This window comes from Xenorhabdus miraniensis (assembly GCF_002632615.1).
This window is the reverse complement of sequence record NZ_NITZ01000005.1, coordinates 115,344-173,014: the sequence shown is the minus strand read 5'-3', so window position 1 is coordinate 173,014 and position 57,671 is coordinate 115,344. Positions and strand designations below refer to the sequence as shown.

Sequence of the window (57,671 nt, the reverse complement as noted above, 5' to 3'; positions counted from 1 at the left end):
TAAAATTAAAAAACATCTAATGTGACGTGAATAAACTCGTTTTATAACTCTCTCTCAGTAAGATGCTCCCTGAGTAGTTGAAAAGCATCAGTATTGTTATTCTGTTGGTTGAAAAGGTATTTATGTCCTTCAGTTAACTGACTGTAGAACTGCCCACTATCTGTTACTTTTAATATTTGCCAAAGATCAGACCAGCCTGTTTCATTACTGTGCTCTAAAGGAGAGAGAGAAATAGATAACCCTCTTGTAGTGCCTGAAAAAAAGATTACCTTATTATTTTCCGTTCTGAGCGCCAAGTGATTGATGAAATAACACTCACGGTTATCTTTTCCTGCTAATAGATTAATAATTCCTTGAACGCCTAATGAAGATAAAATGTATTTAGTATACAGCGAGGGGAAACCATTAAGAGCATCTATGTGGAAGGTGCTGTCCTCAATAAAAACATAGGAAGAAGGAGCGTGTGGAACCTGATTTAATTTAAATAGTAGGTTTTCTTGAGGATCATCAGCTTGTAACTCTTTAAAGTCGAAGCTTTTATGAACCAAGTTTATGTCAGCATGACTGGAAAAAATAGATTCGGCATAAGTGTATTTCTTTGAGTTAGATGTGTAAAAACAAAGGTTCATAGTCAAGTCACAATTTCATCTATTTTATGTTTGGTATGAAAACCATTTATTCCAACAGAGAGCTACAATAAGCGCTCACTTGCAGGCAGTTAAGTTTTGAGTAAATCTCAGTTTATTCCCTTTCACCGTATTATAGTGCACTTAAAAGGTCAAGCCAGTACGCGAATTGTGGCCAATTACTGTTCGAGAGCGCACCTTTGTCTACAGGCGAATGTTTACTGGCATTGTCGAGGAAATACCAGAATACGAATGTGAACAGGGAGTTGCCACTACATGAATTTTATATTGCTTGAATCAAATAGTGAGTCTACTAGATACGTTGTTAGGTTTAAAAAATCCGGCATACATTAATGTATGCCGGACTGGATGATTATCACTGCCATACTAAATGACTAAGTATAATCATTGCTTGCTAATGCCGTATTGAGCACTTGAGCTAAAACAATTCTATTTTCTTTATTTTCAAACAAACTGGAATGATTACCAGGAACAGCAATCAGCCGCAGTAAAGAAGCTGGCATTACCTCACTCCACCCTAATGAACGGTCTATAGTTAAATATTCCTGTTCGGAATCGGTAACAATAGGCATAAGTGAAGAGGGTTCTGTCGCATAGAATTGATGCAATGTGACCGTCAGTGTTTCCGGCACATAATCCTTAACTGTTCGCGCATAGTTTTCTCTCTGTTCCATATGCTTTGCGACCAAGTCAGAACACAGATTTGGGGGATATAACCCTAATTGCTGCGCAAACTCAATCAATTGCACCCAATTCAGCTCATCAGTTTGCGGATATAATGCTGAAATTGCAGTAGAGTGTTCGTTCCCTGATTGTCGTGCTAATTCAGTTAAAAACTCCTGTTTGAGTTGAGTCGTTAACTTCCTAAAACAATGAGGGGAAAATGTATCAATCAGTCCAAGGAAATCAACCTCATCGCCGCTATTCAGTAATTGCTGGGCAATGGCATAGGCCAGTACCCCACCAGAAGAGTAACCACATATCCGGTATGGGCCTTCTGGTTGAACTGTTTTCATAAAGGCAATGAGTCTGGTTGCCAGCATTTCCATAGTCGGTATCCATTCTTCATTGACGGATGGCCAGGGCAGCGCATAAATCGGATAACCTGACTGCATAAGCTCAGTCAACCCAAAAGCATAGGAATAATCGCCTATCCCACTGGGAACAAAAAACAAAGGCAACTGTGTTCCGTCAGAGCGCACAGAAGTCGCACTGTGTTGTGGTTGAGATAGCCAGTCTGACATAATTTTTGCCGCCAATTCGGATAGCACGGGAAATTGGAACAGCGCATTCAGGGTACAAAACAAGCCACGTTTTGCTGTCAGATTCATCATCCGCATGGCAAGTAGTGAATGTCCCCCCAATGCGAAGAAATTGTCGTGCCGTCCCACTTTCTCAATCCCCAGCAATTCACACCAGATCGCCGCTAATGCAATTTCTATCTCCCCTTGCGGTGTTTCATAAGCCTGACGGACAAAGGCCTCTTCACCCGGTACTGCCAATGCCCGACGATCCAGTTTACCCGTCGGCGTCAATGGCAGGGCTTCCAAACGGACAAACGCTGCCGGCACCATATAATCCGGCAAAATGGCACTCACGTAAGTACGCAGACGATGAATCAACCCATCATCTGGCTCTGTCACCACATAAGCCACCAGACGCTGCTCCTGCCCTTCTCCCAATGCCAACACAACGGCTTCACTCACTGCTGGATACTCTGTCAACCGGGCTTCAATTTCTCCCGGCTCTATCCGGAAACCCCGGATTTTCACCTGATGGTCATTACGACCCAGAAATTCCAGATTGCCATCCGGCCGATAACGAGCCAAATCCCCGGTGCGGTACATTCGTGCATCCGGTTTATGGCTAAATGGGTCAGAGAGAAAACGTTCAGCGGTCAATTTTGGCTGGTTCAGATAACCCCGGGCTACCCCCACCCCACCAATATACATTTCTCCAGTACAACCTAATGGCACGGGTTGCCTAAATTTGTCCAACAAATAGATACAAGTATTGCTTATCGGTCGGCCAATTAAACAATCATTCTCAGGAGATATTATTTCGTGATAAGTTGCAATCACGGTATTTTCAGTCGGGCCATACGTGTTCAATAACTGGGGCCGATGTGTTTTATGCACAAACCAATCCTGAATAGCCCGCTTTTTCACCGCCTCACCACCAATGATGATGAGTCTGAGACAATCCGGCAACGGTAATGTCTTGTCTCTGGTTGTCAGTTCAGACCAAAACAAGGTTGGCAAAGACATCACTGTAATATGGTATTGTCGGGCCAGAGAAATAAACGCCTGAATAGAAGCCAACCAGCTATCATTACGCATCACCAGTATTGCGCCATTGCATAATGATAAGAAAAACTCTTCGATTGACGCATCAAACGCAAATGATGAAAATTGCAGCACCCGGTCTTGTGCCGTAACCGCATAAGTCTCATTGAAGCCCAGAATACGTTGATAAACAGCTTGATGTTCCACCATCACTCCTTTCGGTATGCCGGTAGAACCCGAAGTATAAATCACATAAGCCAGATGATGTGGGGTCAATGCCGAAATCAAGGGATTGGTGTCTGGCTGGACTGGCAGGGTATTCGGGTCAAAGGTAATTAATCCAGTAAGCGCGTTATCACCCAACACGGCCCGTCCAACCTTATCAACCAGTACTACTGATGGGGCGGCATCCTTCAGCATATGAGCCAAACGTTCCCCCGGATAAGTTGGGTCCAGCGGCACATAAGCTCCCCCCGCTTTCAGCACCGCCAATATCCCTACCACCATCGCCGGTGAACGGGTGACACAAATTGCTACCCGTTGATCCGGTTCTACACCCAGTGCAATCAGTTGATGAGCCAGACGATTAGCGCGGGCATTTAATTCGGCATAGCTTAGGGTCTGAGCTTGATACACTAATGCGGTTGCATCCGGGGTTTTCTCCACTTGCTGTTCGAATAACTGATGGATACACAACGCATCCGGATATTCTGTTGCTGTCGGATTCCACGTTTCCAGTAGTTGTTTTCGCTCTATTTCCGGCAGGATTTCCAGTGTTTGTATGGAGGTTTCTGGATGCTGCTCAAGTGCCTCTACCAGACTTTCCAGAGCCTGCTGCATATAACTGACTATTTGTTCTGGCGAATAGGGCTGCACCACCTCAACCGTCAAACCTAAAGCATGACCAAAATCCTCTACCGACAACACTAATGGATAATTAGTACCTTCCTGAGCACCGAGAAACTCAATATCGTTCACAATGCCATCTGACATGGTTGGTAATACATTATGTCGGTAGTTTAGTAATGCACTAAAGAGTGGGATTTCACCTTGTACACCACTGCAACGCTGAGCCAATGCCAATGACGCATGTTCATGCTCTAGCAATCCAGCCAGTCGCTTATGCGCTACCTGTACACTTTCCTGTACCGAGGTTGCATCCATATCCAACCGCAATGGCAGGGTATTAATAAACATCCCCATACCACTGTCAGTGCCTTCACCTACCGCCATACGTCCGAACAACACCGTGCCGAACACCACGTTCTGCTGTCCGCTGGTACGCGATAATACCTGCGCCCAAGCTACATGACATAACGCCGCCAAACTGACATTTAAATCTTTGGCCTGATTGCGCAGGCGTTCATTCAGCGTAGATATCAGCATTTGATGGCATTCTTTAACCTGAAAATCATTGCGATAGACTTCCATCAGCCCAAACGGTAATGTCGGCTCTTTTACTTCAGCCAGCATATCGGTAAAGAAACGCGTATGTTCTTCCTGATTCACTCCCATCCGTGCCTGAGCAATTAAGCGCCGAAAAGGAACGGGAGCAGGCAAGCCATCCTTCTGACCAGCCAGATAGGCCTGAACTTCCCGGTTCATCACGTCCAGCGTTGTATGATCGCCAATCAGATGATGCTGAAGCCCTAATAAGATCCAACGATCATCCGTTTCTTCCCGCGCTATTATATTTTCCCGTACTACTTTTTCCCGTACTACTATAAATCTCAACAACGGTGCCTGCCTCAAATCAAGGCGATAGTGACGTGGGTTAAAACGTTGAGCCAGTTGTTCACTGGCCGGGCCATCGGCCGGATCCAGACTCAGTTCGGTGACAGACAAAGAAGCCTGACGCCAAACCACCTGAACCGGCACGGATAAGCCTTGCCAGAGAAAAGCCGTACGCAGGATATCATGCCGATTAACCACCCATTGAACTGCTGCCAGATAGCGGTCTAACAAAGCCCGGTTAGCAAAAGCCTGTTGGGTCATCAAAAGATAAGCATCCCCCTCATCTGCCAACAAATGATGGAATAAAATCCCGTCCTGCAACGGCGATAGTGCATAGATATCCTGAATATTGGTCAGCCCGCCCGGCACTTGCCGGATGATATGATCAATCTCTGGCTGGGTCAGGTCAATTAAGGGCAACATTGCGGGTGTCAACGCCGTAGTGGCTGGTGTGATGACATTGGGGGGAACTTCCACGGATTGGTACAGCTTCAGAGTTTGTGCCAGCTCGGACAATACCGGCGACTGGAACAGATCGCGCACGGCCAACGTGAGGCCAAGGTTGTGCAGCCGTTCAATCATTCGGATAGCCAGTAACGAATGGCCCCCCAGGGCAAAGAAATTATCGTGCCTACTGACCTGTTCAATCCCCAGCAATTCTCTCCAGATAACGGCTAAAGCGGTTTCCCGTTCTCCTTTCGGCGCTTCGTAAACCTGATTAACAAGGGCTTTATTGTCCGGTACAGGTAATGCCTGGCGATCCCGCTTACCGTTTGGCGTTAACGGAAAGGCGTCTAAACGGACAAACGCGGTCGGCACCATATAATCTGGCAAAATGGCGCTTAAGTCGGTATACAGGCGATGAGATAATGCTTCATCCGCTTGTGCCACGACATAAGCCACCAGACGTTTGTCCTGACCGCCATCGAAAGCCACGACCAGCGCTTCGCTGACAAGCGGGTGCTCTTCTAACCGGGTCTCGATTTCCCCCGGTTCAACCCGGAACCCGCGGATTTTCACCTGCTGGTCATTACGGCCGACAAACACCAGATTACCGTCCGGCAGGTAACGGGCCAAATCGCCGGATCGGTACAGGCGTGCATCCGGTTCATTGCTGAACGGATCCGTCAGAAAACGTTCAGCCGTCAGCTCAGGGCGATTCAGGTAACCCCGCGCCACGCCTGTACCACCAATGTATAGCTCACCTACAGCGCCCAACGGCACGGGCTGACCATAAGCATCCAGCAGGTAAACACGCATATTCGGCAGCGGGCGGCCAATGGTATTGGACTGTCCGCCCGTATCATTCATACAAAATATCGTCGTAATAATGGTGGTTTCAGTGGGTCCATAACAATTTGCCAGTACAGGATGCTGACGGCGGACAGATAACCAGCGTTCCAGTTCATGATGAGGCATCATTTCCCCACCGATACAAATGACCCTTAACTCTTGATAGATGTGGCTTTCACCGATATCTGCAATGACCCGCCAGAATTGAACCGGTATAGCCATATAGGTAATTTTATAAGACTCACACAGACGCCAAAATTCCTGCGCACTGAATGTCCATTGATCTGTCCGCAGAATCAAGGCTGAACCATTGGCGAGGGCGCTGAAGATTTCTGATACACTGACATCAAAACACGGGTTGCAGAACTGCAATACCCGATCCGAAGCAGTAAACACCCATTTCATATTCAATGCAGTGATTTGGTGCACCAGTTGCCGGTGTTCAACCATTACCCCTTTCGGTGTGCCTGTTGAACCGGAGGTGTAAATCACATACGCCAGATGCCGGGAAGTCAACGCCGGTACCTGTGGGTTGGTATCCGGCCGGTCTGGCAATACATTGGGATCGAGTACCATCCCGGCCGCAATGACCTTCTCGCCCAATGCGGCACGTCCAATCGGGTCCGCCAGCAAGATCACCGGGGCGGCATCGGTCAGGATATGAGCCAGACGCTCCCCCGGGTAGTCCGGATCCAGCGGCACATAGGCCCCGCCGGCTTTCAGTATCGCCAGCAGCCCGATGATCATGGCCGGGGAGCGCGTCACACAAATGGCGACCCGCTGATCTGGCGTAACCCCCAACGCCATCAACTGATGGGCCAAGCGGTTGGCACGGGCATTCAACGCTGCATAGCTGAAAGTCTGCTCTTCATACACCAGGGCGGTTGCCTCCGGCGTTTTTCCTGCCTGTAGTTCAAATACCTGATGAATACACAATGGGTCAGGATACGATGTTGCTGTCCCATTCCACGTTTCCAGCAATAACCGGCGCTCTGCCGGGGCCAGCATAGCCATTTTCCCCACCGGCTGTTGCAAATCAGCGACCATCGCCTGCAAGACTGCGTGCAGGTACCCCACCTGCCGTTCAATGGCCGGTTTATCAAACAGCGCCGTGGCATAATGCAGCGCCCCCACAATTTGGCCCCCTTCCTCAAACAGGTTCAGTTCGAGATCAAACTTGGCGGTGTGCAACAGGATATCCGCCGGTGAGACGGCCAGCCCCGGTAATGCCCATCCAGTATGTTCATTGTTCTGCCAGGCAAACATCACCTGAAACAGCGGGGTATGGGCCAATTGGCGTGATGGCTGCACGATTTCCACCACCTGTTCAAACGGCAGGTCCTGATGCTCCTGTGCCGCCAGCGCGGTTTGCTTCACCCGGGCGAGCAGCTCAGCCGCATGGGGGTCGCCGGATAAATCGACCCGCAAAGCCAGTGTGTTGACAAAAAAGCCAATCAAAGACTCCACCGCCTGCTGATTCCGGCCCGCACTTGGGGTACCTATTACCACCTCTTCCTGACCGGACAAACGCGCTAAGACGATAGCCCAGGCCGATAACAGCGTCATAAACAGGGTGGTTCCCTGTTGCTCGCTCAGTCGCTTGAGGGCGGTGGTTAGTGCCGCTTCCAGCACGACAGGCACCCGATCCCCGGCAAAGGACTGTTCAGATGGCCGTGGCCGGTCAGTGGGCAAATCCAGTAAAACCGGTACACCGGCTAACGCCGTACGCCAATAGTCAGATTGGGATTGTAAGCGTTCAACGGAAAACCACTGGCGTTGCCAGGCGGCATAATCGGGGTATTGTATTGTCAGCGGCGGCAATGGGTTTGGTTGTCCTGCCAGAAAAGCAGCATACAGAGTACTCAGTTCACGCATTAACACACTGACAGACCAGCCATCTGACACAATATGATGTTGAGTAAGCAGAAACTGATATTCATTATCAGCAAGCCGGATAAGGCAAGCGCGGATAAGCGGTCCTCTGCTAAGATCAAATGGTGTGTAGATCTCCTCTGTACTCAAACGTTCAAGCATCGTACCAGCATCAGGTATCTCTCGCAGATCATGCTGAACCAAAGGCATTCCACTGTCAGATGCCAATAGTTTCACCTGTGGTTGGCCCTCAACAGAGACGAAAACAGAACGTAACGCTTCATGGCGAGCAAACAGGCTATTAAGTGCTTGTTGCCAGACTGCGATATTAATCTGCCCCCGCAAATGCAGAGCCATCGGAATATGATAGGTATCACCGATATTCTCAATCTGAGCCAGAAACCACAAACGTTGTTGAGCAAATGACAGTGGCAACTCATGCTCACGGGATATCGGTACGATAACAGGCTGTATACTTTCTTTTTTATTAAGCCGGGTACTTATCGCTTCAGCAAAAGCAATCAAGGAAGGTGATTCAAATAACATACTCAGGGGCAGTTCAACACTTAAAGCTGTTATACGATTCATCATCCGTACCGCTAACAACGAATGACCACCAAGCGCAAAGAAATTGTCATGTCGGCTAACCTGTTCAATTCCCAATAACTCGCGCCAAACAGCCGCCAGAGCAATTTCCATCTCTCCCTGCGGTGCTTCATACACCTGATGGGCAAACGCTTTTTCGTCCGGAGCCGACAGTGCCTGACGATCCAGTTTACCGTTCGGCGTTAACGGAAAGGCATCCAAACGGACAAATGCCGCCGGTACCATATAATCCGGCAAAATGGCACTCAGATGAGCTCGCAGGTTATTCACTAATCCATCATCCGGCTCTGCCACCACATAGGCAACCAGCCGTTTGTCATAACCGTCTCCTAGCGCCAATACCACGGCGTCACGTACCGCTGGGTACTCAATCAACCGGACTGCTATTTCTCCCGGCTCAATCCGGAAACTGCGTATTTTCACCTGCTGGTCATTACGGCCGACAAACACCAGATTACCGTCTGGCAGATAACGGGCCAAATCCCCAGTCCGGTACATGCGCGCATCCGGCTCATTGCTGAACGGGTTAACCAGAAAACGTTCAACGGTCAGTTCGGGGCGATTCAGGTAACCCCGTGCCACACCCGTTCCACCAATGTATAACTCTCCCACGGCTCCCAACGGGACAGGCTGACCGTGAACATCCAATAAATAAATCTGAGTGTTGGCTATTGGGCGCCCGATAGGCACTTCTGTTCCCGTATAGTCTGACGGACAATGCCAAGTTGTGGCACACACCGTGATTTCTGTCGGGCCATAAACATTAAATAGCGTTACCCGATCACACAAAGCCTGAAGCAATAACGCACTCGGTGCTTCACCGCCCAGTATCACTGTCGGTTTTATCGTTAATTCCGGTAAATCGGCCCCATCCTGAAGTAATGCCGGAGGCAGGTAGGTATGAGTTATTGCCTGTTGTTCCAGATAATGCCAGAGACGACGCGGATCTTGACGGATGGTATCAATCGCGATAACCAGACTGGCTCCACTTACCAATGCCATCATCATTTCCCAGATACTTGCATCAAAACCCAAGGCGGCAAACTGTAACACCCGACTTTCAATGCTGATACCGAACTGGATGATCTTCTCCTGAATCAGGTTAACCAGCCCGCGGTGTTCAACCATCACCCCTTTCGGTGTGCCGGTCGAGCCGGAGGTGTAAATCACATACGCCAGATGTCGGGATGTTAGTGTTGGCACTGTCGGGTTGCTGTCCGGCTGATCCACTAACGTATTTGGATCGAGGATAACCATTCCGCCTAATGCGGTTTCACCCAAGGCGATATGTCCGGTCTTATCAGCCAGAACTACTGACGGTGCCACCTCATGCAGAATATGTCTCAATCGTGCTTCGGGATAGGCCAGATCCAGTGGTACATAAGCCCCACCCGCTTTCAATACGGCCAATACACTCATTATCATTGCCGGAGAGCGGGTCATACAAATGACGACCTGCTGGTCTGGCCCGACACCTAATGCAATGAGTTCATGAGCCAGTCGATTAGCATTCGCATTTAATTCCGCATAGCTGAAAGTTTGCCCTTCGTATATTAAAGCTGGAGCATCCGGGGTTTTCTCTACTTGCTGTTCAAACAACTGATGGATACATAACTGCTCAGGATAAGCGGTCTCTGTCGCATTCCACGTTTTTAACAGCAGTGTCCGCTCAGTTTCCGGCAGAATTTCTAATGCCCTTATTGGCCGGTCCGGTGCCTGTTCCAGCGCCTCAACCAGACTTTCCAATGCTTGCTGCATGTAACCGCATATCCATCCGGGGTTAAACGGTTGTATTGCCTGCGCTGTCAGCCCCAGAGCATCACCAAAATCTTCTATCGACAGAACAAACGGATAGTTAGTGCGCTCCTGTCCATCAAGGAACTCAACACCTTTCAATATGTTATCGGTAGACGCTACTGGCGTATTATGTCGGTAGTTCAGCAACATATTGAACAACGGCGTACCACTGGCAACCTCACTGCAACGTTGAGCTAGTGCCAGGGAAGCATGCTCATGCTCCAACAATTCGGCCAACCGGCTATGCGCCGCCTGTACACTGCTACGTACTGAGGTTTCGTCTATATCCAATTTCAGCGGTAATGTATTGATAAATAATCCCATTCCACTATCAACACCTTCCCCTGCCTGCATACGCCCAAACAGCACCGTGCCGAACACCACGTTCTGCTGTCCACTGATACGAGATAATATTTGCCCCAAAGCGACATGGCATAGCGTAGCCAGACTGGCTCCCAGAAGTCTGGCCTGATTGCGCAAGCGATCATTAAGCGTGGAAGGCAACATCCGGTGTGATTGTGTTATCTGGGAAGCATCCTGATGTGTTTTTTTCACGTCAATCTTTTTTATCCCAAACAAAAGCGTGGGTTCACTCACCCCAATCAACATATCGGTAAAAAAGCGAGTATGTTCCATCTGGCTGATACCCAGCCGGGCTTGTGCTACCAGATTACGGAAAGGTACCGGGGCAGGCAGACTGTCCCCTTGTCCAGCCAGATAGGCCTGAACTTCCCGGTTCATTACCTCTAGCGTTGTATGGTCGCCAATCAGGTGATGCAATAATTCTAATACACGCCAGCGACCGTCCGTTTCTTGGGTCACCACAAAACGTAATAATGGTGCTTGATTCAGATCAAGACGGTAATGATATGAGTCAAAACGATGGGCCAGTTGCTCACTGATCGGGCCATCGGCCGGATCCAGCGTCAGTTCTGTGACAGACAAAGAAGCCTGACGCCAAACTACCTGAACCGGCACGGATAAACTTTGCCAGAGAAAAGCCGTACGCAGGATATCATGCCGATTAACTACCCATTGAACAGCCTCCAGATAACGGTTCAACAAGATTTGGTCAGAAAAGATCATCTGATTGACCAACAAGTAGGGATCACCTTCGTCTTCCAATAAATGATGGAATAAAATCCCGTCCTGCAACGGCGATAGTGCGTAGATGTCCTGAATATTGGCCAGCCCGCCCGGCACTTGCCGGATGATATGGTCAATCTCTGGCTGGGTAAGGTCAATTAAGGGCAACATTGCGGATGTCAACGCCGTAGTGGCTGGTGTGATGACATTGGGAGGAACCACCATGGTTTGATGCAGTTTCAGAGTTTGTGCAAGCCCGGACAATACCGGCGTCTGGAACAGATCGCGCACGGCCAACGTGCGGCCAAGGTTATGCAGCCGTTCAATCATTCGGATGGCCAGTAACGAATGGCCCCCCAGGGCAAAGAAATTATCGTGCCGGCTGACCTGTTCAATTCCCAGCAAATTACGCCAGATAGAGGCCAGTGCTATTTCCATTTCCCCTTGTGGTGCTTCATAAATCTGGCGGACGAGTGCCTTTTCACCAGGCACGGGTAATGCCTGACGATCTAACTTACCATTTGGTGTCAGCGGGAATGCGGGCAGACACACAAACGCGGTCGGCACCATATAATCCGGCAAAATGGCACTTAAGTAGGTATACAGGCGATGAGATAATGCTTCATCCGCTTGTGCCACGACATAAGCCACCAGACGTTTGTCCTGACCGCCATCGAAAGCCACGACCAGCGCTTCGCTGACAAGCGGGTGCTCTTCTAACCGGGCCTCGATTTCCCCCGGTTCAACCCGGAACCCGCGGATTTTCACCTGCTGGTCATTACGGCCGACAAACACCAGATTACCGTCCGGCCGGTAACGGGCCAAATCGCCAGACCGGTACATCCGTGCACCCGGTTCATCGCTGAACGGATCCGTCAGGAAACGTTCAGCCGTCAATTCAGGGCGATTCAGGTAACCCCGTGCTACGCCTGCACCGCCAATATACAATTCGCCTACCGCCCCCAACGGCACAGGCTGACCATAAGCATCCAGCAGGTAAACACGCATATTCGGCAGCGGTCGGCCAATGGTATTGGCCTGTCCGCCCGTCTCATTCATACAAAATATCGTCGTAATAATGGTGGTTTCAGTGGGTCCATAACAATTTGCCAGTACAGGATGCTGACGGCGGACAGATAACCAGCGTTCCAGTTCATGATGGGGTATCGTTTCCCCACCGATACAAATAACCTTTAACTCGTTATAAACGTTGCTTTCACCGATATCTGCAATGATCCGCCAGAATTGAACCGGCGTGGTCATATAGGTAATCTTATAAGACTCGCACAGGCGCCAGAATTCCGGCGCACTGAATGTCCATTGATCTGTCCGCAGGACCAAAGCTGAACCATTGGCGAGGGCGCTGAAGATTTCTGATACACTGACATCAAAACACGGGTTGCAGAACTGCAATACCCGGTCCGAAGTGGTAAATGTCCATTTCGCACTCAGTGCAGTGATTTGGTGCACCAGTTGCCGGTGTTCAACCATCACCCCTTTCGGGGTGCCGGTCGAACCGGAGGTGTAAATCACATACGCCAGATGCCGGGCAGTCAACGCCGGGACCTGCGGGTTGGTATCCGGCCAGTCTGGCAATACATTAGGGTCGAGTACCATCCTAGCTGCAATGGTATCTTCGCCCAATGCGGCACGCCCAACCGGGTCCGCCAGCAAGATCACCGGGGCGGCATCGGTCAGGATATGAGCCAGCCGCTCCTCCGGGTAGTCCGGATCCAGCGGCACATAAGCCCCGCCGGCTTTCAGTACCGCCAGCAGCCCGATGATCATGGCCGGGGAGCGCGTCACACAAATGGCGACCCGTTGATCCGGCGTAACCCCCAGCGCCATCAACTGATGGGCCAACCGGTTGGCGCGGGCATTCAACGCTGCATAGCTGAAAGTCTGTTCTTCATACACCAGGGCGGTTGCCTCCGGCGTTTTTCCTGCCTGTTGTTCAAACACCTGATGAATACACAATGGGTCAGGATACGATGTTGCTGTCCCATTCCACGTTTCCAGCAATAACCGGCGCTCTGCCGGGGCCAGCATAGCCATTTTCCCCACCGGCTGTTGCAAATCAGCGACCATCGCCTGCAAGACTGCGTGGAGATATCCCACCTGCCGTTCAATGGTCGGTTTATCAAACAGCGCCGTGGCATAATGCAGCGCCCCCACAATTCGGCCCCCTTCCTCAAACAGGTTTAGTTCGAGATCAAACTTGGCGGTGTTCAACAGGACATCCGCCGGTGAGACGGCCAGCCCCGGTAATTCCCACCCGGTGCGCTCATTGTTTTGCCAGGCAAACATCACCTGAAACAGCGGGGTATGGGATAATTGGCGTGATGGCTGCACGATTTCCACCACTTGTTCAAACGGCAGATCCTGATGCTCCTGTGCCGCCAGCGCGGTTTGCTTCACCCGGGCGAGCAGCTCAGCCGCATGGGGTGCACCGGATAAATCGACCCGCAAAGCCAGGGTGTTGACAAAAAAACCAATCAAAGACTCCACCGCCTGCTGATTCCGGCCCGCACTCGGGGTGCCTATCACCACCTCTTCCTGACCGGACAAACGCGCTAAGACGATTGCCCAGGCCGATAACAGCGTCATAAACAGGGTGGTTCCCTGTTGCTCGCTCAGCCGTTTGAGGGCGGTGGTTAGTATCGGTTCCAGCACGACAGGTACCCGATCCCCGGCAAAGGACTGTTCAGATGGCCGTGGCCGGTCAGTGGGCAAATCCAGTAAAACCGGTACACCGGCTAACGCCGTACGCCAATAGTCAGATTGGGATTGTAAGCGTTCAACCGAAAACCACTGGCGTTGCCAGGCGGCGTAATCAGGGTATTGCACTGTCAGCGGCGGCAATGGGTTCGGTTGCCCCGCCAGAAAGGCCACATAGCATGTATTTAGCTCTCGCATCAACACATCAACAGACCAGCCGTCTGACACAATATGATGCTGAGTTAGCAAAAAGATGTAATCATCGTCAGCCAGTTGTATCAGACTGGCCCGGATTAACGGACCACAAACGAGATTAAACGGCGCTTCCGTTTCCTGCGCACATAAACGCCCAAGCTGTTCATCCACATCAGGTACTTTCCGTAAATCGTATTTTCTTATCGGCAGGCTCGAGTCAGTGGGTAACAGTTCAACCTGAGGCTGACCGTCGATGGAAACGAAAACAGAACGCAGTGCTTCATGGCGGGTAAATAGCGCATCAAGCGCTTGCTGCCAGATATCAAGATTAAGCTGACCTCGCAAGCGCAGAGCCATCGGAATATGGTAAGTCTGACTGATCTCTTCAAACTGTGCCAGAAACCACAGACGCTGTTGCGAAAATGACAACGGTAACTGACCATCACGGGGTATTGGCAGGATGGCAGGACGCCTATTGTCCCGTTCGTTAAACCGGGTTTCGATGACCTCAGCAAAACCTGCCAAAGTTGGGGATTTAAATAATGTAGACAACGGCAGTTCAATACCTAGAGCTGCAATACGGTTCATCATCCTTACTGCCAACAGAGAATGCCCCCCCAAGGCAAAGAAGCTGTCATACCGACCTATCTGTTCAATTCCCAACAACTCTCGCCAGATGACTGCCAGCGTTATTTCCATCTCTCCTTGCGGTGCTTCATACGCCTGACGGGCAAACGCTTTTTCGTCCGGAGCCGGTAATGCCTGACGATCCAGTTTACCATTCGGTGTCAACGGCAGGGCATCCAAACGGACAAACGCTGCCGGCACCATATAGTCCGGTAACATCTTACTCAGGTGAACACGCAGATGATTAATCAGTCTGTCATCTACGGGGGCCGCCACATAGGCAACCAGCCGTCTGTCTTGCCCTTCCCCCTGCGTCATGACAACGGCTTCACTTACCGTCGGATATTCTGTCAGCCGGGCCTCAATTTCTCCCGGCTCTATCCGGAAACCGCGGATTTTCACCTGTTGGTCGTTACGCCCCAAGAATTCCAGATTGCCGTCCGGCCGATAACGGGCTAAATCCCCGGTGCGGTACATGCGCGCATCCGGTTTACCGCTAAATGGGTCAGAGAGAAAACGTTCAGCCGTTAATTCTGGCTGGTTCAGATAACCCCGTGCTACGCCCGCACCACTAATATATAACTCTCCCACTGCCCCCAATGGCACCGGATATCCGGCGTTATCCAGTAAGTAAAGGCGTGTATTGTCCAGCGGGCGACCCATTGTCGGATAGAGTTGATCCGGCTCTATACGTGCCAGCGTTGCATCAACAGTACATTCGGTTGGGCCGTAAACATTATAGGCCGTCAGTTGCGGTATACTGGCTACAGCCTGCCATGTTTGGGGAGATATCGCTTCACCTCCAACCAGCAGTATTAAGGCTTTTTTATGCTGATATAACCCTGCCGCTAGCAACATCTCCAATTGCATTGGCGTACAATCCAACACATCAAGATCAGCGGTGGTTAAAAATTGCAAGAAGGCCACACTATCGGCTCGCACTGCTTGTGGAACAATGACCAGCGTATAGCCATTCAAAAGACCAAGTAAATTTTGCAATGCTGCATCAAATGAAATACTGGCATTCAGGCTAACCCGGTAAGGCACAGGTGAATTTGTGAAAACACGCTGTGTCAAAGCGCCATGCAAATTTAATAAAGAGCCATGCTCAACCATCACCCCTTTCGGCCTGCCAGTCGAACCGGAGGTGTAAATCACATAGGCCAGATGCCGTGAGGTTAATGCAGGTATTTGTGGATTATTGTCCGGCAAGGCTGGCTGTGAATTCGGGTCAAGCACAATCAGGTCAGCAAGGGCTTCATCCCCCAATGCGATACATCCGGCATTATCTGCCAACAAAATAGCCGGTGCGGCATCTGCCAAAATATGTGTCAGGCGTTCTCCCGGATAAGTTGGGTCCAGCGGCACATAAGCTCCCCCTGCTTTCAGCACTGCCAATAACCCTATTACCATCGCCGGTGAACGGGTGACACAAATTGCCACCCGTTGATCCGGTTCTACACCCAACGTAATCAGTTGATGAGCCAGCCGATTAGCACGGGCATTTAATTCGGTATAGCTTAGGGTTTGAGCTTGATACACTAATGCGGTTGCATCCGGGGTTTTTTCCACTTGTTGTTCAAATAACTGATGAACGCATAACTGTTCAGGATAGGCGGTTTCCGTCGCGTTCCACGTTGTTAGCAACAAAGTACGTTCTGTTTCCGGTAAAATTTCCAATGCCCGTATCGGCATATCCGGAGACTGTTCAAGTGCTTCCACCAGACTTTCCAGAGCCTGCTGCATATAACCGCATATCCGTACCGGATCAAATGGATGTACTACCTGCGCCGTCAGACCTAATGCGTCGCCAAAATCATCCACCGACAGTGCGAACGGATAATTAGTACGCTCCTGTTCACCAAAAAATTCGATGCCATTTAATACGTCACCTGAAACCTCCGGTAGTAAGCTATATCGATAGTTCAACAGTGTATTGAACAGTGGCATACCACTGGCAACCCCGCTGCAACGCTGAGCTAACGCCAGTGACGCGTGCTCATGCGCCAGCAATTCAGCTAATCGCTTATGCGTCTCTTGTACACTATCACGCACCGAGGCTTCACCAATATCTAACCGTAATGGCAAGGTATTGATGAATAATCCCATCCCACTGCCAGAACCTTCCTCCACCTGCATACGCCCAAACAGCAAAGTACCGAACACGACTTGCTCTTGACCACTGGTACGAGACACCACTTGCGCCCAAGCTAAATGACACAACGCTGCTAAACTGACCCCCAGATGTTTTGCCTGACAGCGTAGGCGTTCATTCAGCTCAGGAGCCAGCCGTCGGTGCGATTCTGTGGTCTGCGAGCCATCGTGATGTACTTCCGCCACACCGAATGACAGTGTTGGCTCGACCACTTCCGCCAACATGCCGGTAAAGAAATGGGTATGCTCCGTTTGACTAACGCCCAGCCGGGCTTGAGCTACCAGATTACGGAAAGGTGCTGAAGCAGGCAATTTGTCTCCTTGTCCAGCGAGATAGGCCCGAACTTCACTGTTCATCATCTCCATCGTTACATGATCGCCAATCAGGTGATGCTGCAATTGTAGTGCTATCCAGCGACCATCCGTTTCCTGCGCTATCGCCAAGTGCAATAGTGGTGCCTGCCCCAAATCCAAGCGATAGTGACTTTGATTGAAATGTTGGTCCAGCTGGTCATAGACCGGACCATCGGCCGGATCCAAAGTCAACTCAATCACCGACAATGTCACCTGACGTAAAACCACCTGAGCTGGAACTGATAATCCCTGCCAGATAAAGACTGTTCGCAGAATATCGTGCCGATCAACCACTTGTTGAAGTGCCGCCAAATAACGATCCAGCAAAAAACGATTAGCAAAGACTATCTGACGGGTCAACAAATACGGGTCACCTTCTTCCGCCAACAAATGATGGAATAAGATGCCGTCCTGCAACGGCGATAATGCGTAGATGTCCTGAATATTGGTGACTCCATCCGGTATCTGGCTGATCAGTCGGTCAATGTCTGCCTGCCCGATATCAATCAACGGCAACATTTCAGGGGTGATACGCTCACACTCCATTCCTATCAGATTGGGGGGAATAGCAAAGGTATCATCAATTTTTATCAATAAAACTGCCTGCTCTGCCAATATCGGCTTCGAAAACAGAGCGCCAGACTGCACGGTATAGTTTTTTTCCCGCAACAATCCCATCAACTGCACGATCAATAGCGAGTGCCCACCGAGCGTAAAGAAGTTATCAAACCGACTGATATTGTTGATACCCAGTAGCTGACTCCACATCTCTGCCAACAGGTTTTCTGTCTCACCTTGCGGTGACTGATAATACTGGCGTTGATAAGCGGTGCTATCCGGTTCCGGCAGTGCCTTGCGGTCAAGTTTGCCATTAGGCGTCAGTGGGAAATGAGCCATCACGACAAAAGCTGCTGGCACCATATAGTCCGGTAGAGCCGACAGCAGATGTTGCCGCAGCATCCCTGCGGTCTGATCAGATTCATTGCCCTGAACCAAAACCACATAAGCAACTAACCGTTTATCTCCACCGATTCCTTCATAAGCAATAACCGCCGCTTGCTGTACCACCGGATGAGTTTCAAGGGCGGTTTCAATTTCACCTAACTCGATGCGGAAACCGCGAATTTTGACCTGATGATCATTACGCCCGAGATATTCAATGTTGCCGTCATGATCATAACGAGCCAAATCGCCAGACCGGTACATGCGGGCATCAGGTTCTGAATGAAAAGGATCGGCTAGAAAACGTTCTGCTGTCAGTTCCGGTTGATTCAGATAACCGCGGGCAACACCCACGCCCCCAATGTATAATTCACCGACAGCGCCTAAAGGGACGGGACGTTGTTGAGCATCTAATAAATAAATACGGGAATTCGTAATGGGTTTGCCGATCGGCACCACCTGACCATCAAAATTATCGGGACAGTGCCAGTACGTCACATCGATCGCCGCTTCTGTCGGGCCATATAAATTATATATACTGACCCAAGGCATCAACGCCTGACAATGTTTCACCGTTATCGGATGCAGTGCTTCACCACTACAAAACAGGTGTTTTAACGTTACACAATGTGCTACATCGGATTCTTTTAAGAATGCGGTCAACACTGAAGACACAAAATGCAGTGTGGTTACCTTCTCTTGGTTGATTAACTCAACCAGCAGTGAAAGATTTTTTTGTTGGGCTGTGGTGGCCAATACCATTTTGGCTCCACTGATAAAGCTACAAAATAGTTCCCAGACAGAAACATCAAAACTAAATGTGGTTTTTTGTAACACCACATCATCAGGTGTAAGATGATAAGTTTGCTGTATCCAATACAAGCGATTCATCACACTGCGATGTTCATTTTGCACGCCTTTCGGATTGCCGGTTGAACCTGATGTGTAGATAATATAAGCTAAATTACGTGAGCTTAACCCTATTACACAGGGATTCTCTGCTGATAACTCAACGTCTTCTGCCAGAACAGCATTTATGTCCAGCCGTTTTTTTGCCACAGAGATGCCATGTAATTTATTTGCCCCAACTTCATCCTGTAATAGCAAGACGGGATCAGCATCATCAAGAATATAGTGAAGGCGCGCCGCTGGATAATTAGGATCAAGTGGAACGTAAGCCCCGCCCGCTTTTAAAATTGCCAGCAAACCAATTACCATCAACGGAGTTCGATCAACACAAATAGCCACGCGGCTATCCGGGATTACCCCTTCAGCAATCAATCGGTGTGCTAATTGGTTAGCCTGCTGGTTCAATTCCGCATAACTCAGGATATGATCATTAAACACCAATGCAGGGGCTTGCGGTGTTTTTATCGCCTGCCATTCAAGCAGTTCATGGATGCAATGTTCTGACGGATAATCACCCGCTGTGTCATTCCATTGATTTAGCAATAGCGCTCGTTCATCCGCTGACAAAATATCAATGTCTTTAACACGCTGAACCATATTCTTTGCTATAGTGCGCAAAGCGATAACAAAATAATTTAACTGGCGTTCGATGACTTGTTTATCAAACAGCGCTGTCGCATAGTTTATTCCCCCGATAATTTCACCGTCTCGGTGGTACATAAACAATTCAAGATCAATTTTTGCTATATTTGAGTAATAATCAATCGGCGATGTTTTGATCCCCTCAAATTCACATTCGCTTTCAAAACAGTTCAGCCAGTTTATAACAGCCTGAAAAACAGAGGGATAAGCAACCCTGCTTTCAGTATTGATAGTTTCAACAAGGTGCTCAAAAGGCATATCCTGATTATCTTGCGCATTAATCATTGTATGGCTGACCTGCGCAAGCAATTCTTCAATTGTGGTGTCATCATCAATATCAATCCGTATTGGCAAGATATTGGCAAGAGGCTCTGTAATATTTTTGTTAGCAAGAGGAGTGCCAATAACGACACTGTCCTGCCCTGAAAGTCGATTAAGCACAATAGCCCAAGCCGTCATAACGGTCACTAACAGGGTTATCCCATATTTTTGGCTAATCTGCTTAAGCTGACTTGTTAAATCTTTATCGAGAGTAAATGCACAGATATCCCCTTTTGGAGACAAATTGTTAAGCCTTGGATAGGTTGCCGGAGTAGCATGGCGAGTGGCAGGCGGCAAAGAAACAGCCCGATGGTTCAATAGATCATTATAAATAACACATAATTCATGAATGAGAACGCTAACGGAACAATAGTCAGAAATAACAGGATGCTGGTTTAATAAAAATATATATTCATCATTATTCAATAATACTAAGGCAGCTCTTAACAATGAACCTCGGGTAAAATCAAAGGGAATATTGATTATTTCATCAATAATCTGATCGACCCTCTTTTCCTGCTCATCAACTGTACGAAGATCAGAAATTACGAGGGGGAATGAAATATCCTCATTCACAAAATCAACCACTGGAAGAGAATTATTTTCAATCCAAGTTGAACATAATATATCATGACGGACAGATAGTGCATTTAAGGCTTGCTGAAACAAATCAATATTTAAATTTCCCACTAATCTATAAGATACCGATATATGGTGATTTTCCGAATGACCTTTAATATGATGAAATGACTCTTTTTGTTCTTGTGATGTCGATAAACTTGCTTTCTCACATTTGGTTGGCAGAGTCATCACCTTATCATTTTTCATTGCTAATTCCTTACGTTAATTAATCAAAGACACGGTGACAGAAAAATCACCAAGTACCATTTACACCCCTCGAATTCTCACGGAATCAGGCCGTTACGCGCTAACATTGTTTAGCCTAAAGCAAATAACTTTAAATTAGCAACAAATAAACTTTAATCAATATCAAAAGAATAAAATTATATACAAACAATAAATATATAATTCCTTTCAAGTTTTAATAAACAAATATTTCCCAAGCTAAAATGGCACAGTAAAAATCATCTCACAACATGAATATATGTTATTGGTATAGTTACTGCTTTCGATGTTCACACTCCATCCAATCAATATCACGAATTTCATTATACTTGTCGATATTTTTGTCTGATTTCCATAATAAAAATAATATATTATTTAGCATGATAATTTGATGTATATATGACCATTTCACTCATTTGTTGGAATCGTCGATGACATGTTTTTTCAGGAAAATAACAGGGAAAATATAAATATTCATGAAACTGCTTAGTCCATTATTGATGTACAGAGGATTACCTAAAGACATATATTTTATTGCATTGGCAAAATTTGTTCTTGGTCTAGGTAATTTTATCATGCCATTCATGATCCTTTTGCTCACACAAAAACTTGGATACTCAACGACAGTGGCTGGTGGGCTGGCTATGGGGATCACCACAATTTTTCTTGTGGGTAATCTTATCGGAGGTAAAATATCTGATATTTTCGGGCATAAGAAAGTGATGGTTCTGGGAGAGGCCGCAGGCTCATTAGTTCTGATATTCAGTGGTTTTTTTTCAGACTGGCATATAATGTTACCGGCTTTACTTTTCTTAGGTTATTTTTTTTATGGAGTGGCTCTTCCTGCCAGTAATGCCCTTACTGCGGACATATCATCCATAAATAATCGCAGTGCGGTAATGTCATTAAGCTACCTTGCATACAGTTTAGGTTCAGGTATTGGTCCCGTATTAGCTGGCTATCTTTTTTGGAATTTCACAGCGTGGGCTTTTTGGGGAAATGGGATTGCAAGTTTAATCGGCGTTTTCATTGTGTTGTTCGGTGTAAGTCATAATACTCATCACCATAAAACTAATGAAACAGATTATCCTGAGCTTGAAAGAGCTACTGGAGATTCGGTATGGCAGGTTTTTAAAGAGAGGCCAAGATTACTTATATTTGGAGTTTTATGTACCTTTCTTTGGTTTTCGTTGAATCAGATGGTAATCACTACCCCGCTCTACTTAAGTCATTTATTTGAAAAGCAAGGTCCCATTCTGTATGGGCAATTAATGACATTTTCAAGTATATTAATTGTTATCATTACACCAATAATAATAAAGCTAACGGAAAACTTATGTGATATTAAAAGCCTGACCATCTCTGGTTTTGTTTTTGCACTAGGATATAGCCTGATATTATTTTATAGCTCAGTCAGCATGCAGTTTATAGCATGGTTTTTCCTTTCTGTGGGAGAGGTCCTGCTTTTAACCAAAGAAGGCGTATACTTAGCTAATCACTCTCCAAGTAGCCATCGGGGGCGCATAAGTGGGATATTAACAACAATCAGAAATATTGGCCTTATGCCTACCTATATTTTTATTGGGGCCTATATTCAATCATCAGGATATGTAAGCACCTGGAGTTTGATCATTATCACTTCATTGACAACTGGGTTAATGTGTTGGTTTTTTTCAATTCAACAGAATAAAGTTATTGAAAATTGATTTGAATTAGCTGGCTATTTCCAGATGATCTGAAACCTCATTCCTGAGACTACAATAAAAAAGAGCTTCTGTTATAACATGAAGCTCCTGAGTATTCATTCCGGGATATTAATATTGTTTTATGCGACTATAAAGCCCGAAGAATGGCTTCGACACTCGCTTTAGCATCACCAAATAACATTTGGGCATTCTCTTTAAAGAAAAGTGGGTTTTGCACTCCGGCATATCCCGTATTCATTGAGCGTTTAAATACAATGACGTTTTGTGCTTTCCAGACTTCCAGTATCGGCATTCCGGCAATAGGGCTTGAAGGATCTTCCTGTGCGGCCGGGTTTACTGTGTCATTGGCTCCGATAACTAAAACAGTATCTGTTTCAGTAAAGTCATCGTTGATTTCATCCATTTCCAAAACGATATCATAAGGAACTTTTGCTTCGGCAAGCAGTACGTTCATATGGCCCGGCAAACGCCCTGCAACCGGATGAATGCCAAAACGAACATTTATGCCCTTTTCACGCAACTTCGCGGTAATGTCATGAACCGGATACTGTGCCTGAGCCACTGCCATGCCGTAACCCGGAGTGATAATGACCGAAGTGGAATTTTTTAACAGTTCAGCGACCTCTTCCGCCGTTGTTTCACGATATTCCCCCATCTCTTGCTCATCACCTGAAGAAATGCTATCTGTACCGAAACCGCCGGCGATAACACTGATAAAGGAACGGTTCATCGCTTTGCACATAATATATGAAAGGATAGCCCCCGAAGAACCTACCAAAGCACCTGTGACTATCAACAAGTCATTGCTTAGCATGAAACCCGCTGCTGCTGCTGCCCAACCTGAATATGAGTTCAGCATGGAAATAACAACGGGCATATCTGCGCCACCGATAGAGGCAACTAAATGCCATCCAAAAGTAAGTGCAATGATTGTCATCAGCAACAAAGTGAAAACTTGTAATCCACCACTTTCCGTTCTCACAAAAGTGATCATCAGTATTAAAGAGACAACCAATGCTGCCAGATTAAGTTTATGGCGGTGTGGTAACATCAATGGCTTGGAAGAAATCTTTCCTCTCAATTTACCAAATGCCACAACTGAACCGGTAAATGTCACGGCACCAATAAAGACGCCCAGGAAGACTTCTGTCAGATGGATATTTTCCATTACGGAATCTGCAAAAATATCATGGGAGATAAAGCTGTTGAATCCCACAAAAACTGCCGCTAAACCGACAAAACTATGCAGGATAGCGACTAATTCAGGCATCTCCGTCATTTCCACTTTTTTGGCGAGACGAATGCCAATAACAGCACCAATGATCATTGCTAAAATAATCCAGCTAACTTTACCGGAGTCAGGTCCTAAGATAGTGACAACCAAAGCAATTGCCATACCAAAGATGCCAAAAATGTTACCCCGTTTGGCGCTTTCATGACGGGAAAGCCCGGCAAGGCTGAAAATGAATAAAATGGCAGCAACAATATATGCCGCTGTAACTATTCCATTCGAAAATATTCCATTCGACATAAGTTACCCCTTATCCTTTACGAAACATTTTCAGCATACGTTGGGTGACAGTAAAGCCACCGAAGATATTGATGCTGGCGATTAATATTGCAATGAATGAGAAGAAACTCACCCATCCCCCTGCACCAATTTGCAACACGGCTCCGACGACAATGATCCCTGAAATCGCGTTGGTGACAGACATTAGTGGTGTATGTAACGAATGACTGACATTCCAGACAACGTAGTACCCCACGATGCAAGACAGTGCAAACACGGTGAAATGAGATAAAAATTCTTTCGGGGCAACATGTGCCAACCAGCCATACAGAATTATCGCCAAGACAATCCCTCCATACTTCAGCCACGAAGATTTAGGTTTTTCTTCTGGTCTGGCCTCGTTTTTCACTGCTGATGAGGGTCTTGCGGTGGCAGGTTGGGCTGAAACTTGAATAGGTGGAGCTGGCCAGGTAATTTCCCCCTCTTTAATGACGGTAACACCGCGTACAACGACGTCATCAAAATCGATGGTGATTTCCCCATTTTTCTCTTTGCAGAGTAATTTCAACAAATTGACCAGATTGGTTCCGTAGAGTTGCGATGATTGAGTTGGCAATCGGCTAGGTAAATCAGTATAACCGATTACTTTCACACCATTTGGTGTCACAACAAGTTTATCCGCTTCGGTATATTCACAATTTCCTCCATTCTGGGCAGCCAGATCAACAATCACACTGCCCGGTCTCATGGAATCGACCATTCCTTTAGTAATAAGGCGAGGTGCTGGTTTGCCCGGAATCAATGCCGTAGTGACGATAATATCGACTTCTTTTGCCTGCGTAGAAAATAATTCCATTTCTGCTTTGATAAAAGCTTCTGACATGACTTTTGCATAGCCATCCCCTGAACCGGCCTCTTCTTTGAAATTTAATTCCAAAAATTCAGCGCCCATACTTTGTACTTGTTCTTTAACTTCTGGACGCGTGTCAAAAGCCCGGACAATCGCACCGAGGCTACCCGCTGCGCCAACTGCTGCCAAACCTGCAACACCTGCGCCAATAATCATGACTTTAGCTGGTGGCACTTTACCTGCGGCTGTAATTTGCCCTGTAAAAAAACGGCCGAATTCATGGGCAGCTTCAACAATGGCACGGTAGCCAGCAATATTCGCCATTGAACTAAGTGCATCTAAAGATTGTGCGCGGGAAATTCGCGGAACGGCATCCAAAGCCAGAACGGTCATCTTACGTTCTGACAACTTTGCCATTAATTCAGGATGTTGTGCCGGCCAGATGAAACTCATCAACGTAGCGCCTTCTTTTATCAAGGCAATTTCGTCATCGGTAGGGGCATTAACTTTTAAAATAACATCTGATTGCCAAACCCGATGATATTCTGCAATATCAGCTCCCGCATTTTGATAAGCAATATCATCAAAACTAGCAAGCCGCCCTGCTCCTGTCTCAACTGTGACGCTGAACCCCAACTTGCGCAATTGCTCTACCGTTGATGGTGTGGCAGCAACGCGAGCTTCATTGGAAAGTCGCTCTTTTGGTACACCAATATGCATAATGTTTCCTTCTTTAAGAATGAAATATTGCCGATTATTACCTTGTTGAAGCCTATTTAACGACTAGATTGATTTTATTTCTGCCATCAGCAAAACCTATCAATAGAATATAAAATAATAACGTAATGAAAATAATGTCAATGATTTATCATCATAATGTCAGAAAAAACAAAATAACCTTCCAATCTAAACGATAACGTATCTCATATAACTCACTATATTTATTAAAATTCCTAGTGCCATATACTAAAAACTGACAATCGTTTATTTAGAAGGTATAAATTCTTGCGACAATTGGCATTATTACATGTAATAATTGCGATCTATGTGATACATAACAATGTTCAGCACGTTATAAATATTTTAATGCGCAAGGCGAAAGGATTTTTTATGAAGCTGAAGACAACGATCATCGCTACTGCGGTGTTCTCATTAACCACGATTACTGCTGCACATGCGGCTAAAGAGTTGACCCCGGAACAAGCCGCAGAGCTCAAACCTTTTGAGCGAATCGCAGTCACTGGTCGTTTTAATGCAATTTATGAAGCTGCCGATGCAGTTTCTCGTCAGGCAGATAAAAAAGGCGCTGAAAGTTTTTACATCCAAAGTCTCGACGATCTCAATGGACGTGGCAATTTACGTGTTGTGGCCGATTTGTATCATAAGGATGCAGAGAAAGCAGATAAAACACCTAATTATCGCGTCTATCGAGGTATTAAAGAATTACCTAAAACAGAAGCAATTACTTTGGAACCTTTTGATACAGTAACGGTGAATGGCTATTTCCCTACTGACCCTGACATGAAAGAAGCCATCGCCAAGGCGGCCAAAAAGAAAAATGCAGCCTCCTTCTTTATTGTTCGTGACATTGCACCAAATAATGGCGGGAACCAAATAGTTACAGCATATGTTTATAAAGAAGATGCTCCAAAACGCAAAGTTCAATCTAATCAAGCTGTCATTCCGGCCGATTCTGATGCAGGCCGTCAGGCACTGGCAAAAGGCGGTGAAGAAGCTGAGAAAGTAGAAATTCCTGGTGTGGCTTCTTCAACCTCAACAAGCAATGTTGTTGGGCGCTTTTTTGAAACCCAGACAGCAAAAGGCGGGCGTTACACTGTAACCTTACCGAATGGCACAAAAATTCAAGAACTGAACAAAGCATCCGCTGCTCAGATGGTGCCATTTGATTCCATCACTTTTTCTGGTTATTACACTACTGCCCCGGAAGTTTCTTATCAGGTTGCTAAACGCGCGGCCGAAAAAGGTGCAAAATACTACCATGTCACTAGAGAATGGCAGTCCAATGGTGGTAACGTGACAATCAGTGCTGATTTATTCAAATAATCGAAACGTTATTCATCACACCATGAAAAAGGCACAATGTTTGATTTGTGCCTTTTTTCTTGTTTACAAAATTTGCATAATTGTTCATTATTTGTTTTTTGTCTGTAAAATACACAATTTGTATTATCAAAAGTGTTTATCATGTACTCATTTCTATGTTTTCCAAGGCAATGTTTCTCAAGGTAATAGCACATATTAGAAAAAATATCGTTAATTCGTTTTCTTACTCCTCTACATAATTTTATGCATAAAATTTATATTTTTTTGCATAGTCAACCATTGCATACAATCCTTTCACTCCGTAGAATCGCCCTGTTTTTTAGATTTATCTACTGAATCTTCTCTGCAATCCATAGCATGGATGCAACAAATGTCCAATATGTGTTCGATATTCAGGACAAGTGTCCTGGCTAATCGTGTCGATTATATTATTTTTAGGAACGTATCTTTGGAAAAGAAATTAGGCCTCACATCTCTGACAGCACTGGTACTCAGCTCCATGGTTGGGGCTGGCGTATTCAGTCTGCCACAAAACATGGCGCAGGTAGGCAGCCCTGTTGCATTAATGATTGGTTGGGGAATAACAGGCATAGGTATTCTCTTTTTGGCCACGTCCTTACTTTTGCTTTCACGTCTGCGTCCTGACTTGGATAGTGGTATTTTTACCTATGCAAGGGAAGGATTTGGGGAATTAGTCGGGTTCTGCTCTGCATGGGGTTATTGGTTCTGCGCCATTATTGCCAATGTTTCTTATTTGGTTATCGTTTTTGCAGCCCTGAGTTTTTTTACCGATACCGAACATTCAGTCATTTTCGGTGATGGAAATACGTGGCAATCGCTGATAGGCGAATCTGTTTTATTGTGGTTTGTTCATGGATTAGTACTTCGAGGAGTACAAACTGCTGCGGGAGTCAACCAATTAGCTACGATGGCGAAGCTCTTGCCATTGGGCATGTTTATTGTTCTGGCCGTCATTGCTTTCAAAATGGATGTGTTCTCCTTTGATTTCACCGGTATTGAAATGGGTGTTCCGGTTTGGCAGCAAGTTAAAGATACGATGCTAATTACTTTATGGGTTTTTATTGGTGTTGAAGGTGCAGTTGTTGTTTCAGCCCGAGCTAGAAAACGTAAAGATATTGGTATCGCAACTGTGCTGGCCGTTATTTCAGCATTAGGTGTTTATGTCCTTGTTACCCTTCTTTCACTGGGATTAGTCACAAGACCTGAATTAGCTACCATGCGTAATCCTTCAATGGCAAACCTTATGGTAGGGTTAATGGGGTCTGCCGGAGATATTGTGATTATTGCTGGTTTAATCATTTCTGTCTGTGGCGCTTATCTGAGCTGGACAATTATGGCCGCAGAAGTGCCATTTATCGCTTCCTTACACGGCTCATTCCCAAAAGTATTTAATAAACAAAACAACAAGAAAGCGCCTGAATCATCACTTTGGATCACAAATGGCGCAGTTCAAGTCTCGTTGATTTTAATCTGGTTAAGCGGCAGCAATTACAACACGTTACTTTCAATTGCGTCAGAGATGATCCTTGTTCCCTACTTTCTTGTAGGTGCATTTTTAGTGAAGGTTGCCTTTGAACGTGGCAACCGAGCATTATTATCTATTGCAACAGGCGCCTGTGCTTACGGATTATGGCTAATTTACGCATCAGGTTTAATGAATCTACTGCTTTCAGTTGTGTTATACGCTCCTGGGCTATTGGTTTTCCTGTACGCACGCAGGCAAAATGCGGAAAGAAATCCACTGAACATAACGGAAAAGCTGGCTATTGTGGTCTTATTTCTTACCACGATCCCTGCTACATGGTTGTTAACACATTAATAAGCCGACATCATTGATGTTAATTTAATACAAATTTTTTCGATTTTAAGCTATTTTCCAAAGGGAGGGAGTTTTATTTCTCTCCTTTTTTTATTCATATTCACTCTCATCTATTCCCTCATTCTTTTATTACTAACTGAAAAAATCACACTCATAGGATGTAATCAGCAATAAATATCGGCTTTTTTTACGTGTTGGTGGTCGTTTTTGTAGTGACATATAGCAGGGTTTTAATGTTTTTTTGTTAGCTTCAGATAATTTTGGTTTTTTGTTTTTTAAAAGTATGTTGTAACTAAAATGCTAGAGTTAGTTTAAAAAGCGTTCTATACATAAATATTTATTCTGTTTCATGTGTTATCTATTTGTTATATTAATAAAACATCCTTGCTGATCCCAAAAATAGCTCGTTAGATATTACTATGGGGTAAATTAACCTTTTCTAGTTGTTATTATTTTAATTCCACATAAGTAAAGCAAATAATCCCATCTTATGTAAAAGATTAAGATTAAAAACCAAGTTCTCAGATGTTGTTTACAAAAAAATAATATTTAATTAAATTAAATAACAAGAAAAAAATTGGAAACATTTATGTATTTTTTCTCGTTTTTGATTTTACAAAATATCATCAATTAATAGTTAAATTTATAAAATAGAATAAAAGTTCATTCACGTTCGAAAAACGCTCTACTTTGTGAATAACAATTCTATTAATCTCAACTTAACGGCACAAAAATTCCAAATACTGAATTTATTCAAATTATTATTTTGAACTTTTATAATTACTCGCTACTATATTCTTCACCTTATCTGTTGATAAGGAAACATTAACTGTTATCTTTTTGTTGTTTCTCAGGCGTAAATTTAAACAATCCATTTGCTGTATTAATATACGGTATTAACGTTAACTCAATAATCTATTTTTCTGCCGTATCAATTCGGCAGAGGTGGGATGTATTAAAAAATGAAAACCAAGTTAATTATTTCATCTTTATTTGTTTCATCTGTATTTATGTCTGCCGCGCACGCTGCTGATGGGCAAATCAGATTTACGGGAAAAATTACCGCAACAGCGTGTAAAGTTGACTCAAACTCAATTAATCAAACCGTAAATATGGGAACCATCAGCTCAAGTTCATTCGATAAGGTTGGCAGTACTTCTGCTCCTACTCGCTTTAGTATTAAATTGACGGATTGCCCGAAAGAGGTGGGTGGAGCACAGGTCAAATTTGATGGCCAGACGCCTGTAAACAATCCAGGATTTTTAGCGTTGAGCAATATTCGTGGAGAAAATTCAGCTACAGGTGTCGCAATTGCTCTTTATGAAAATGACAGTAACACATTGATCCCACTGGCAGAAAACTCACGTACTCAGACTTTTTCGGACAAAAAAGCTGAACAGTTGAATTTCGTTGCCAAATATATAGCAACAAATCAGGTTGTGACTCCAGGCTCAGGTGATGCAGTAGCTAACTTCACTATCGTTTATAACTAACGGAATTTATGGCAAGGAAGCCAAAACAATATAAAGTTAATCTTAATGATAATAAATGACTGATTATTCATTTATTAATAAACTTAAAAATAATATTGTTTGGAGCGGCCATTTTGAAATTCTTTCGCATTTTAATGCTTATTTTTATCTACATCTTCAGCACCAACATCTCTCTTGCCGGCGTTGTCATTGGCGGTACACGTGTTGTTTATCTTAGTGACCAAAAAGAAGCGTCGATTTCCATTAATAATCCAGAAACTGATATTTCTTATCTCATCCAATCGTGGGTTCAGGACGAACATGATGAAACCAAAGTGCCTTTTATTATCACTCCCCCACTTTTTAAATTAACGGCTGGGAATGAGAATATTTTACGGATTGTTAAAATCGGGAATAATTTACCAGATGACAGAGAATCTTTATTCTGGCTCAATATTAAATCTATTCCTGCTACAGCCAAAACAGAACAAAATCAATTGCAAATCACGGTAAAATCTCGGTTTAAACTTTTCTTCCGCCCTGCCAGCTTGGCAGACAATGCCAGCGTGGCCTATAAGGCATTGAAATTCAAAACCGATGGTCACAAACTTATTGCGGAAAATCCGACCCCCTACTATATCTCTTTTTCTGAGTTACATACCGGTAATGATGCCAAAAATTATGAAATCAAATCTGCCGGTATGATCCCGCCTTTTGATCAAGTGAGCTGGGATGTCCCTATTCAAAACATCAATCAAGTGACTTGGAAAACGATTAATGATTTTGGCGGCATAATGTCAGAAGAAAAACGCGGACTGTAATTAAAAAATTATACAAACTATATACCCAATAGAATTCAAAAGATCATTTGGATGATAGAGGGTATAGCAAAATTAGAAAATCATCATGGATAACTATCGTCATTATCTTCAACAAAATATTTCTGATAATTGGGCGTTATTTATCAAGCTGAGCTTGCGTGGCCTATATAGTAAGATGCCTCTCTGTGCATTGTTAACCACATTTATTTGGGTGTATAACAATAAAGCTTATGCTGAAGAATATTTCAACATTAATGCACTGGAAACCCATTCAGGTTTTCCAGAGAATATTGATCTATCAATTTTTACTCAAGAAGATCAACAACCTCCCGGCCGTTATTGGGTAGATATCTATCTTAATCGGGAAAAAGTGGATACCGGGAATATCGATTTTATTATTGTAAATAATAAGCTATCTCCCAAACTTAAAGTACAACAACTCAGAAAAATGGGAGTAAATATTAAGTCAGTTCCCAAACTGCTTAATTTGCCACAAGAAACGGAACTCACTGATCTTGGTCAATATATTCCATCATCTTCGACATCTTTTGATTTCAAACACCAGCGACTGGATATCAGTATTCCTCAAGCTGCGTTAAATAGTCAGGCGAAAGACTATGTACCGCCACATTTGTGGGATCAGGGATTAACGTCACTGTTGCTCAACTATAACTATAATGGCTCCATGACCTGGCAGGATAATCAACCCGGCTCAACAAAAAACCATTTTCTCAACCTCAGAATGGGCGCCAATTGGGAAGCATGGCGTTTGCGGAACTATTCCACTTACAGCAGTCAGAATAGAAAATGGCAAAATATCAATACATACCTTCAGAGAGATATTCATACACTAAAAAGCCAATTAATATTAGGTGACAGTTACACGCCCTCACCTATCTTTGATAGCTTCCAATTTCGTGGAATACAATTGTCTTCCGATGACAATATGTTGCCCGATAGCTTAAAAGGGTTTGCACCGACAATTAGGGGAATTGCCCAAAGCAATGCTCAAGTCACCATCAAACAAAATGGTTATACTATCTATGAATCTTACGTTTCTCCCGGGCCTTTTGTTATCAACGATCTCTATCCAACAACTTCAACAGGGGATATGGAGATCATTATCAAGGAAGCCAATGGGAAAGAGCGTCGTTCTGTGCAAACTTTTTCTACTGTACCGCTTATGCTACGGGAAAATAGCCTGCGACATTCTCTGACCTTGGGAAAATATCAATCTAATTCCCATCGTGGAAAAGAACCTTACTTCATGCAGGGTACGGTAATTTATGGTATTTCCAACCGTATCACTGCCTATGGCGGAACCACGATTGCAAAAGATTATCAATCCATTGCCTTGGGTACAGGCTATAGCCTCTCTGATTGGGGTTCCTTTTCTTTTGATGCAACTTATGCCAAAACCAATTTAATATCGGGTTCCGGTTCTTATGGTCAGTCTTATCGTTTTCAATATGCCAAAGATTTCTCTCAGACGGGAACTAACTTCACTCTCGCGGGTTATCGTTACTCGACACAAAATTTTTACGATTTTAAAGATGCGAATGAGTTAGATACTGCAATTAATGGAATAACCCACAATAGCACCAATAAACGCAGTAAATTGCAGCTACATATTAATCAGTCTCTTGGTGATTGGGGAACTATCTATTTATCAGCTTTCCAACAGAATTACTGGCATCAAAAAGGTTACGAAAGGAATGCCAGTGCGGGTTATAATAAAAATTACAATTCAATCAATTATAGCTTGAATTATTCTCACAGTGCTTTCCCCGGCTCGGCTCATAATGAACAAATTGTCTCATTCAGCGTTCAAATTCCCCTTGATCGTTGGCTAAAGAATAGCTGGGTAAGCTATAACATGACCAGCAGCAAAAACAGTGATACATCTCATCAACTCAGTTTAAATGGTACAGCTCTTGAAGATGACAAACTGATTTATAACATTCAGCAAAATTATACCAGCCACAATAAAGGCGCTGGCGGAAATATCAGTGCAGAATATAAGGGATCCTATGGTCAAATCAACGCTGGTTACAATTACGATAAATACTCCAGGCAATTGAATTATGGTTTAAATGGAGGGATTGTTGCCCATCCTTATGGCATCACCCTTTCCCAATCTTTGGGTGATACCTTGGTATTAGTGCGTGCCAATGGTGCTTCAGGCGTCAAAGTGCAAAACCATACCGGCATCAAAACTGACTGGAAAGGCTATGCCATTGTGCCTTATGTCAGTAACTATCGGAAAAACCGGATTGCACTGGATACTTATTCAATGGGTAACAATGTTGATATTGATATCAATACGCAAACCATTATCCCAACTCAGGGCTCACTGGCTCTGGCCAATTTCCAGACTCGCATTGGTTATCGCGTTTTGATGATACTTTCCCATAAAGGTAAAGAGATCCCATTTGGTGCAACTGCAACATTGGAAAAACAGCATGACATTGATGAATCCAACAGCGCAATTGTCAGCAATGATGGACAAGTTTATCTCAGTGGCATTCCTAAATCGGGTCGGATATGGGTTAAGTGGGGGCACAAAGAAATACAGGAGTGTCGTGTCAATTATCAACTCCCTGATGAAGAACCAGCTTCAGGTTTGCACATGATTGAAGCCTCTTGCGAATAACAGTATCGACATATTTGTTTGATATATAATCAAAAATTAGTGGAAATCATTCTATGGCCAACAGATTGAAATTATTATTGGCAAGTATATTTTTCATCGGCATGACGAGTAGTTTTGATAGTTTAGCGAATGATGATTGCCTGGGTTCAACGGATTTTGTGCCCGGAACAACTCTGGTTTCTTTTGGTGCAATTACAGTTCCTCGAAGCCACCCCATTGGGACAACTATCAAAGAAATACGTCTGGATCAAGTGGCTGAAAAAGGTAATATTGCCCTCTGCAATCCCCATACACCTGCAACATGGGAAAAACCCGATCTTACACCTGCAAGCTATAACTATGATGCCATTTATGAATCCGGTGTTCCGGGGGTTGGTATCCGTATTAACACATGGGCACCCGGTTATGGGATTGGCTGGCTGCCCAGAACCGCAACCGATCCAGTCACTTGTCCTCCACCATGGCAATTTCAATTTAAAAAACAATATTGTGGTAAATCATTTGGTTATATCACAGTACAATTGATCAAGATTGCACCAACAACGGGGTCAGGTATTGTCAAGTCAGTAAAATTGACTCGTGCCAAATTAGGCCAAAACTTCCTTGTTCATACTTTCAATTTGTCGAATACGTATATCATGACCAAAGGTTGTTCTCTCACACAAAAGATGATTTCAGTCAATATGGGAGAGATTAAAAAAAGTGACTTCCGAGGCATTAACAGTACAGTAGGAATGCGGGATTTTGATATCACAATAGATTGCGATGCTGATGTGAATGTCACATTGACACTGGATGGAAACCCTGCAAGCTGGAATAACAGAAATATCTGGGCATTGGATCATAGTGACAACGTCACGGCAAAAGGAGTCGGTTTGCAGATATTATACCAAAACCACCTCGTAGCAATGCGCCATCCGGTTGTGTCTGGTTCCAGCCAGTCAGGAGGCAAAATAACAATTCCATTGCATGCACGTTATATCCAGACAGAAGCGGAAATTACACCGGGCAAAGCGGATGCAACAGCGACAATTACGTTAACTTATCAATAAAAACAGCCCTGCATAACCGCAGGCTTCTTGCTATGCCCAAGTAACGGATACAAAAATGGGGCAATTACGCCCCATTGGTTCTCTCTTATATCAAACACACACGTAACTTACTTCTTCTAAACACTCAGACAGTTAGAAACTGTATCCCACACCGAACATAAAGACCCATGGGTCAAGGCGAGTTTTATATTTGTACTGAGTATCACCGGATTTGAATTTCACGTCAGTTTCGATATTCATCCACCAAAGCGAGGTATTCAGCATCCAGTTTTTATCCAGTTTATAATCCAAACCTACTTGGCCCGCGACTCCCCAAGAATCTTTCAGATCCAAACTATTTAAATTAGCAGCCTGTACTGTGGAATTACCACTATTAAATTTTTCGCTAAAGAATGTGGTGTAGTTAACGCCAACCCCAACATAAGGACGCAATTTATCTTCTCTAGAACCAAAATAATATTGTGCCATTAGGGTTGGTGGTAAATGTTTGACTTCAGCGATTTCGCCAGCTTTAGGTAAACTTACTTTGTGCTGGAATGGTGTCGCTGCCAATAATTCAACACCAATGTTGTCGGTGATCATATAGCCAAAAGTTAAACCCATCTCAGTATTATTATTGACACCAAAAGATCCCAATCCTAATACATTTTCAGATCCAGCATTTGGCCTTACTGTTGCTGTACCTGCACGGAACAGGAAGTCACCTGCTTCATGAGCAAAGGTAAATGACGGAGCTAGTGTAGCCGCTGCCAAGATGAGCGCAGAAATCTTTTTCATTATCCATCCCAATTATGTGGTTTTAAAACAGTCAGAAATATACCCGTTTGTTGACTATTATGATCTAAGACAGATCACATCTTTTAAAGATTTTTGGCAAAATAAGGTACTTACGATTTTATTATTTCACCTGTGAAGTATTTTAAATTGATCCAAATCAAAGTTAACTTACTATTAATTTTATTACTGTTTTTGGTTCATATTTCGATATCAATTTTTGATTATCAATAATAAATTCCGAATGGAAATGTTCTGTTGAAAATACCTCATTTGGCACCTCAGTTAATTAACATTTTTATAATATGTCTGTCATTTTTATAAGCCTTAGCAATGGTGCCACCTAACACAAAATAGATCTCTGATGCCCAATCAATCCCAGGTTGCAGAACAACGGTAAGGAGGCAAATCTTAGGTATCCAATAATCCCTCTGACAAGGTACAATTGGGCACGATTGTTGTTTTAATTTATTGTTGTTTTATTTGATAGGAGCCACTTTCATGCCCATCACGGCAAATACCCTGTATCATGACAGCATCAACTTTTTTAAGAACCAACTGTTGAATATTGTCATACTTTCTGTTTTAGCCGCGTTGGTAACAACACTGCTTGAGCATTTCCTGATGCCAAATGGTGAACAGCTCAACTTATTGATCGAGCTACAAAATGCCTTAAAAGAAGGCGGCAATGCAGGCATCAGAGATTTTGTAGCGCAATTAACGACAGACGAACAAACCATGTTTTTGCACACCGCATTCGGGATCCTATTTTGCAACATATTCGGCAATACGTTAATCACTGCCAGCGTGTTGGTGCTTATCCATGCCGTCTCTCACGGCCAACAAACTAATGCCATTCATGCCGGTACATTATCGATAAAACTACTGCCTAAAATGTTTTTGTTGATGTTTATTTGTACCCTGTTGGTTCAAATTGGTTACGCATTAATGTTCCTGCCAGGAATACTATTTTCTATCACGTTCGCACTTGCACCTATTTTTCTATTTGAAAAAGGGAAAAGTGTTTTTTCTGCTATGCAAGAAAGTTGGAAATTGGCATTCAGCAACATGCGGTTGCTGATCCCTGCTATGTTGCTATGGTTTGCCGTAAAGCTGATGCTGGAGCTTGTGTCAGTTAAAATACCCGGCATAGCCGTATCAATACTGAATAATTTATTATCAGCCCTGTTGCTGATTTATCTGTTCCGTTTGTATATGCTGGTTAAACCACAAAGTACAACCACAAACGGCATGTAATAAACATTAATAGTTCACCTCGCATTTTATAGCGACAATTTATGGTGCGAGGTGAACTTTCATTCAGTAATCTGTGGTTACACTTCTTGTTTTTCCTCAACTTGCCGCTTACTTTGAATCAGACGAATGGCAAAGTAGAGATCGGGCACCACAATCAAGTCTTCATCGCTGCGGCTGAGTTTATTCTGTTCAATCCAGAAATTAAGTTCCGTTCTGCGCCCTGCCAATACCAGTGTCACACCCTTCTCTTTTAATTCCGTAATCAATTCATCCAATACAGCAAATACACTGACATCATCGTGGGTAAAACTCACCGCAGCATCGACCACCAGCCATTCAGGACGTTTTAACTCTCTATCCACATGCTGCAATACCCGTTTTTTAAAGTAGCCAACATTAAAATAAGTTAAGGGAGAATTGAAACGATATATCATGATGCCATCCACGGGCTTAATATCATTATCTTGATGGATGGAACGTACCATACCTTGTTCATTGACTCCCAACAATTGATCTGATGGCCGGAAAATAATGCGCAGGAATTGCAATAGCCCCAGTAATACAGCGAAACCTATACCATCAATCACCCCAACCAATAAAACTGCAACCAATGTGAAAATTGAGAGAGTGAACGCCTGACGATTACGTTTCCGATACGACCAGATATTTTTTAAACTCAAGAGTGACCATGAGGAAAATATCAAAACAATCCCCAGCGATGACAATGGAATATGCCCCAGAAAGTGGGTCATAAATAGCAGCACCAATAGAATGGCACTGGCGGCAATCACAGACACCATCTGTGTTTTGCCACCAATCGCATCATTAACTGCTGTACGGCTACTGGCAGCACTGACAGCAAATCCTTGTGATAAGGAAGACGCGATATTAGCGATACCTAATGCTCTGAGTTCTAAATCCGCATCAACCTGATAGCCATTTTTACTGGCAAAACTACGGGCTGTCATCATAAAACTGACAAAGCTGATCACGGCAAGGTTAATGGAGGGAACAACCAAATCACGCAATATGCCAAATTCAAATTCAGGCAGGGGTACAACAGGCAAACCACTCTCCATATTACCAACAATCTGGATACCATATTGGTCAAGCTGAAACTGCCAACTGATATAAGTCGACACTAACATTGCTATCAATGGCGCAGGCCAACTTGGCCGAACAAAGTTAATACAAATCAGTACCAGCAAAGTCATAGCGGACATTCCCACTGTCGGCCAATGAGATTCCAACAGCTTATGAGGAAGTGCAATCAGCCGCTCGATCAATTCCGCTGGTAAGCCAGAAAGCCCAAACACTTTAGCAAGCTGATCGGCCATAATGGTAATTGCAACACCATTGATAAAGCCTTTCAAAATAGGACGGGATAAAAAGTCTGCGAATGTCCCGAATCGGAAATGGCTCGCCAAAAGACACCAGAACCCTGTCATTAATGTCATCACAATGGCGAGTTGCCAACGAATATGTTCATTTCCTAACGCAAGCGGTGCCACAGCAGCAGCAATAACAGCACAAGTTGCTGCATCCGGCCCAACAATCAACTGCCGGGAAGTTCCAAACAACGCATAAGCAAACATCGGTAAAATACAGGCATATAAGCCGATAATGGCACTAATCCCCATTAATTCAGCATAAGCAATAGCAACCGGCAGTGCAACCGCAGCTACTGAGAGACCAGCACGCACATCATAGCCAAAATATTCTTTACGATAATGACAGAGGCTTTCCAAGCCCGGCATCCAGCGATGTATTCTTTCCCACAGCATGACCTTTATGTCCTTTCGTGAAAATGTTAGGCATTATAATGCGGTGTTAAATGAAAACTCACAAGTTCGTCACTGACACTTAGTTTTCCGTTTATTGTGATAAAATTACACCAACAGATGAAACAAGTTTTTTGGCTCGATAAATAAACCATTTCATTGAGATCTGATACACTCTGGCACAAATTCAAGAACATGCCATCCTTGGCATCACGATAGGTTCAATTTATGAAACAACTTTTAGACTTTTTGCCATTAGTCGTTTTTTTTGTTGTCTACAAAATGTATGACATTTTCTATGCTTCTGGTGCGTTAATTGCGGCCACAGGGTTAGCCGTTGTCATTACTTACTTGCTTTATCGCAAGGTCGAGAAATCTTCCTTAATTACATTTGTTATGGTTGCTGTTTTCGGCACATTGACACTCGCTTTCCACAGTGATCTCTTTATTAAATGGAAAGTGACTGTCATTTATGCCATTTTTGCCCTGGTTCTGCTTATCAGCCAATGGTTCATGAAAAAACCTCTGATTCAGAAAATGTTAGGTAAGGAGTTAGAATTACCAGATTTCGTCTGGAACAAACTGAACATGGCTTGGGCCATCTTCTTCATAATTTGTGCATTAGCAAATATTTATGTCGCTTTCTGGCTATCTCAAGATATTTGGGTAAACTTTAAAGTGTTCGGGTTAACCGCTTTGACACTAGTTTTTACTGTATTGAGTGTGGTATATATCTACCGTCATCTGCCTCGCGAACAAAAATAATATAATGACCCTCATATGGATACCTGCCGGTGCAGCGGCAGGTATGGTTATGTTCACCAAATAAAGCAAGCTTTCTAATGACACAACAACAATCCTTACCAAACGGAGAATTGGTTCTCCGTACACTGGCCATGCCCGCTGATACCAATGCCAATGGGGATATTTTCGGTGGCTGGCTGATGTCTCAAATGGATATTGGCGGCGCAATTCTGGCAAAAGAGATTGCACTGGGACGCGTAGTAACTGTTAGCGTGAATGGCATCAGTTTTCTGAAACCGGTTGCGGTAGGTGACGTCGTATGCTGTTATGCCCGTTGTCTCAAAACGGGAAATTCATCTATTACAATTCATATTGAAGTTTGGGTGAAAAAAGTCGCTTCTGAGCCTGTAGGGCAACGTTACCGTGCAACAGAGGCGGTTTTCACGTATGTCGCCGTTGATGAAAATAATCGTTCTCGCCCTCTTCCTGAAGATAAAAGACACTTCAAATTGGAAGGTAGTGATTCAGAGTAACGGTTTATAAAAAATTAAAGGAGCGTTTTCCGCTCCTTCACCTTGAATAGAAATTATGTCAACCTATCGTGTTTGCGAAATACCTGTTACTCTAAACTTGATAGTTGCCTCATACCCAACAGCAGGTATTTTTTCATAACGCCACTTTTTCATGGCGTTTTTCACATGACGTTCAAAGACATTTTTAGGGTTTGCAGAAATAATTTCAATGTTCCTGATGCGCCCATCTTCATCAACATCAAATTTGACCTTCACCGTCCCTTCTGTACCCAACTGCTGCGCTCTGGAAGGGTATTCAGGGTTTGGTCTGCTCAAGGCCCTTGGCCCACGTCTAACATTAGTATTATTACTCACAGCAGAATCCGGCGATTTTTGATCATTCAGATTCTTCGCTATCTGGGTATTCTGATCAGAAACAGGTTTCAACAGCTGGTCTGGGATTTTTTCTACCTTTTTCTCTATTGGCTTAGGCTCTTTTTTGACAATCTTTTTCTCTTCTCGCTTTTTCACTTCCGGTTTCTTTTCCGGTTTAGGCAGAGCAATTTTCGCAATAGGTTCTGGCTCTGGTATCGGTGGTTCAGGAGCAGATTCAGGCATGTCTGACTCAGAAACAGATGTCTCTTCAGCAGCCAATTGGATCATGGCAACAGCCATAGGAACGGGTTCTGATTGCTTTTCAGGTTTGATAGCCTGAAAAAGTGCCGCAGCAATAGAAATATGTAAACAAACGGAAAATAGTATCGGCCAATGTATCCAACGCATAAGAAAATTCTTGCTTAGCAGCATGATAGTCAGTTTCAGATAACCACTAGTTTAAATGCAAATGACTATCATATTCAATAATGAATCAAAAACATATATACCATGCTGCACACCTTGCTAAAGCCATTCCAGATTTTGGATAAACAAAATCGACCTACGGCGCTTGCAAGAATCTGTTTTACGCAATCTATAAATACGAAGATTACGGCGCGATTGATCTTCCAGCCAGCGTCGGCGGCGACGGATATTTTGGCGGATCATTCGCCAGCGCCCTACTTCATTTCTGCTATGTTTCATAAGACATCCTAAGTCAATTCTTTCATTGTAACGAATAATGTTATTCTTAATCCTCACTATCAAGGATGTCAACCAATTGCCCAACCAAGCCGACACATTGCATTTCTACGAAGCTAAGACAAGTATAGTGTTAATAATATCTATAAAAAACTAAGTTCATGGCAAATTTCCGCCAAATCTTCTTTTAAACCTGAAATCAACTTCCTGTTATGATAGTCTCATATCAGGCTCTGAGCTGATTTATTATACAAGCTATTTTACTGTAAATAGCTTATTAGGCGATTTATTCGAGTATAGCGATAGATAACGCTTAGAACCTTCACAACATGTCATTATTGCAAGCAATTTTGCAGCAAAGTGAATTCAATGAATGGCTCGAATGATTCTACAGTTACTATATGGTGGAGATGTTGTTATGAAATTAGTTGTTTACAGTACAAAGCAGTATGACCGTAAACATTTTGAAATGCTCAACCAAAAACTTGGCCTTGACTATCATATCGAGTTTTTTGATTTTGCCCTGAGTCCACAAACTGCCAAAAACGCTATTGGTGCAGATGCTGTCTGTATTTTTGTCAATGATGATGGTGGGCGTGAAGTCCTACAAGAATTGGCAGAGATGAACATCAAAATCTTGGCATTACGTTGTGCCGGGTTCAACAATGTCGATTTAGACGCCGCTAAAGAATTAGGCATTCAAATCGTTCGAGTCCCTGCTTATTCACCTGAATCAGTTGCTGAACACACCGTTGGATTAATGTTATGCCTGAATCGGCGTATTCATCGTGCCTATCAACGTACTCGCGATGCCAACTTTTCTCTGGAAGGCTTGACTGGCTTCAACATGTACAAACGTACCGCAGGTATTATCGGCACGGGAAAAATTGGGCTTGCGACGCTGAGAATTCTGAAAGGTTTTGGTATGCGTTTATTAGCACATGATCCATACCCAAATCCAGAAGCCTTGGATATGGGCGTAGAATATGTGGACTTAGATACTTTATACGCTGAGTCTGATGTCATTTCTCTGCATTGCCCTATGACACCAGGGAATCATCACTTATTGGATGAAACGGCATTCAACAAAATGAAAGATGGCGTGATGATTATTAATACTAGCCGGGGTGCCTTGATTGATTCTATTGCGGCCATTAACGCATTGAAACAGCAAAAAATTGGCGCATTGGGTATGGATGTTTACGAAAACGAACGCGATTTATTCTTTGAAGATAAATCAAACGACGTTATTCAAGATGATATTTTCCGCCGTTTATCTTCCTGCCATAATGTACTGTTCACTGGTCATCAAGCATTTTTAACAGAGGAAGCATTAACCAGCATCAGTGAAACAACGTTACAAAATATCCAGCAATTAACTTCTGGAGAAACTTGTCCGAATATTGTTGGGTAATCTCAACAAACATCAGGAGATAAAATGAAAAAAGCGATTCCGTTAGTGGTCGCCACCTTGTTACTCACAGCATGTCAATCTTCGGGGGTCAACGCCACGGGGAATGTCAGCGTCAGGGATCTAAAGAATCATCATTTTGCTTTAGTCAGTGTCAATAGTGAGGAAGTTTCAAATAAAGAAGACAGCAAACTTTCTATTGCGTTTGATGAAAAATTGGGTATTTCAGGCGCAATGTGCAACAGTTTTGGGGGAGTAAGTAAATTAAAGAACAACATATTGACAGTAAAAATTTTAAACAATAGCCGGATATACTGCATCAATGAAAGACTCAATCAGTGGGATAATGTGCTCATTGAAATGCTAACTAAAGGAGCAAAAGTTAGCTTAATAGGCAAGCAACTTACATTGGTTAATGGCAAAAATACGTTGGTTTATATTCTGCGGGATCTTGACCAATAACCTTATGTGAAATAGCATTCACTCAGCCTGATACCATATTTTTCCTCGCCTTGAATATCTTACCTTACATTATATTTTGATTACCCAGTAGCCTACTGGGTAATCTGTTAATATTAATCCTAAAACTTTATTGTTATTTATCATATTAATAATTGTAGAGTAACTACTTAATATTTAATATCCGGCATCGTAAAAAACCTCGCCGAAGCGAGGCTACAGAGTTGATTTTAATTTCATGTTACTATGACAGCATAATACCAATCGTTAATGTTATGGCAATCCAAACCCCTACAAACGTTATATAGCTCATCAATCTGTTATTCATTTTTACTCTCCCTCGTTATCAAACAAATTTCTCTAGCTGCACGGTAGTGGCTTTGACTGTCTGCTACAGAAACCGTACCAACAGTACTTCATATATATTAGTTAAGCAGCATAAGTACCATACTAATATTTATTACAATAGGTATGGAATTGGCAGGGTTGTTGTAAAAATAGAACAATACTTGAACGATGAGGCTAATCAGATCATGATATTCAAATCATGAGGGCTAATAATTTAGCCCACGATATAAAAAATCACTCACCTGAACCGGATTCAGTGTGTTGTTTTTCGGGATAGAGCGATGCACTCCAGTTACTGTAAGTGCAGACAAATATCGAAGGGTCTTTGTTTGAAAACGGCGTAGCCATAGATCTAATTTTTTCTGCTAATTCGATAGATTCCATTGAAGAACTACCAATATAAGTTCCACTAGGAAGACGATGCCATTTCCCGTTAGGAAAACGGATAGATTGGCTGAATTGATTCGCCGTCATCCTTTTATGTAATTTTTCATAACCGTCAGAACCTGTGCCATAAAGTTCCACGCGAATCAAATAACTTGCCATTTCTCTTTCCTTGTATTGACAATTGAACATACAAGTTATCAGTTTTCCTTTACTGTTTAAAGTCAGAAAAGCGAGAGAAAAATCCGATATTAATGGCAATTTCAGAAATTGTATTTTACGCTTATGTGTCCAAAAAGTGCCATTATTGATATAAAATCCCTTTTATATCAATAAATAAAATAACTATTCAGGCTTATTAAGAATATGATCTTCCCATTCCACGACATCCACTTCACGCACAGCAATATGCCTGACAGAAACACGTTCCGCATGTATGGCTGATTTTGAACCACTAATCAATGGATGCCACGGTAGAAGTTTTTTCCCTTCACCAATTAAACGGTAAGCGCAAGTTTTCGGCAACCATTCAAAGGTGAGCATATTTTCACGAGTCAATTTGATACAATCAGGTTCATACCTGAAACGATCTTCGTAATTCTTGCACTGGCAGGTTTTAATATTCAATTGATTACAGGCGACATTGGTGAAATAAATTTCATCAGTATCTTCATCCATCAATTTATGCAGGCAGCACTGGCCGCAGCCATCACATAGTGCTTCCCACTCTTGGTCTGTCATTTGCTCCAGGGTTTTCACCTGCCAGAAAGGTTGAGACATAATTTCTGTCATTCCTTATGGTTAAATCACTCTGGTTGTCAGAATGTGCTCATTAAGAGAGACATTCAACACATCACCAGATTGTAGTGGCCCCACGCCTTCCGGCGTTCCCGTCAGGATAATATCGCCCGGGCGTAGGGTAAAAAAGCGCGACATATAGCTAATCAATGGGATGATTGGCGTTCGCATGTCACTCGTATTGCCGTTTTGGCGCAATTCGCCATTTATTGTCAAAGAAAGTTGAGCATTTTGTGGATCACCAAAGTCATTGACAGGGATAAAACCCGATATCGGGCATGATCTATCAAATGCCTTACTCTTTTCCCACGGTTGCCCCGATTGTTTAAATTCACGCTGCAAATCACGCAATGTTAAATCCAATGCAACCGCAAAACCAGCAATTGCCTGACTGACCCGCTCCTCATTGGCATTTTTGAGTGTTGAACCAATCAAGACAGCCAGTTCAATTTCATGGTGTACAGAACCCAATTCCTGTGGGATGAAAACAGGCTGACAAAGATCACAAAGCGCCGTTTCAGGTTTGATGAATATTACTGGCTCTTCAGTGGATTGAGAGCCCATCTCTTTCATATGATTGACATAATTACTACCGACACAAACCACTTTATTAGCAGGACAATCCAGCAGTACACCTTGCCAATCCCGATGCTGGTACATAACTTTCTTCCTTATCTAGTTTTCAACCCACTTATACCCGTCGTCTTTCAAGGCCCGATTTTCAGTGAGTGAGGAAATGAGTTCGTTGCATAATACCGTCTGCCATCATACCAACACTAAGCGCAAAATAGTAAGAACGGTTCCAGTGCATAATAGTACGGAAATTTTGCGTTACCCAAAATGCCCGTTGTGCCGGATCATCAGGTATCACTATCCAGCCTTTGGTATTTGCCGGCAGTTCCGCAAAATGCGGGGATGAAATTCCCAACGCCTGCCATTGAGCAATGGTTTTCCCCTGTTCGGGTTTTATGCCTTCTAATGCAACATCAAAGCCAGCAGGCAATGCGATGGCATATCCCCACGGTAACCCTTGTTGCCATCCCTCTTTGTGCAGATAATTGGCAGTCGAAGCAAAAACATCTTCCTTATTATGCCAAATATCTATTTTTCCATCGCCATTGCCATCAGCGCCATAGGTTAAATAAGAAGTTGGCATAAATTGACTTTGCCCCATTGCGCCTGCCCAAGATCCTTTTAGAGTTTGATCTTCACCGATATATTGATTCTCGATTATTTCCAGCGCTGCCAATAACTGCTTGATAAAAAATACTTCCCGACGCCCTTCAAAGGCCAGAGTGGATAATGCCGAAATGACATCTTCTTTACCCTGAATCTTGCCAAAACCGCTTTCTAATCCCCACAAAGCAACAATATAGGCTTTAGGTACACCGTATTTACGACTCATTTTTTCTAACTGAGGAAGGTTATCTTCATATTGCTTAGCACCCTGCTCTATCTTCCAAGCCGGCAACACCCGGTTCAGATAATCCTCCAAAGTAATTTTCTTTTCTGGCTGGTTGCGATCGGCCTTAATGACGCGCGAGATAAAATGGATATTGGCAAATGCCCGATCCAACGTTTTTTCGCTGATGCCCTGTTCCCGGGCCTGCTGTTTCAGCAAAGCCACATAGGTGGAAAATTGTGATGGATCACGGGAATCTAATGGAAAATCGTGCGCCAATATTTTAACTTCTGCTTGCGACCTTGCTGTCAATACAGATTGATCGTACGATTGTTTTTCACTGAATCGTTTTCCACTGAACTGTTTTCCATTAGATGAATTACACCCTGCCAACAGAATCGCTGACAACAAGGTTATCCCGTTGATTAATTTCATAAATCTGCTCCTCGGCTCAGGATCAGGCAGTTGCCAGCTATTTTGTTATTGTTTTATTTAATGCCAGATGTTCATTGATCAAGCTTTCTACCGGCGGTGGTACCTGCAAGTAAAACCCCTGCTCATTCAACGCGGTTTTTACTTTTTCAATATCAGCATTGGCCAATTTTTTTCTTTCAGATAATGAAATCATCATTGAATATTGAGGTTCACCAAATGTTTTTAACAACTCGTCAGGAACGCGCGAAAAATCACCTTTCCTTTCAATATAAAGATATGTTTGGTTACGTTTTGGGCTTCTGTAAATTACACAAATCATTGTCATAAACTCTTTTAAATTAACTCTGCGACTTGCTTGAATAATTCACTAACTATAACATGCTTATTATATTTCAGAATATCGTCTCCCAGAGGATGTACTAGGAAAAACTTTTAGTACACTATCCTGGGAAACCTAACCTTGCTGAGTCAAAATATCGATGTCACAATCGCCAATAGAGCTAAAAGGCAGTAATTTTACGCTTTCGGTCGTTCATTTGTATGATGATCAGCCGGAAGTCATTCAAAGAGCTATGCAGGAAAAAATGGATCAAGCGCCTGAATTCCTGAAAAATGCTCCCGTTGTTATCAATATATCTGCTCTCTCTGTTGATGCAGATATCCTCGCACTCCACCGGGCCATAGAATCAGTTGGGCTGCGTGTTGTTGGCATCAGCGGCTGTCAAGATGAAGAACAACGGAAAATTGTCCTGAAATCAGAACTTCCTTTATTGAAAGAAGGTAAAAGTCAGAAAGTTCTTACTCAAGAAAATAAACCGACTGAACCTATTTTCAAAAAAACTCGTATAATTAATACACCTGTTCGTTCAGGACAAAGAATTTATGCGCCGAATAGCGATCTCATCGTAACGAATAATGTGAGCGCTGGCGCAGAATTAATCGCTGATGGAAATATTCATATATATGGTGTACTGCGTGGACGCGTATTGGCAGGCGCATCTGGTGATCAAGAAAGCCAGATTTTCTGCACCCATTTAAACGCTGAACTCACCTCTATTGCTGGTCAATATTGGCTCAGCGAAAAAATCCCAGAAAATTTTGTCGGTAAAGCGGCAAAATTACGTCTGGTGAACAATGAATTAACTATTGAAACCTTAGTCTAGCCTTTATAACAAGGAATCGCTTCATGGCACGCATTATTGTTGTTACATCTGGTAAAGGTGGCGTTGGCAAAACCACTTCAAGCGCGGCCATTGCTACCGGTCTCGCCCAAAGAGGAAAAAAAACTGCCGTTGTCGATTTTGACATCGGTCTACGGAACCTCGATTTGATTATGGGCTGTGAACGCCGAGTGGTTTTTGACTTCGTGAACGTCATTCAAGGTGATGCCAGCTTAAACCAAGCCCTTATTAAAGATAAGCGCACAGAGAATCTCTATATTTTGCCCGCCTCTCAAACCCGCGATAAAGAAGCTCTCACCCGTGATGGCGTCGAGAAAATTCTGAACGAATTGGATCAACAAGGGTTTGAGTTCATTATCTGTGATTCACCAGCAGGTATTGAAAGCGGTGCATTGATGGCACTCTACTTTGCCGATGAAGCCATTATTACAACAAACCCGGAAGTTTCATCTGTTCGTGATTCCGATCGTATTTTAGGTATCCTGGCATCTAAATCACGCCGTGCGGAACAAGGGGATGAGCCTATCAAAGAACATCTTCTGCTGACCCGTTATAACCCTGGGCGAGTGAACCGCGGTGATATGCTTAGCATGGAAGATGTGTTGGAAATTCTGTGTATTCCATTACTTGGTGTGATCCCGGAAGATCAATCTGTTCTCCGTTCGTCTAACCAGGGAGAACCCGTTATTCTGGATAAAGAATCTGATGCGGGTAAGGCATACGAAGATACTGTTTTACGTTTACTTGGTGAAGAACGGCCTTTCCGTTTCATCGAAGAAGAGAAAAAGGGCTTTTTAAAACGCCTGTTTGGGGGGTAACGCATGGCTTTGTTAGATTTCTTCCTGTCGAGAAAAAAACCGACAGCCAATATTGCCAAGGAGCGGCTACAAATCATCGTGGCAGAGCGGCGCCGTGGTGACTCTGAGCCTGCCTATTTGCCTGAAATGAAACGGGATATTCTGGCTGTAATTTGTAAATATGTACAAATTGATCCAGACATGCTTTCTGTGCAGTTTGAGCAAAAGAATGATGACATTTCCGTACTGGAACTTAATGTAACATTACCTGAGGTTGAGGAATTGCCAAAATAATCGTATCCAATGATGCTATTTAATTTAGGGCTGTGATTTCTCAATCATAACCACCCGCATAGCGGGTGGTTATGATCCGCCAAACACCATAGTAAACTCTTTTTATCCAATCTTTCGCCTGTTTCCCTGCTTATTGTATTTCCTTCTCCATATTCGGGATAAAAGTAATTTTATCGGAGAGTATAAAATTTACGCTGCTATGGAAATTAAAATCATGGTCAATTTAAAAAATAAAAAATCAGGATTATTTGTGAATTACGCGCTGGCATCTTGAACAGCGGGCACAACAGTAAGTTCACTCCTCTGTCTTTCCTGCCTGATAAACAGGCAGGGAATTAAAGCGGTATTTTTAAAAACTGTATGCCTTAAATGGAACTGTAGTCTCTATCACGCTGGTTTTTATCATACTGAATAATTTTCCAATATTTCGGCGATAGACTCAGCCAACCATTTCCCACGCCAACCCTTAAGTAATTCAGGTTGATACTCTGGTGATTTCAATTTCCAGTGCCAACAAAGCAATTGATTGATTTGCCGGCGGGAAGCCAATAATTCCGCACTAAAAGCATGAGATTCACTCACCTGAGTAACCAATGACTTAATTTCCTTAAAAGCCTTACGATAACCCGGATAGTCAACTAAATTGATAATTTGAGCCGGACATTCTTCTGCTGGAATATCTTTGCATTCTGCAACCATAGACAGTAACCGGCGGCCATGACAACGGATTTCCTGCCCACTCAATCCCAAGGCATCCAATTCCCCCAAAGAAGTCGGCATATAACGGGCAACTTGCCATAAATTTTCTTCACGGATCACAAAGTTAACCGCTAAATCACGTTCTCGAGCCTGATTTAACCGCCAAGCCGCCAGTTTTTTCAAACAGGCTAACTGTTTTGGGCGCAATTGCCAGGCATTGCTAATATCCTTATAAGCACATTCCGGCATTAATACTTCTTTACGGCGTTGGGCAATCAGAGCGCTTTCATTTTTTGCTGCATCTAAATATCCCACCAGCTCTGTTTTCGCCATTAAGATATCGGCCAGAGGCAGTAAATAGTAAACATCTGCTGCGGCGTACTCACATTGCTTGTCACTTAACGGACGAGCCAGCCAATCAGTACGGGATTCACTCTTATCCAATTCCACCTTCAGATATTCAGCAACCAACGTTGCAAAACCACATGATATCGGATGACCAATAAATGCAGCCAGTACCTGCGTATCCATCATAGGCTCTGGTAAGCACTGGAAACTATTCCCGAAAACTTCTAAATCTTCACTTCCGGCATGGATAAATTTTAAAACGTCTGGATCAGTCAATAATTCCCTGAAGGGTTGCCATTGCGAAATTTCCAGGGGATCAATCAGAGAAAGCTGTTCACCATCAAACAGTTGTATCAAACCTAATTGGGGATAATACGTCCGTGTACGTACAAATTCAGTATCTAATGCAACTCTTGCGTGTTTTTTTGCCCGTTCACAGATTGACTGCAATTGAGCATCGGTGGTAATCAACTGATAATTACAATTAAACAATAAAATATCCTTTAAATACATTATGTTACACAACCATAAATACTAAAAAAATATAACAATGTACACAGTTATGTACACACAATAAAAATCTCTGAACATCCTTTATTCGGATAGCTGTTTCTATAGTATTAGACATGCTTTCCACTTGCCACAATTTTGAGAAATTCACATCACACGATATCAAGTAAACATTAAGGTGAGGTATGCGAGACGAAGAAGTACCTAACCGCAGTTAAACGGCATTAGAAGTAAAAAACCCCTAATTGTTGGGTGTCCAACGTTCGGGGTTCATCAAAAAGCGGGTTATTTAATATGTTGTATATTACAACTGGTATATTCTGACGTTAGCAATTCTTGTTACACCATCACCGTCATATAACCCTTTAGCATGAATTAAGGCGTTATTCTCTAATACAGTTAAGAAATCACTCGCCGAAGCTAGTGTACTTACATCGATATCCAGTGAAATCTGTGTACTAACTAAAACTAAATTATTCTCATCAACACCATCATAACCAACAATGTACTTACCCATAACATTTCTCCTTTATCTACGAGATCTATGAGGTCTTGTACAAACTACCTTGAGTATTTTCTTTTTGCCATTTGATTAATTAATAATCCGTTATTAAGGTTTGTTTCCCGATGTCAATTTATCGCAGAATTATCCGCTTTTGCTAATTCTTCATTACGCAACTCTTTACGAAGGATTTTACCTACGTTGGATTTCGGCAACTCATCGCGGAATTCAACAAGTTTCGGTACCTTATATCCCGTCAGGTAACGACGGCAATGTGTCTTCAATTCATCCTCAGTTAAGCTGGGATCTTTCCGAACAACAAAGACTTTGACTGCTTCTCCTGAGTTTTTGTTCGGAACACCCACTGCTGCCGACTCTAATACTTTAGGATGGGAAGAAACAACTTCTTCTACTTCGTTTGGATAGACATTAAAACCGGAAACCAGGATCATGTCTTTTTTACGATCAACAATGTGGAAAAAGCCTTTTTCATCTATGTTGGCAATATCACCTGTTGCCAGCCAGCCATCTTTCAACACTTCATCCGTGGCATCAGGACGTTCCCAGTAACCCTTCATGACTTGTGGCCCGCGTACCCACATTTCGCCTGCTTCTCCCGGAGAAACTTCATTACCATCACTCCCTACCAGCTTGATTTCTGTCGAAGCAACGGGGTAACCAATACTGCCACTGTAATGAGCCAAATCATGCGGGTTGGCTGAAACCAGAGGGGCACACTCTGTTAATCCATAACCTTCCAGCAAGTGACAACCGGTCAGATTTTCCCACTTGTCGGCAACCACTTTCTGCACCGCCATACCGCCACCAACAGATAAGCGTAATGAAGAAAAATTTATCTTCTGGAATTCAGAGTTATTCAACCAAGCATTGAATAGCGTGTTAACACCCGATAGTGCTGTGAAACGATAACGAGATAACTCCTTGACCGTTCCATTGACATCACGGGGGTTAGTAATCAACAGGTTCTGCCCGCCGAGTTCAATAAAGAACAAACAGTTTATCGTCAAAGCAAAGATATGGTACAGAGGCAATGCAGTGACTACTAACTCTTGTCCGATTTTCAATAATGGAGAGTAACATGCTTTGGCTTGTTCCAGATTTGCCAACATATTACGATGAGTCAGCATGGCACCTTTTGCCACTCCGGTGGTTCCGCCTGTATATTGCAGAAATGCCAAATCCTCACCTTTCACATCCGGTTTGACATACTGCATACGATAGCCTTTGTGCATAGCACTACGGAATGAAATAGCATCCGGTAAATGATATTTTGGCACGAGACGCTTAACGTACTTGACAACAAAATCGACAAGAGTTCCTTTTGGCCGAGAGAGTTGATCTCCCATGCGGGTCAAAATAACGTGTTTGACTTTGGTGTTGAAGACAATCTTTTCTAAGGTATGAGCAAAGTTAGAAACGATAACAATAGCAGATGTCCCACTGTCATTAAGCTGGTGTTCCAATTCACGCGGGGTATAAAGTGGGTTAACATTTACAACTATCATCCCTGCACGCAGAATGCCGAACAGTGCTACGGGATATTGCAGTAAATTCGGCATCATCAATGCCACCCGATCCCCTTTTTTCAACCCCAGTCCATTCTGTAAATAGGCAGCAAAGGCGCGGCTACGCTCTTCCAATTTACGGAAAGTCATTACTTCGCCCATATTGATAAATGCGACTTGATCGGCATAACGCGCCACAGCATTTTCAAACATTTCAATCAACGACGAATAACGGTCGGGATCGATCTCTGCCGGAACATTTGCCGGATAATGTTTTAGCCAGACTTTTTCCAAGTTGAATACTCCTGAAATCTAATTGCGGTGTAACCACTGACCATAAAACAAACCAGACCTGTATATTTAACAAATTATTAACTCAGCGTACCAGTTTGAAAAGAAACATTGTTCAGGTTGGCGATACACGTCACTAATTTATTACAATTAATTACTGCAAAAAATAAAGCGGCTATTGCCGCCTGCATTATTTTTATTTATTTATCAATCCGTTAACTAAAAAACCAACACTTGGGTTTATAATCCATTGATTATACACTGACTCACCGGTTTTTGACTTAAAGCCACAGTATTATTCCAAATGGTTATAATCAGGATAACCCAATAAAAGATAATTATTAAGAATAGAATTTAATATAGGATTCAGCATATAAAATAACCTCGCAAAATGCGAGGCTATTTATGTTATCGTGCTCTACTCGATTGGTGAACAAATTTACTCGGTTAGGATCTTTTCAACAGATACGGGTTGGGATGGTGAATACACTCCCCAAGCCGGGCCAAAAGGGTTACCGTAGTAGCCCCATGGATCAGTGACAACCGAAGAAGGGAAAATCATTCTCTGAGATTCATGCCAGCGTTTCATTCCCGTGACATTCATCGCAATGTAATTATACGGGCTATTACCTACTTTTCCTTTCTCCAGACCCGTAATCAAACCCACTACAGTTACATAACGGTCTTTGAAATCACTCGGTTCTAAAAAAGCGTTCACGTAAGCATAAACCCGCCCCAGAGAAGCGTCCGCCAAACGTGGGGCTGCATTATCTGCTAATGGCATAGCCGAAATTTCCAACCGAGTTTGATCTTTTTCATTCAAGACAGTGAGAACTTTTCCACCAAAACGCCCTTCATGCCCAATATATAATTCAGGGGCATTTTTAACGGAAAGTAAATTTTCCACCGGCGTTTTAGTCGTTCCCTTGATAGCATCAGGAACTGATACACAACCCGCAAGAATCGCCATTCCCAAAAACAATATTGCTTGCAGGATGCTTCGATAACGTGTGCCATTGAACATAAATTCCTCCGACCCTATAAAGCTTGATCAAGCTGACTATAACTTAGATAGCCATCAATAAGACCTTAACGACCCGGTAATTTTTTCCATGTTACTTCATTACGCAAGTAAACAGGCTCAGCATGTTCAACTGATGTCGCTTCTCCCGCTTCCCACATTTGAACTGCCAATGGCAACATATCTTCCGCATGAGGCAAAGTAATCTCACTGGTTACCAGTGTTAAGTGGCTGTCTAATAATTGAGGATAAGCTTCCCATCCCGTTCCCGCAATGGCCCATTCACCGGACAAGGAACTCATAATTACTTGCGCTTGTTCAGGTTTTAAAACCGCTTCTGTTTCATCGCCTTGCCATTCACCTTGTGAATTGCGGCTGTATTGCCCCCAATAAATTTCCCCCATACGTGCATCAATGGCAACCAAAACGTTAGTTGCCCCTTTGAGGCGAAATGCACCTTGTGCCATCGTTTTCAGGGAAGAAACACCCAGCATCGGCAATTCAGCGCCCAATGCCAGACCTTGAGCAATACCAACTCCAATCCGCACACCGGTAAAACTGCCCGGCCCACGGCCAAATGCCAGTGCATTCAATTGTTGCAGACTCAAGTTGCCCTTTGATAATACGTCTCGAACCATCGGTAAAATACGTTGAGTATGCTCTCGTGGGGAAATCTCAAACTGTGCCTCGACGACACCTTCATTCCAAAGTGCAACAGAACAGGCTTCAGTTGCAGTATCAATAGCTAAAATCCGCGTGGACATGCCTTAACTCCGGCAAGAATAGAATTCAAAAAAAGAGGGCTATACTACCATAGCCCCGACAATTTTACTCTGGCTGTGATGGGCGTGATTTCAGAAATTCTACTGCTTTTGATAAATCACGGGTACGAGGTGCAGGTGGTAAACTGTTCAGAAACACCTCTCCATATGGGCGCATAACCAGCCGATTATCACAAATGACGACAACGCCATAGTCATCAATATCACGAATCAAACGTCCGACACCTTGTTTCAGGCTAATTACTGCATCGGGAAGCTGTACTTCGTTAAAGGCATCCCTGCCCTTAAGCTGACAATCTTCAATACGAGCCTTAAGTAACGGGTCATCAGGTGCTGTAAACGGTAATTTATCAATAATGACACAGGACAATGTATCTCCACGGACATCTACTCCTTCCCAAAAACTGCCGGTTGCTACCAGCAGCGCATTACCTGCTGAGATAAATTGGGACAATAATTGCCCCTTGCTTGTTTCTCCCTGCACCAATACGGGTAATGTCATACTGGCACGAAACTCTTCCGCCAAACTGCGCATCATTTGATGAGATGTACAGAGGAAAAAGCAGCGACCTTTGTTGCTTTCAATAAGTGGTTTCAACATACGTGCCAACCACTTTGCACCCCCATTCTGATTAGGCGAAGGTAAATGACGCGGAACACACAATAGCATCTGACGCTGGTAATCAAACGGGCTGGGGAGAAGCAGTGTCTGAGCGGATTTCAAGCCCAAACGCTCGGTGAAATGCTCGAGCTGTTCATTGACCGACAGAGTCGCCGACGTAAAAATCCAACAACCTGATTGTTCACGAAGCATTTCACTGAACTTGTCTGAGACAGATAATGGCGTCAATGCCAGCAAAAAGTGCCGCCCATAACTTTCGAACCAATAGCTGTAATTGGGAATGCTGACATCAATAAGACGTTTCAGACGATTGCGATAAATTGTTGCCCGTTCAAAAGCTGCATCCAGCATCGTTGAACGCCCCAAAGAGAGTTTCATGACGTCATAACAAAGCTCCAGCGCATCATCCAATCGCACAAGTGCCCGCTGAACATGTTGTTGTTGCAAAACTTCACGAAGATTGCCCCGATAGCTGTTTTCTCCCAATGACAGGCGAAAATCTTGCGCACTTTGACTAAGACGATCTGCACTTTTTTGCAACTGAGCCTGATCCCGCACTTCAGTGCGATAAGCCATGATGATATCTCTCGATAGATCCATCAATTGACGGCTACTTAACTGCTGACCAAAATATTGACTCGCGATATCAGGAAGTTGATGTGCCTCATCAAAGATAACCACATCAGCCTGCGGAATTAATTCACCAAACCCGGTATCCTTAACCACCATATCCGCCATAAACAGATGGTGGTTAACAATCACCACATCGGCTTCCATTGCTTTACGACGGGCTTTAAGGACGAAACATTCCTGATAGCTCGGGCAATCGCTACCAAGACAGTTATCATTCGTACTTGTAACCAACGGCCAGACAGTGCTATCTTCCGCCACTTGATGGCAAGTGCTGATATCACCATTATCCGTATGACTTGACCAATGTCTCAGTTTGATCACTTCCGCCAATATTTCAGCTTCCGACTGCGAATTGCCGATTGATTGTTGTCCGAGGCGTTCAAGGCATAAGTAATTCGAGCGCCCTTTTAATAGCGCCAAATTGCCCGTAAAACCCAAGGCATTGACAATGGTAGGAAGATCCCGATTGTAGAGCTGATCCTGCAATGCTTTAGATCCCGTGGAAATAATCACTTTTTTACCGGAACGCAAAGCAGGTACCAAATAAGCAAATGTTTTACCGGTTCCCGTCCCTGCTTCCACGACCAATTGTTGTTGCTTTTCGATCGCAATCGCAATAGCCGAAGACATTTCTCGCTGGGCATCACGCGGTTTAAAACCCGGAATAGCTTTGGCAAGCATGCCATTTTTCGCAAAATCGTCTGACACAAACTGTCTCTTTCAATAAAATGTGGCAGAATTATGCCAATACTGAGTTGCAATAACCACCCAATTCAGCAAAAAACTGTATAAATTAACAGGAGATTTAATGACTATTAAACGCATTGATCCAGATACTCGTTGGTCAGAAGCGGTCGTTCATAATGACACTATCTATTATACCAGCGTACCAGAAAAGCTGGATGGCGATATTACAGAACAAACCGCCGATACACTGGCAGCCATTGATACCCTGTTACATCGCCTTGGATCAGATAAGAGTAAGATTTTGGATGCGACAATTTTTCTGGCGGACAAAGCTGATTTTGCGGGTATGAATGCGGCTTGGGATGCGTGGGTCGTTGCCGGAAGTGCACCTGTCCGTTGTACCGTTCAGGCTGAGTTGATGAATCCAAAATATAAAGTAGAAATCAAAATTATCGCTGCTTTATAATCTGAACCCATCAAAACTCATATGGCATTGAGAGCCATGCCAGTCACTCAATGCCATTTTATCGATGAGACTTAAGCCATTTTGATCATAATCATGCCGACTAGCAGCAGCACAATGCCACCCCATCCCTTAAAATTCAGCCGCTGATTGAACATAATCCAACCCGCTGCCACTGTCGCGATAATACCGAATGCTCCCCATAAAGCATAAGCGATAGAAAGTTCAATGCCTTTAACTGCCTGAGCCAACGAACTAAAAGCCCCCAATACCGCAACTAAAGATAAAATACCTATCCAAAAGCGTTGAAAACCGTTAGATAATTTCAGCAAAATATTCGCGATGATTTCCAAAAAAACAGCCAGAATCAGGAACGCAGCATGCCACCATTCAAATTGGGTCAACATGTTATGCCTCCTTCATCTGCGTGCTTGAAGTATTATTTAAGGAACCATTTGACGAATTGCCGGGGGCTTTTTTTGATCCCATTTTGATCAAAGCAATTCCGGCCATCAGCAATGCCAATCCCCCAACCTTCATCAATGACAAAGATTCGTTGAACCACAGTACACTAAAAGTAGTAATAAACAGGATACCAATACCTTCCCATAAGGCATAAGCCACGCCTAATGCCACTTTTTTCACGGCAATGGCCAACAAAATGTAGGAAGTTGTGATCATGGTGTACATCACGATCATGCCTGTAACATCACCCGAAACGCTGGCTTGTTTCATTGACAGAGTCCCAATCACTTCTGCCACAATCGCCAGTACAAGAAACATCCAATAAATCATTATCCTTCTCCTGAACATACTGATAAAGCATGCCAAGATATTTAAGCTATAAATGCCAACAAGAGCAGCCGCGAGTGCAATTACGCGATATCAGAAATCAAACTGACGTTTTAGCCAAATATTTTGGCAAATAAGAATTGCC

Annotated in this window: 38 protein-coding genes (1 of these 38 only partly in view); 17 read left to right on the top strand and 21 right to left on the bottom strand. The window is 43.7% G+C overall.

Annotated elements, in window-relative coordinates:
* Positions 1-25: the 3' end of an AAA family ATPase gene (locus tag Xmir_RS07075; protein ID WP_099113696.1), read on the top strand. 473 nt of this gene lie to the left of the window's left edge; the window shows 25 of its 498 coding nt (coding positions 474-498); its start codon lies beyond the left edge, outside the window; it ends in the stop codon at positions 23-25.
* A 16-nt stretch (positions 26-41) separates the two neighbouring features.
* On the opposite strand, the gene Xmir_RS07070 is transcribed toward Xmir_RS07075, so the two are convergent.
* Together Xmir_RS07070 and Xmir_RS07065 are read right to left on the bottom strand one after the other, a co-directional pair.
* Positions 42-629 (bottom strand): non-canonical purine NTP pyrophosphatase, encoded by a 588-nt coding sequence (locus tag Xmir_RS07070; RefSeq protein WP_099113695.1) that lies wholly within the window; start codon positions 627-629, stop codon positions 42-44.
* 392 nt (positions 630-1,021) lie between these two features.
* Entirely contained in the window at positions 1,022-21,010 is a 19,989-nt protein-coding gene (locus tag Xmir_RS07065; protein WP_099113694.1) for a non-ribosomal peptide synthetase, read from the bottom strand.
* A 494-nt stretch (positions 21,011-21,504) separates the two neighbouring features.
* Between Xmir_RS07065 and Xmir_RS07060 the strand changes: the two genes are divergently transcribed.
* Positions 21,505-22,734: an MFS transporter gene (locus Xmir_RS07060; protein ID WP_244170879.1), complete on the top strand. Its 1,230-nt coding sequence runs from the start codon at positions 21,505-21,507 to the stop codon at positions 22,732-22,734.
* 127 nt (positions 22,735-22,861) lie between these two features.
* On the opposite strand, the gene pntB is transcribed toward Xmir_RS07060, so the two are convergent.
* Positions 22,862-24,265, bottom strand: a complete 1,404-nt coding sequence (gene pntB, locus Xmir_RS07055; RefSeq protein WP_099113693.1) for a Re/Si-specific NAD(P)(+) transhydrogenase subunit beta — start codon at positions 24,263-24,265, stop codon at positions 22,862-22,864.
* Between the two features lie 10 nt (positions 24,266-24,275).
* Complete coding sequence (gene pntA / locus Xmir_RS07050) at positions 24,276-25,814, bottom strand: Re/Si-specific NAD(P)(+) transhydrogenase subunit alpha (RefSeq protein ID WP_099113692.1); 1,539 nt, start codon at positions 25,812-25,814, stop codon at positions 24,276-24,278.
* A 390-nt stretch (positions 25,815-26,204) separates the two neighbouring features.
* Here pntA and ydgH point away from each other — a divergent pair, with 390 nt between their 5' ends.
* The 6 genes from ydgH to Xmir_RS07020 all read left to right on the top strand — a co-directional run bounded on the left by ydgH (position 26,205) and on the right by Xmir_RS07020 (position 34,996).
* Positions 26,205-27,158 carry a DUF1471 family protein YdgH gene (gene ydgH / locus Xmir_RS07045; protein ID WP_099113691.1) on the top strand — a complete coding sequence of 318 codons (954 nt, stop codon included), beginning with the start codon at positions 26,205-26,207 and terminating at the stop codon, positions 27,156-27,158.
* A 448-nt stretch (positions 27,159-27,606) separates the two neighbouring features.
* A complete protein-coding gene (locus Xmir_RS07040; protein ID WP_099113690.1) occupies positions 27,607-28,998 on the top strand; it encodes a basic amino acid/polyamine antiporter in 1,392 nt (463 codons plus the stop codon).
* A gap of 962 nt (positions 28,999-29,960) precedes the next feature.
* The gene (locus tag Xmir_RS07035) at positions 29,961-30,491 is read left to right on the top strand and encodes a fimbrial protein (RefSeq protein WP_099113689.1); all 531 of its coding nucleotides are present in this window, start codon (positions 29,961-29,963) and stop codon (positions 30,489-30,491) included.
* Positions 30,492-30,604: 113 nt separating this feature from the next.
* A complete protein-coding gene (locus tag Xmir_RS07030; RefSeq protein ID WP_244170878.1) occupies positions 30,605-31,291 on the top strand; it encodes a fimbrial biogenesis chaperone in 687 nt (228 codons plus the stop codon).
* An 85-nt stretch (positions 31,292-31,376) separates the two neighbouring features.
* Positions 31,377-33,944, top strand: a complete 2,568-nt coding sequence (locus Xmir_RS07025; RefSeq protein ID WP_099113687.1) for a fimbria/pilus outer membrane usher protein — start codon at positions 31,377-31,379, stop codon at positions 33,942-33,944.
* Positions 33,945-33,997: 53 nt separating this feature from the next.
* Positions 33,998-34,996, top strand: a complete 999-nt coding sequence (locus Xmir_RS07020) for a fimbrial protein (protein WP_099113686.1) — start codon at positions 33,998-34,000, stop codon at positions 34,994-34,996.
* A 132-nt stretch (positions 34,997-35,128) separates the two neighbouring features.
* On the opposite strand, the gene ompW is transcribed toward Xmir_RS07020, so the two are convergent.
* Positions 35,129-35,773, bottom strand: a complete 645-nt coding sequence (gene ompW / locus Xmir_RS07015) for an outer membrane protein OmpW (protein ID WP_099113685.1) — start codon at positions 35,771-35,773, stop codon at positions 35,129-35,131.
* 498 nt (positions 35,774-36,271) lie between these two features.
* Between ompW and Xmir_RS07010 the strand changes: the two genes are divergently transcribed.
* On the top strand, positions 36,272-37,027 hold the full coding sequence (locus Xmir_RS07010; protein WP_099113684.1) for a YciC family protein: 756 nt from the start codon (positions 36,272-36,274) through the stop codon (positions 37,025-37,027).
* Positions 37,028-37,104: 77 nt separating this feature from the next.
* On the opposite strand, the gene Xmir_RS07005 is transcribed toward Xmir_RS07010, so the two are convergent.
* Positions 37,105-38,811: a SulP family inorganic anion transporter gene (locus tag Xmir_RS07005; protein ID WP_099113683.1), complete on the bottom strand. Its 1,707-nt coding sequence runs from the start codon at positions 38,809-38,811 to the stop codon at positions 37,105-37,107.
* A 225-nt stretch (positions 38,812-39,036) separates the two neighbouring features.
* On the opposite strand from Xmir_RS07005, the gene Xmir_RS07000 reads away from it, so the two are divergent.
* Both Xmir_RS07000 and yciA read left to right on the top strand, forming a co-directional pair.
* Positions 39,037-39,573, top strand: coding sequence for a septation protein A (locus Xmir_RS07000; RefSeq protein WP_099113682.1), 537 nt, complete (start codon positions 39,037-39,039; stop codon positions 39,571-39,573).
* 77 nt (positions 39,574-39,650) lie between these two features.
* Entirely contained in the window at positions 39,651-40,085 is a 435-nt protein-coding gene (yciA, locus tag Xmir_RS06995) for an acyl-CoA thioester hydrolase YciA (protein ID WP_099113681.1), read from the top strand.
* A 63-nt stretch (positions 40,086-40,148) separates the two neighbouring features.
* On the opposite strand, the gene tonB is transcribed toward yciA, so the two are convergent.
* Together tonB and Xmir_RS06985 are read right to left on the bottom strand one after the other, a co-directional pair.
* Complete coding sequence (gene tonB / locus Xmir_RS06990) at positions 40,149-40,871, bottom strand: TonB system transport protein TonB (protein ID WP_099113680.1); 723 nt, start codon at positions 40,869-40,871, stop codon at positions 40,149-40,151.
* A 93-nt stretch (positions 40,872-40,964) separates the two neighbouring features.
* Positions 40,965-41,144 carry a YciY family protein gene (locus Xmir_RS06985; RefSeq protein WP_099113679.1) on the bottom strand — a complete coding sequence of 60 codons (180 nt, stop codon included), beginning with the start codon at positions 41,142-41,144 and terminating at the stop codon, positions 40,965-40,967.
* A gap of 415 nt (positions 41,145-41,559) precedes the next feature.
* On the opposite strand from Xmir_RS06985, the gene Xmir_RS06980 reads away from it, so the two are divergent.
* Both Xmir_RS06980 and Xmir_RS06975 read left to right on the top strand, forming a co-directional pair.
* Complete coding sequence (locus tag Xmir_RS06980) at positions 41,560-42,555, top strand: 2-hydroxyacid dehydrogenase (protein ID WP_099113678.1); 996 nt, start codon at positions 41,560-41,562, stop codon at positions 42,553-42,555.
* Positions 42,556-42,579: 24 nt separating this feature from the next.
* Positions 42,580-43,014, top strand: a complete 435-nt coding sequence (locus tag Xmir_RS06975; RefSeq protein ID WP_099113677.1) for an META domain-containing protein — start codon at positions 42,580-42,582, stop codon at positions 43,012-43,014.
* Positions 43,015-43,593: 579 nt separating this feature from the next.
* Here Xmir_RS06975 and ghoS read toward each other — a convergent pair.
* The 5 genes from ghoS to Xmir_RS06950 all read right to left on the bottom strand — a co-directional run bounded on the left by ghoS (position 43,594) and on the right by Xmir_RS06950 (position 46,697).
* Complete coding sequence (gene ghoS, locus Xmir_RS06970) at positions 43,594-43,905, bottom strand: type V toxin-antitoxin system endoribonuclease antitoxin GhoS (protein ID WP_047963712.1); 312 nt, start codon at positions 43,903-43,905, stop codon at positions 43,594-43,596.
* 183 nt (positions 43,906-44,088) lie between these two features.
* Positions 44,089-44,526 carry a YcgN family cysteine cluster protein gene (locus tag Xmir_RS06965; RefSeq protein WP_208620400.1) on the bottom strand — a complete coding sequence of 146 codons (438 nt, stop codon included), beginning with the start codon at positions 44,524-44,526 and terminating at the stop codon, positions 44,089-44,091.
* Positions 44,527-44,544: 18 nt separating this feature from the next.
* Positions 44,545-45,201, bottom strand: coding sequence for a fumarylacetoacetate hydrolase family protein (locus tag Xmir_RS06960; protein ID WP_099113675.1), 657 nt, complete (start codon positions 45,199-45,201; stop codon positions 44,545-44,547).
* A gap of 61 nt (positions 45,202-45,262) precedes the next feature.
* Positions 45,263-46,378, bottom strand: coding sequence for a lytic murein transglycosylase (locus Xmir_RS06955; RefSeq protein ID WP_099113674.1), 1,116 nt, complete (start codon positions 46,376-46,378; stop codon positions 45,263-45,265).
* A 37-nt stretch (positions 46,379-46,415) separates the two neighbouring features.
* Positions 46,416-46,697 (bottom strand): YcgL domain-containing protein, encoded by a 282-nt coding sequence (locus Xmir_RS06950; RefSeq protein ID WP_099113673.1) that lies wholly within the window; start codon positions 46,695-46,697, stop codon positions 46,416-46,418.
* A 160-nt stretch (positions 46,698-46,857) separates the two neighbouring features.
* Between Xmir_RS06950 and minC the strand changes: the two genes are divergently transcribed.
* The 3 genes from minC to minE are packed head-to-tail and all read left to right on the top strand — an operon-like array spanning position 46,858 to position 48,650.
* Positions 46,858-47,541, top strand: a complete 684-nt coding sequence (minC, locus tag Xmir_RS06945) for a septum site-determining protein MinC (protein WP_099113672.1) — start codon at positions 46,858-46,860, stop codon at positions 47,539-47,541.
* Between the two features lie 23 nt (positions 47,542-47,564).
* Positions 47,565-48,377, top strand: coding sequence for a septum site-determining protein MinD (gene minD / locus Xmir_RS06940; protein ID WP_099113671.1), 813 nt, complete (start codon positions 47,565-47,567; stop codon positions 48,375-48,377).
* Between the two features lie 3 nt (positions 48,378-48,380).
* Positions 48,381-48,650 (top strand): cell division topological specificity factor MinE, encoded by a 270-nt coding sequence (gene minE / locus Xmir_RS06935; RefSeq protein ID WP_099113670.1) that lies wholly within the window; start codon positions 48,381-48,383, stop codon positions 48,648-48,650.
* A 402-nt stretch (positions 48,651-49,052) separates the two neighbouring features.
* Here minE and rnd read toward each other — a convergent pair whose 3' ends face one another.
* The 6 genes from rnd to yoaA form a co-directional block, all read right to left on the bottom strand.
* A complete protein-coding gene (gene rnd, locus Xmir_RS06930; protein WP_099113669.1) occupies positions 49,053-50,210 on the bottom strand; it encodes a ribonuclease D in 1,158 nt (385 codons plus the stop codon).
* 301 nt (positions 50,211-50,511) lie between these two features.
* The gene (locus tag Xmir_RS06925; RefSeq protein WP_099113668.1) at positions 50,512-50,724 is read right to left on the bottom strand and encodes a hypothetical protein; all 213 of its coding nucleotides are present in this window, start codon (positions 50,722-50,724) and stop codon (positions 50,512-50,514) included.
* Between the two features lie 113 nt (positions 50,725-50,837).
* Positions 50,838-52,529, bottom strand: coding sequence for a long-chain-fatty-acid--CoA ligase FadD (fadD, locus tag Xmir_RS06920; protein ID WP_099113667.1), 1,692 nt, complete (start codon positions 52,527-52,529; stop codon positions 50,838-50,840).
* Between the two features lie 436 nt (positions 52,530-52,965).
* Entirely contained in the window at positions 52,966-53,550 is a 585-nt protein-coding gene (locus Xmir_RS06915) for a Slp family lipoprotein (protein ID WP_099113666.1), read from the bottom strand.
* A 65-nt stretch (positions 53,551-53,615) separates the two neighbouring features.
* Positions 53,616-54,311: a tRNA (adenosine(37)-N6)-threonylcarbamoyltransferase complex dimerization subunit type 1 TsaB gene (gene tsaB / locus Xmir_RS06910; RefSeq protein ID WP_099113665.1), complete on the bottom strand. Its 696-nt coding sequence runs from the start codon at positions 54,309-54,311 to the stop codon at positions 53,616-53,618.
* Between the two features lie 64 nt (positions 54,312-54,375).
* Positions 54,376-56,292 (bottom strand): DNA repair helicase YoaA, encoded by a 1,917-nt coding sequence (gene yoaA, locus Xmir_RS06905; protein WP_099113664.1) that lies wholly within the window; start codon positions 56,290-56,292, stop codon positions 54,376-54,378.
* Between the two features lie 100 nt (positions 56,293-56,392).
* On the opposite strand from yoaA, the gene Xmir_RS06900 reads away from it, so the two are divergent.
* Positions 56,393-56,737, top strand: coding sequence for a RidA family protein (locus Xmir_RS06900; protein WP_047964128.1), 345 nt, complete (start codon positions 56,393-56,395; stop codon positions 56,735-56,737).
* A 71-nt stretch (positions 56,738-56,808) separates the two neighbouring features.
* Here the strand turns inward: Xmir_RS06900 and mdtI are convergent, their stop codons facing one another.
* Both mdtI and mdtJ read right to left on the bottom strand, forming a co-directional pair.
* A complete protein-coding gene (gene mdtI / locus Xmir_RS06895) occupies positions 56,809-57,141 on the bottom strand; it encodes a multidrug/spermidine efflux SMR transporter subunit MdtI (RefSeq protein WP_099113663.1) in 333 nt (110 codons plus the stop codon).
* Position 57,142: 1 nt separating this feature from the next.
* On the bottom strand, positions 57,143-57,529 hold the full coding sequence (mdtJ, locus tag Xmir_RS06890) for a multidrug/spermidine efflux SMR transporter subunit MdtJ (protein ID WP_099113662.1): 387 nt from the start codon (positions 57,527-57,529) through the stop codon (positions 57,143-57,145).
* Positions 57,530-57,671 lie beyond the last annotated feature (142 nt).

Excerpts from the sequence above, each read along its gene's own strand:
- pntB (WP_099113693.1), bottom strand. The coding sequence starts at position 24,265 with ATGTCGAATGGAATATTTTCGAATGGAATAGTTACAGCGGCATATATT.
- Xmir_RS06915 (WP_099113666.1), bottom strand. The coding sequence starts at position 53,550 with ATGTTCAATGGCACACGTTATCGAAGCATCCTGCAAGCAATATTGTTT.
- Xmir_RS07060 (WP_244170879.1), top strand. The coding sequence starts at position 21,505 with ATGAAACTGCTTAGTCCATTATTGATGTACAGAGGATTACCTAAAGAC.
- tonB (WP_099113680.1), bottom strand. The coding sequence starts at position 40,871 with ATGCTGCTAAGCAAGAATTTTCTTATGCGTTGGATACATTGGCCGATA.
- tsaB (WP_099113665.1), bottom strand. The coding sequence starts at position 54,311 with ATGTCCACGCGGATTTTAGCTATTGATACTGCAACTGAAGCCTGTTCT.
- Xmir_RS07025 (WP_099113687.1), top strand. The coding sequence starts at position 31,377 with ATGGATAACTATCGTCATTATCTTCAACAAAATATTTCTGATAATTGG.
- minD (WP_099113671.1), top strand. The coding sequence starts at position 47,565 with ATGGCACGCATTATTGTTGTTACATCTGGTAAAGGTGGCGTTGGCAAA.
- rnd (WP_099113669.1), bottom strand. The coding sequence starts at position 50,210 with ATGTATTTAAAGGATATTTTATTGTTTAATTGTAATTATCAGTTGATT.
- Xmir_RS07000 (WP_099113682.1), top strand. The coding sequence starts at position 39,037 with ATGAAACAACTTTTAGACTTTTTGCCATTAGTCGTTTTTTTTGTTGTC.
- Xmir_RS06955 (WP_099113674.1), bottom strand. The coding sequence starts at position 46,378 with ATGAAATTAATCAACGGGATAACCTTGTTGTCAGCGATTCTGTTGGCA.
- ydgH (WP_099113691.1), top strand. The coding sequence starts at position 26,205 with ATGAAGCTGAAGACAACGATCATCGCTACTGCGGTGTTCTCATTAACC.
- Xmir_RS07070 (WP_099113695.1), bottom strand. The coding sequence starts at position 629 with ATGAACCTTTGTTTTTACACATCTAACTCAAAGAAATACACTTATGCC.
- mdtJ (WP_099113662.1), bottom strand. The coding sequence starts at position 57,529 with ATGATTTATTGGATGTTTCTTGTACTGGCGATTGTGGCAGAAGTGATT.
- Xmir_RS06985 (WP_099113679.1), bottom strand. The coding sequence starts at position 41,144 with ATGAAACATAGCAGAAATGAAGTAGGGCGCTGGCGAATGATCCGCCAA.
- pntA (WP_099113692.1), bottom strand. The coding sequence starts at position 25,814 with ATGCATATTGGTGTACCAAAAGAGCGACTTTCCAATGAAGCTCGCGTT.
- minC (WP_099113672.1), top strand. The coding sequence starts at position 46,858 with ATGTCACAATCGCCAATAGAGCTAAAAGGCAGTAATTTTACGCTTTCG.
- Xmir_RS07065 (WP_099113694.1), bottom strand. The coding sequence starts at position 21,010 with ATGAAAAATGATAAGGTGATGACTCTGCCAACCAAATGTGAGAAAGCA.
- Xmir_RS06900 (WP_047964128.1), top strand. The coding sequence starts at position 56,393 with ATGACTATTAAACGCATTGATCCAGATACTCGTTGGTCAGAAGCGGTC.
- Xmir_RS07035 (WP_099113689.1), top strand. The coding sequence starts at position 29,961 with ATGAAAACCAAGTTAATTATTTCATCTTTATTTGTTTCATCTGTATTT.
- Xmir_RS06925 (WP_099113668.1), bottom strand. The coding sequence starts at position 50,724 with ATGGGTAAGTACATTGTTGGTTATGATGGTGTTGATGAGAATAATTTA.
- ompW (WP_099113685.1), bottom strand. The coding sequence starts at position 35,773 with ATGAAAAAGATTTCTGCGCTCATCTTGGCAGCGGCTACACTAGCTCCG.
- Xmir_RS06980 (WP_099113678.1), top strand. The coding sequence starts at position 41,560 with ATGAAATTAGTTGTTTACAGTACAAAGCAGTATGACCGTAAACATTTT.
- Xmir_RS06950 (WP_099113673.1), bottom strand. The coding sequence starts at position 46,697 with ATGATTTGTGTAATTTACAGAAGCCCAAAACGTAACCAAACATATCTT.
- Xmir_RS06960 (WP_099113675.1), bottom strand. The coding sequence starts at position 45,201 with ATGTACCAGCATCGGGATTGGCAAGGTGTACTGCTGGATTGTCCTGCT.
- minE (WP_099113670.1), top strand. The coding sequence starts at position 48,381 with ATGGCTTTGTTAGATTTCTTCCTGTCGAGAAAAAAACCGACAGCCAAT.
- Xmir_RS07020 (WP_099113686.1), top strand. The coding sequence starts at position 33,998 with ATGGCCAACAGATTGAAATTATTATTGGCAAGTATATTTTTCATCGGC.
- Xmir_RS07005 (WP_099113683.1), bottom strand. The coding sequence starts at position 38,811 with ATGCTGTGGGAAAGAATACATCGCTGGATGCCGGGCTTGGAAAGCCTC.
- mdtI (WP_099113663.1), bottom strand. The coding sequence starts at position 57,141 with ATGTTGACCCAATTTGAATGGTGGCATGCTGCGTTCCTGATTCTGGCT.
- Xmir_RS07010 (WP_099113684.1), top strand. The coding sequence starts at position 36,272 with ATGCCCATCACGGCAAATACCCTGTATCATGACAGCATCAACTTTTTT.
- Xmir_RS06975 (WP_099113677.1), top strand. The coding sequence starts at position 42,580 with ATGAAAAAAGCGATTCCGTTAGTGGTCGCCACCTTGTTACTCACAGCA.
- yciA (WP_099113681.1), top strand. The coding sequence starts at position 39,651 with ATGACACAACAACAATCCTTACCAAACGGAGAATTGGTTCTCCGTACA.
- ghoS (WP_047963712.1), bottom strand. The coding sequence starts at position 43,905 with ATGGCAAGTTATTTGATTCGCGTGGAACTTTATGGCACAGGTTCTGAC.